Origin of the sequence: Candidatus Pseudothioglobus sp. Uisw_050_01 (assembly GCF_048085775.1) — a bacterium.
Taxonomy (GTDB): domain Bacteria; phylum Pseudomonadota; class Gammaproteobacteria; order PS1; family Pseudothioglobaceae; genus Pseudothioglobus.
The window spans coordinates 57,672-115,342 of sequence record NZ_CP159804.1 but is presented as its reverse complement, the minus strand read 5'-3'; the positions used below and the strand labels follow the sequence as shown (position 1 = coordinate 115,342).

The 57,671-nt window shown below is 37.4% G+C and carries 57 protein-coding genes, 2 tRNA genes and 1 pseudogene (2 of these 60 cut by a window edge); 17 read left to right on the top strand and 43 right to left on the bottom strand.

What is annotated here, in order from left to right; translation table 11 throughout:
• The 7 genes from ABXT51_RS00585 to ABXT51_RS00555 all read right to left on the bottom strand — a co-directional run.
• Positions 1-23, bottom strand: the 5' portion of a protein-coding gene (locus tag ABXT51_RS00585; RefSeq protein ID WP_416695670.1) for a sugar phosphate isomerase/epimerase family protein. 832 nt of this gene lie to the left of the window's left edge; only the first 23 of its 855 coding nucleotides appear in the window; it begins with the start codon at positions 21-23; the stop codon falls past the left edge of the window.
• 32 nt (positions 24-55) lie between these two features.
• Entirely contained in the window at positions 56-1,210 is a 1,155-nt protein-coding gene (locus ABXT51_RS00580; RefSeq protein ID WP_416695668.1) for a Gfo/Idh/MocA family protein, read from the bottom strand.
• 10 nt (positions 1,211-1,220) lie between these two features.
• The gene (locus tag ABXT51_RS00575) at positions 1,221-2,315 is read right to left on the bottom strand and encodes an ABC transporter ATP-binding protein (protein WP_416695666.1); all 1,095 of its coding nucleotides are present in this window, start codon (positions 2,313-2,315) and stop codon (positions 1,221-1,223) included.
• 170 nt (positions 2,316-2,485) lie between these two features.
• Positions 2,486-3,691, bottom strand: coding sequence for an ABC transporter substrate-binding protein (locus tag ABXT51_RS00570; RefSeq protein ID WP_416695664.1), 1,206 nt, complete (start codon positions 3,689-3,691; stop codon positions 2,486-2,488).
• 78 nt (positions 3,692-3,769) lie between these two features.
• A complete protein-coding gene (locus ABXT51_RS00565; RefSeq protein WP_271556329.1) occupies positions 3,770-4,654 on the bottom strand; it encodes a carbohydrate ABC transporter permease in 885 nt (294 codons plus the stop codon).
• The gene (locus ABXT51_RS00560) at positions 4,651-5,574 is read right to left on the bottom strand and encodes a carbohydrate ABC transporter permease (protein ID WP_416696319.1); all 924 of its coding nucleotides are present in this window, start codon (positions 5,572-5,574) and stop codon (positions 4,651-4,653) included. Before ABXT51_RS00560 ends, ABXT51_RS00565 begins: the two co-directional genes overlap by 4 nt.
• 10 nt (positions 5,575-5,584) lie before the next feature.
• On the bottom strand, positions 5,585-7,576 hold the full coding sequence (locus ABXT51_RS00555) for a beta-N-acetylhexosaminidase (RefSeq protein ID WP_416695662.1): 1,992 nt from the start codon (positions 7,574-7,576) through the stop codon (positions 5,585-5,587).
• A 337-nt stretch (positions 7,577-7,913) separates the two neighbouring features.
• Between ABXT51_RS00555 and ABXT51_RS00550 the strand changes: the two genes are divergently transcribed.
• Genes ABXT51_RS00550 through ABXT51_RS00535 form a run of 4 tightly spaced genes read left to right on the top strand, consistent with a single transcriptional unit; the run spans position 7,914 to position 11,348 of the window.
• The gene (locus tag ABXT51_RS00550) at positions 7,914-8,666 is read left to right on the top strand and encodes a GntR family transcriptional regulator (protein WP_416695660.1); all 753 of its coding nucleotides are present in this window, start codon (positions 7,914-7,916) and stop codon (positions 8,664-8,666) included.
• Complete coding sequence (gene nagA, locus ABXT51_RS00545; RefSeq protein ID WP_416695658.1) at positions 8,663-9,811, top strand: N-acetylglucosamine-6-phosphate deacetylase; 1,149 nt, start codon at positions 8,663-8,665, stop codon at positions 9,809-9,811. The genes ABXT51_RS00550 and nagA overlap by 4 nt, the downstream gene beginning before the upstream one ends.
• Positions 9,808-10,587, top strand: a complete 780-nt coding sequence (nagB, locus tag ABXT51_RS00540) for a glucosamine-6-phosphate deaminase (protein ID WP_416695656.1) — start codon at positions 9,808-9,810, stop codon at positions 10,585-10,587. Before nagA ends, nagB begins: the two co-directional genes overlap by 4 nt.
• A 50-nt stretch (positions 10,588-10,637) precedes the next feature.
• Positions 10,638-11,348, top strand: a complete 711-nt coding sequence (locus ABXT51_RS00535) for an MBL fold metallo-hydrolase (protein ID WP_416695654.1) — start codon at positions 10,638-10,640, stop codon at positions 11,346-11,348.
• Positions 11,349-11,468: 120 nt separating this feature from the next.
• Here the strand turns inward: ABXT51_RS00535 and ABXT51_RS00530 are convergent, their stop codons facing one another.
• Genes ABXT51_RS00530 through ABXT51_RS00520 form a run of 3 tightly spaced genes read right to left on the bottom strand, consistent with a single transcriptional unit; the run spans position 11,469 to position 12,302 of the window.
• The gene (locus tag ABXT51_RS00530; RefSeq protein ID WP_416695652.1) at positions 11,469-11,630 is read right to left on the bottom strand and encodes a hypothetical protein; all 162 of its coding nucleotides are present in this window, start codon (positions 11,628-11,630) and stop codon (positions 11,469-11,471) included.
• Complete coding sequence (locus ABXT51_RS00525) at positions 11,627-11,800, bottom strand: hypothetical protein (RefSeq protein WP_416695650.1); 174 nt, start codon at positions 11,798-11,800, stop codon at positions 11,627-11,629. Before ABXT51_RS00525 ends, ABXT51_RS00530 begins: the two co-directional genes overlap by 4 nt.
• Before the next feature lie 25 nt (positions 11,801-11,825).
• Positions 11,826-12,302, bottom strand: a complete 477-nt coding sequence (locus ABXT51_RS00520) for an Lrp/AsnC family transcriptional regulator (RefSeq protein WP_416695648.1) — start codon at positions 12,300-12,302, stop codon at positions 11,826-11,828.
• 150 nt (positions 12,303-12,452) lie between these two features.
• On the opposite strand from ABXT51_RS00520, the pseudogene ABXT51_RS00515 reads away from it, so the two are divergent.
• The 3 genes and pseudogenes from ABXT51_RS00515 to ABXT51_RS00505 all read left to right on the top strand — a co-directional run.
• Positions 12,453-13,613: pseudogene (locus ABXT51_RS00515) on the top strand (PrnB family protein); the annotation flags it as partial.
• Positions 13,611-14,756: an aminotransferase class V-fold PLP-dependent enzyme gene (locus ABXT51_RS00510; protein ID WP_416696318.1), complete on the top strand. Its 1,146-nt coding sequence runs from the start codon at positions 13,611-13,613 to the stop codon at positions 14,754-14,756. The pseudogene ABXT51_RS00515 and the gene ABXT51_RS00510, both read left to right, overlap by 3 nt.
• A gap of 64 nt (positions 14,757-14,820) precedes the next feature.
• Positions 14,821-15,207, top strand: a complete 387-nt coding sequence (locus ABXT51_RS00505) for a DUF2721 domain-containing protein (RefSeq protein ID WP_416687184.1) — start codon at positions 14,821-14,823, stop codon at positions 15,205-15,207.
• On the opposite strand, the gene ABXT51_RS00500 is transcribed toward ABXT51_RS00505, so the two are convergent.
• Genes ABXT51_RS00500 through ABXT51_RS00490 form a run of 3 tightly spaced genes read right to left on the bottom strand, consistent with a single transcriptional unit; the run spans position 15,204 to position 17,127 of the window.
• A complete protein-coding gene (locus ABXT51_RS00500; RefSeq protein WP_416695646.1) occupies positions 15,204-15,512 on the bottom strand; it encodes a Dabb family protein in 309 nt (102 codons plus the stop codon). The two genes, ABXT51_RS00505 and ABXT51_RS00500, sit on opposite strands and share 4 nt — an antisense overlap.
• 18 nt (positions 15,513-15,530) lie before the next feature.
• Positions 15,531-16,529 carry an arginase family protein gene (locus ABXT51_RS00495; protein WP_416678187.1) on the bottom strand — a complete coding sequence of 333 codons (999 nt, stop codon included), beginning with the start codon at positions 16,527-16,529 and terminating at the stop codon, positions 15,531-15,533.
• 28 nt (positions 16,530-16,557) lie between these two features.
• Positions 16,558-17,127: a hypothetical protein gene (locus ABXT51_RS00490; protein WP_416695644.1), complete on the bottom strand. Its 570-nt coding sequence runs from the start codon at positions 17,125-17,127 to the stop codon at positions 16,558-16,560.
• Between the two features lie 126 nt (positions 17,128-17,253).
• Between ABXT51_RS00490 and ABXT51_RS00485 the strand changes: the two genes are divergently transcribed.
• Complete coding sequence (locus ABXT51_RS00485; RefSeq protein WP_271556345.1) at positions 17,254-17,970, top strand: SDR family oxidoreductase; 717 nt, start codon at positions 17,254-17,256, stop codon at positions 17,968-17,970.
• A gap of 38 nt (positions 17,971-18,008) precedes the next feature.
• On the opposite strand, the gene ABXT51_RS00480 is transcribed toward ABXT51_RS00485, so the two are convergent.
• The 3 genes from ABXT51_RS00480 to ABXT51_RS00470 form a co-directional block, all read right to left on the bottom strand.
• On the bottom strand, positions 18,009-18,989 hold the full coding sequence (locus ABXT51_RS00480; protein ID WP_416695642.1) for a hypothetical protein: 981 nt from the start codon (positions 18,987-18,989) through the stop codon (positions 18,009-18,011).
• Between the two features lies 1 nt (position 18,990).
• Positions 18,991-19,917: an inverse autotransporter beta domain-containing protein gene (locus ABXT51_RS00475; RefSeq protein WP_416695640.1), complete on the bottom strand. Its 927-nt coding sequence runs from the start codon at positions 19,915-19,917 to the stop codon at positions 18,991-18,993.
• A gap of 107 nt (positions 19,918-20,024) precedes the next feature.
• Positions 20,025-21,035: an Ldh family oxidoreductase gene (locus ABXT51_RS00470; protein ID WP_416695638.1), complete on the bottom strand. Its 1,011-nt coding sequence runs from the start codon at positions 21,033-21,035 to the stop codon at positions 20,025-20,027.
• 310 nt (positions 21,036-21,345) lie between these two features.
• Here ABXT51_RS00470 and ABXT51_RS00465 point away from each other — a divergent pair, with 310 nt between their 5' ends.
• Positions 21,346-22,119: a nitrilase-related carbon-nitrogen hydrolase gene (locus ABXT51_RS00465; protein WP_416695636.1), complete on the top strand. Its 774-nt coding sequence runs from the start codon at positions 21,346-21,348 to the stop codon at positions 22,117-22,119.
• 6 nt (positions 22,120-22,125) lie between these two features.
• Here the strand turns inward: ABXT51_RS00465 and ABXT51_RS00460 are convergent, their stop codons facing one another.
• The 6 genes from ABXT51_RS00460 to ABXT51_RS00435 all read right to left on the bottom strand — a co-directional run bounded on the left by ABXT51_RS00460 (position 22,126) and on the right by ABXT51_RS00435 (position 27,272).
• A complete protein-coding gene (locus tag ABXT51_RS00460; RefSeq protein ID WP_416695634.1) occupies positions 22,126-22,818 on the bottom strand; it encodes a glutathione S-transferase in 693 nt (230 codons plus the stop codon).
• Between the two features lie 33 nt (positions 22,819-22,851).
• A complete protein-coding gene (locus ABXT51_RS00455) occupies positions 22,852-23,049 on the bottom strand; it encodes a hypothetical protein (protein ID WP_416695632.1) in 198 nt (65 codons plus the stop codon).
• A 56-nt stretch (positions 23,050-23,105) separates the two neighbouring features.
• Positions 23,106-23,300, bottom strand: a complete 195-nt coding sequence (locus tag ABXT51_RS00450; RefSeq protein WP_416695630.1) for a hypothetical protein — start codon at positions 23,298-23,300, stop codon at positions 23,106-23,108.
• Between the two features lie 107 nt (positions 23,301-23,407).
• Complete coding sequence (locus ABXT51_RS00445) at positions 23,408-26,101, bottom strand: tetratricopeptide repeat protein (protein WP_416695628.1); 2,694 nt, start codon at positions 26,099-26,101, stop codon at positions 23,408-23,410.
• A 63-nt stretch (positions 26,102-26,164) separates the two neighbouring features.
• Positions 26,165-26,944 carry a co-chaperone DjlA gene (gene djlA, locus ABXT51_RS00440; protein WP_416695626.1) on the bottom strand — a complete coding sequence of 260 codons (780 nt, stop codon included), beginning with the start codon at positions 26,942-26,944 and terminating at the stop codon, positions 26,165-26,167.
• A gap of 10 nt (positions 26,945-26,954) precedes the next feature.
• Positions 26,955-27,272: a hypothetical protein gene (locus tag ABXT51_RS00435; protein WP_416695624.1), complete on the bottom strand. Its 318-nt coding sequence runs from the start codon at positions 27,270-27,272 to the stop codon at positions 26,955-26,957.
• A gap of 183 nt (positions 27,273-27,455) precedes the next feature.
• On the opposite strand from ABXT51_RS00435, the gene ABXT51_RS00430 reads away from it, so the two are divergent.
• On the top strand, positions 27,456-29,246 hold the full coding sequence (locus ABXT51_RS00430; protein ID WP_416695622.1) for an ABCB family ABC transporter ATP-binding protein/permease: 1,791 nt from the start codon (positions 27,456-27,458) through the stop codon (positions 29,244-29,246).
• 119 nt (positions 29,247-29,365) lie between these two features.
• A complete protein-coding gene (locus ABXT51_RS00425; protein ID WP_416695620.1) occupies positions 29,366-30,184 on the top strand; it encodes a TylF/MycF/NovP-related O-methyltransferase in 819 nt (272 codons plus the stop codon).
• A gap of 180 nt (positions 30,185-30,364) precedes the next feature.
• Here ABXT51_RS00425 and ABXT51_RS00420 read toward each other — a convergent pair whose 3' ends face one another.
• On the bottom strand, positions 30,365-30,598 hold the full coding sequence (locus ABXT51_RS00420; protein WP_416695618.1) for a hypothetical protein: 234 nt from the start codon (positions 30,596-30,598) through the stop codon (positions 30,365-30,367).
• Between the two features lie 103 nt (positions 30,599-30,701).
• Here ABXT51_RS00420 and ABXT51_RS00415 point away from each other — a divergent pair, with 103 nt between their 5' ends.
• Positions 30,702-32,333: a choline dehydrogenase gene (locus ABXT51_RS00415; protein WP_416695616.1), complete on the top strand. Its 1,632-nt coding sequence runs from the start codon at positions 30,702-30,704 to the stop codon at positions 32,331-32,333.
• Positions 32,334-32,472: 139 nt separating this feature from the next.
• Here the strand turns inward: ABXT51_RS00415 and ABXT51_RS00410 are convergent, their stop codons facing one another.
• The 5 genes from ABXT51_RS00410 to ABXT51_RS00390 form a co-directional block, all read right to left on the bottom strand.
• Positions 32,473-33,804 (bottom strand): hypothetical protein, encoded by a 1,332-nt coding sequence (locus tag ABXT51_RS00410; protein WP_416695614.1) that lies wholly within the window; start codon positions 33,802-33,804, stop codon positions 32,473-32,475.
• A gap of 78 nt (positions 33,805-33,882) precedes the next feature.
• The gene (locus ABXT51_RS00405; protein WP_416695612.1) at positions 33,883-34,629 is read right to left on the bottom strand and encodes a hypothetical protein; all 747 of its coding nucleotides are present in this window, start codon (positions 34,627-34,629) and stop codon (positions 33,883-33,885) included.
• A gap of 246 nt (positions 34,630-34,875) precedes the next feature.
• Positions 34,876-36,210: an ImmA/IrrE family metallo-endopeptidase gene (locus tag ABXT51_RS00400; protein WP_416695610.1), complete on the bottom strand. Its 1,335-nt coding sequence runs from the start codon at positions 36,208-36,210 to the stop codon at positions 34,876-34,878.
• A gap of 63 nt (positions 36,211-36,273) precedes the next feature.
• Positions 36,274-37,797 (bottom strand): FG-GAP repeat domain-containing protein, encoded by a 1,524-nt coding sequence (locus ABXT51_RS00395; protein ID WP_416695608.1) that lies wholly within the window; start codon positions 37,795-37,797, stop codon positions 36,274-36,276.
• Between the two features lie 61 nt (positions 37,798-37,858).
• Entirely contained in the window at positions 37,859-39,853 is a 1,995-nt protein-coding gene (locus tag ABXT51_RS00390) for a hypothetical protein (protein ID WP_416695606.1), read from the bottom strand.
• 98 nt (positions 39,854-39,951) lie between these two features.
• Here ABXT51_RS00390 and ABXT51_RS00385 point away from each other — a divergent pair, with 98 nt between their 5' ends.
• The gene (locus tag ABXT51_RS00385; protein ID WP_416695604.1) at positions 39,952-40,566 is read left to right on the top strand and encodes a hypothetical protein; all 615 of its coding nucleotides are present in this window, start codon (positions 39,952-39,954) and stop codon (positions 40,564-40,566) included.
• A gap of 280 nt (positions 40,567-40,846) precedes the next feature.
• Here the strand turns inward: ABXT51_RS00385 and ABXT51_RS00380 are convergent.
• Positions 40,847-40,923 (bottom strand) — tRNA-Met (locus ABXT51_RS00380).
• Between the two features lie 142 nt (positions 40,924-41,065).
• On the opposite strand from ABXT51_RS00380, the gene coaE reads away from it, so the two are divergent.
• Entirely contained in the window at positions 41,066-41,680 is a 615-nt protein-coding gene (gene coaE, locus ABXT51_RS00375) for a dephospho-CoA kinase (protein ID WP_416695602.1), read from the top strand.
• A 27-nt stretch (positions 41,681-41,707) separates the two neighbouring features.
• Here the strand turns inward: coaE and ABXT51_RS00370 are convergent, their stop codons facing one another.
• Positions 41,708-44,089: an ABC transporter permease gene (locus ABXT51_RS00370; RefSeq protein ID WP_416695600.1), complete on the bottom strand. Its 2,382-nt coding sequence runs from the start codon at positions 44,087-44,089 to the stop codon at positions 41,708-41,710.
• A gap of 136 nt (positions 44,090-44,225) precedes the next feature.
• Positions 44,226-44,891 (bottom strand): ABC transporter ATP-binding protein, encoded by a 666-nt coding sequence (locus tag ABXT51_RS00365; RefSeq protein ID WP_416695598.1) that lies wholly within the window; start codon positions 44,889-44,891, stop codon positions 44,226-44,228.
• A 27-nt stretch (positions 44,892-44,918) separates the two neighbouring features.
• Here ABXT51_RS00365 and ABXT51_RS00360 point away from each other — a divergent pair, with 27 nt between their 5' ends.
• On the top strand, positions 44,919-45,563 hold the full coding sequence (locus ABXT51_RS00360; protein ID WP_416695596.1) for an arylesterase: 645 nt from the start codon (positions 44,919-44,921) through the stop codon (positions 45,561-45,563).
• Between the two features lie 6 nt (positions 45,564-45,569).
• Here ABXT51_RS00360 and ABXT51_RS00355 read toward each other — a convergent pair whose 3' ends face one another.
• Both ABXT51_RS00355 and rsmI read right to left on the bottom strand, forming a co-directional pair.
• Positions 45,570-45,884: a (2Fe-2S) ferredoxin domain-containing protein gene (locus ABXT51_RS00355; RefSeq protein ID WP_416695594.1), complete on the bottom strand. Its 315-nt coding sequence runs from the start codon at positions 45,882-45,884 to the stop codon at positions 45,570-45,572.
• Complete coding sequence (rsmI, locus tag ABXT51_RS00350) at positions 45,881-46,711, bottom strand: 16S rRNA (cytidine(1402)-2'-O)-methyltransferase (RefSeq protein ID WP_416695592.1); 831 nt, start codon at positions 46,709-46,711, stop codon at positions 45,881-45,883. The genes ABXT51_RS00355 and rsmI overlap by 4 nt, the downstream gene beginning before the upstream one ends.
• Positions 46,712-46,877: 166 nt before the next feature.
• Here rsmI and ABXT51_RS00345 point away from each other — a divergent pair, with 166 nt between their 5' ends.
• Positions 46,878-47,600, top strand: coding sequence for a BON domain-containing protein (locus ABXT51_RS00345; RefSeq protein ID WP_416695590.1), 723 nt, complete (start codon positions 46,878-46,880; stop codon positions 47,598-47,600).
• Here ABXT51_RS00345 and ABXT51_RS00340 read toward each other — a convergent pair.
• The 8 genes from ABXT51_RS00340 to ABXT51_RS00305 all read right to left on the bottom strand — a co-directional run bounded on the left by ABXT51_RS00340 (position 47,597) and on the right by ABXT51_RS00305 (position 55,319).
• Positions 47,597-48,175, bottom strand: a complete 579-nt coding sequence (locus tag ABXT51_RS00340) for a ribonuclease HII (RefSeq protein WP_416695588.1) — start codon at positions 48,173-48,175, stop codon at positions 47,597-47,599. The two genes, ABXT51_RS00345 and ABXT51_RS00340, sit on opposite strands and share 4 nt — an antisense overlap.
• 1 nt (position 48,176) lies before the next feature.
• Positions 48,177-49,442: a phosphoribosylamine--glycine ligase gene (purD, locus tag ABXT51_RS00335; RefSeq protein ID WP_416695586.1), complete on the bottom strand. Its 1,266-nt coding sequence runs from the start codon at positions 49,440-49,442 to the stop codon at positions 48,177-48,179.
• Between the two features lie 40 nt (positions 49,443-49,482).
• Positions 49,483-50,394: a tRNA pseudouridine(55) synthase TruB gene (truB, locus tag ABXT51_RS00330; RefSeq protein WP_416695584.1), complete on the bottom strand. Its 912-nt coding sequence runs from the start codon at positions 50,392-50,394 to the stop codon at positions 49,483-49,485.
• A gap of 11 nt (positions 50,395-50,405) precedes the next feature.
• Positions 50,406-50,744: a 30S ribosome-binding factor RbfA gene (rbfA, locus tag ABXT51_RS00325; RefSeq protein WP_416695582.1), complete on the bottom strand. Its 339-nt coding sequence runs from the start codon at positions 50,742-50,744 to the stop codon at positions 50,406-50,408.
• A 14-nt stretch (positions 50,745-50,758) separates the two neighbouring features.
• Positions 50,759-53,200 (bottom strand): translation initiation factor IF-2, encoded by a 2,442-nt coding sequence (gene infB, locus ABXT51_RS00320; protein WP_416695580.1) that lies wholly within the window; start codon positions 53,198-53,200, stop codon positions 50,759-50,761.
• 53 nt (positions 53,201-53,253) lie between these two features.
• A complete protein-coding gene (gene nusA / locus ABXT51_RS00315; protein WP_416695578.1) occupies positions 53,254-54,729 on the bottom strand; it encodes a transcription termination factor NusA in 1,476 nt (491 codons plus the stop codon).
• Positions 54,730-54,738: 9 nt separating this feature from the next.
• Positions 54,739-55,200 carry a ribosome maturation factor RimP gene (rimP, locus tag ABXT51_RS00310; RefSeq protein WP_416695576.1) on the bottom strand — a complete coding sequence of 154 codons (462 nt, stop codon included), beginning with the start codon at positions 55,198-55,200 and terminating at the stop codon, positions 54,739-54,741.
• A 42-nt stretch (positions 55,201-55,242) separates the two neighbouring features.
• Positions 55,243-55,319 (bottom strand) — tRNA-Met (locus tag ABXT51_RS00305).
• A gap of 98 nt (positions 55,320-55,417) precedes the next feature.
• Here ABXT51_RS00305 and gshB point away from each other — a divergent pair.
• Positions 55,418-56,374, top strand: a complete 957-nt coding sequence (gshB, locus tag ABXT51_RS00300) for a glutathione synthase (protein WP_416695574.1) — start codon at positions 55,418-55,420, stop codon at positions 56,372-56,374.
• Here the strand turns inward: gshB and crcB are convergent.
• Both crcB and ABXT51_RS00290 read right to left on the bottom strand, forming a co-directional pair.
• Entirely contained in the window at positions 56,360-56,761 is a 402-nt protein-coding gene (crcB, locus tag ABXT51_RS00295; RefSeq protein ID WP_416695572.1) for a fluoride efflux transporter CrcB, read from the bottom strand. The genes gshB and crcB overlap by 15 nt on opposite strands.
• On the bottom strand, positions 56,758-57,671 hold the 3' portion of the coding sequence (locus tag ABXT51_RS00290) for a replication-associated recombination protein A (RefSeq protein ID WP_416695570.1). It continues 340 nt past the right edge of the window; only the last 914 of its 1,254 coding nucleotides appear in the window; its start codon lies beyond the right edge, outside the window; its stop codon occupies positions 56,758-56,760. The genes crcB and ABXT51_RS00290 overlap by 4 nt, the downstream gene beginning before the upstream one ends.

Genomic DNA, 57,671 nt, shown 5'->3' with positions numbered 1-57,671 from the left:
AGATAACTTATACCTTTAATCAAAACCCCACTCCTTTAATCAAAACCCCACTCCTTTAATATAATGAGTCCAATTCTTTCCACGTCTCAGCCATATCAACAACTTGTCCTGAACTCATACTTTCATCAATTGCCAAAGCAACTAAACCAGCTGTTATAGCCTCTTTTGGTCCAACAGGCAGGGATTTTAAATCACCTCTAAGAAAGCTTGCAATATCCTCACACATTAACTTATCTGCACCATAATGAGCTGGATAATTTACCTCATCAGGAGCCATTGAAACACTAAAATCATGATCCTCTATGCACTTACCAGTTCGCGCATCTGTAATTTTGAGTCCGCCTCTTCCAAAGTCACCTTCAGCCATACCTCGACTTCCAATAATACAAAAACGCCGCTGCTCATCAGGAACATTAATGCTGGTATGAAATGAGAAAGTTACATTATTTGGGTATTCTATTAATGCGTTCTGATGATCAATAATATCAGCGTTACTCGTAAATGGATCATCAGCGCTTTCCCAATAAGATTTTTTTATTTGGTAAACATCATCATGCTCATTTCCATTAGGAGCCTCTGAAGGAATAAAGTTGTTTCGCCCACCAAAACTAATTACTCTGGATGGTCTATCGCCAACAATACTATTATATAAATCAATATCATGGCAACATTTTTCTAACATAAAACCTCCTGAATATTTTTCAAGTCGGCGCCAATCTCTCATAAAGAATGATCCATGAAATGGAGCTATATGTTCATTGGCTTCAAGTGAAGTTATATTTCCTAAAGTTCCAGCATCAAGAACTCTCCTCAGTTCTCGCATGTGCACTGAATATCGCAAAACAAGTCCAACAATTAATTGGTATTCACCATATTTTTTTATTAATTTAGCGAGACTAAAGCTATCCTCTTTTGTCGTAACAATAGGTTTTTCTGAGAAAACTTTTAAGCCAGCCTCAAGACCGCCTTTAATGTGCTCTAGATGAAGATGATTTGGAGATGCAACCCATAGAAGATCAAGACTACATTTTTCAATCATCTCATCAAGGGTTTCAAATCTAATTAAATTATGGGGGACATCATCAAGTATAGATAATCCACATGGATCAGGATCAACATAACCAACTAAATCTAATTCTGGTAGATCCTCTACAAGCATTTTAAGAACATTTGCAGCTCTTAAACCTAGGCCAACAATTCCAGTTTTCATGATTATTCTCTTATTTCTTTTTATTCGTTTTCTTAAGTGCCTGTCCTGATGAGTCGAAAGTATGGCACTTAGAAGAATCAAAAACTAGGTTGACAGTTTCACCTGGTTTAATAATTGAGTCACTAGGCACTACAGCGCAGAAATTACTATTGCCTAAAACAGAGCCATGTAAGATAACTGTTGCTCCAATATGTTCAACAACTTCAACACGCATTGGAACCCCGCCTTTTGATGAAGAAACGACTAGATCTTCTGGTCTTATTCCAACATCTATTTCATCACCTGCTTTTGTGCTAGAGACGTCAACAGCCAAGTCCAAATTCAAGTCACCAATATTTGCAACTAGTTTTTTATTTTTAATTTCTGTATCAGTTGTTTTAAGGAAGTTCATATTTGGTTGGCCGATAAAGCCTGCCACAAACTTTGTTTTAGGATTATGATATAAATCCATTGGTGATCCTACCTGCTCTATAACGCCATCACGCAATACAACAATCTTATCAGCCATTGTCATCGCTTCAATCTGATCATGAGTAACATAAATCATTGTTGTCTTTAAATTTTGATGGAGCTTTGCTAGCTCAACCCGCATATCTCCGCGAAGAGCTGCATCAAGATTGGATAAAGGCTCATCAAAAAGGAATACTTTTGGATCTCTAACAATAGAGCGGCCAATGGCTACCCTTTGGCGTTGGCCTCCTGATAGTTGGCCTGGTTTGAAATCTAAACGATCTCTTAACTGCAAGATATCCGCAGCTTTAAATACTTTTTCTTCCAGTTCCTTTTCATTAAGTTTTGCAACCCTAAGTGGGAATGCTATATTTTCAAAGACTGATAGATGGGGATAGAGGGCATAGGATTGAAAAACCATTGCGATACCTCTTTCAACTGGAGGTGCATTAGAAACATCTTTATCATCAATAATTACACTACCTGACGTCGCCTCCTCCAAGCCTGAAATGATTCTTAATAAGGTTGTTTTTCCACAACCCGAAGGTCCAACAAAAACAACGAATTCTTTATCCTTTATTTCTAAATTAATATCAAATAAAACTTCTGTTTCATCAAAACTTTTATAAATATTTTCAAGTTTTACTGTTGCCATTCTTTCTTCCTTAAAAAGAGCGCATACTCAGTGCGCAATTAAATTATCTATTACTTATGTTTAAAGCAAGCTTCAAAAGGGTACTTTTAAATTAACCTCTTTTTGAAGTAAGCCTTTAAAAAAATTCAGGGGTAACTAATAGTTACCCCTGAAATAGTCAACTAATTGACTTAATTACCTTCTGCTAAAATTTCAGCAGCTTCTGCAACTAAATCAGCAGCAGAACCTTCACCCAAGATCATGCCTTGGATAGCACCATTGATGCCAGCTTGCAATGCTTTAAAGTCTTCAAACATTGGCTCTGGACCGCCACTACCAATTGGCGCAACAAACGTCTGCCAGTAGTCAGTAGTATAGTAAACATCATCCATCATTTTCTCATACTGCATGATTGGTGTTAAGCCCCAGCTCTTATCTAGGTCATACTGTGCTTCACCAGATGAAAGCATAGAAGCTAACTCCATTGCTAGATCTTCATTAGCAGAACCCTTAAATACTGCAATTGAGTCAGTAATTAATAATGTTCCACTTGAACCACTAGGACCAGCAGGAATAGGGACAACTATTTCAGCAATATTATCATTATGCTGACCAGCACCCCATGGACCATTAATATACATTCCAATCTGACCATCGTTATACAACTGAGTCAACTGTCCACGCTCATAGCCCATTGGGCCTTCCTGAGCAACACCAGCTAACTTACCATAAAACTCAAGAGTTTCGATAGTCTCAGGACTATTAAAAGTTATCTCACCAGTATCTGCATCATTTACAGAGCCGCCATTACTATATAAGTAATTTAGGAATTGGTGCATAGTGTTGTCAAAGTCCTTTCCAGTTATGCCAATACCCGCAGCTGAAGTATTATCATTGATTGCTTTAGCCATTGCATGCATACCTGTCCATGTCTTAGGAGCAACACAAGCCATGCCTGCTTCTTCAACTAAACCACAGTTGATAAATAGAGCTTTAGTAGAGAAAGCGTGAGGGAAGCCCCAAGTTTTTCCACCACTAGATACTGTATTAAGAATACCTGGCTGATACATTTCCTTCTGATCATCAGCAATATCTACTGGAATAATCAGACCGCTTAGAGCTAGTTGCTTCAGAGTACGTGAACCCATATAAGCCAAACCAACAGGATCACCAGCTGCTGCTAGTGTCATTGCTTTGTCCTGGCATGTTCCCCAAGGAACCGCTTCAGCATTCACTGTAACGCCTGAGTATTTTGCTTCAAAAGTAGAAATTACTACTTTATCAGCTTCACGGATTTCACCACCGCACATTATCATATGCACTTCTTCAGCTTGCACTGGAGCCATTAAACCTGCACCCAATACCGCTAAGAAGAGTGCTTTTTTTATATTTTTCATTTACTTCTCCTTTTCTATTTACATCAAGTTACTAGAATTAAATTATCCTAATAACACTTTATGTGAGACTTTTGAATCTCACTCCTTTACCGCACCTGAAGTTAAACCTGATATGAGATGTTTCTGCATAAACAGGAAAATTAACAACACGGGCAGAACTCCAACAAGACTTGCTGCCATCATTTCATTCCAGAGCACTGTCTGGTATCCAATAAACTCAAAAATACCAGCTGGTAGTGGCATGTAATCTCTATTTTGATTAAAAGTAATTGCAAATAAAAATTGTTGCGCATAAGCGCCAATAAACATTGCAACACCAACCACAATTAAACCAGGAACTGCTAGAGGCAGGATTACACGCCTAAGGGTATAAAGGCGAGATGCACCATCAACAAATGCAGCCTCCTCTAACTCATAGGGTATCTTCTCTAAAAAAGACTTAAGCAGCCATATTCCTGTTGGTATAAGAAACGCCACACCAGGAATAATCATAGCCCAATAGGTATTTAATAAACCATAAGAGCGTAATAATTTATACAAAGGGATTAAAAGAACCGCTCCTGAAAACATGTTTACAGCCAAAAAGAGGGTAAGACTAGTAGTTTTTCCTCGAAAGTTGAAACGTGCATAGGCATAGGCGGCTGGAACAATAAAGCACATTGATAAAAGAGTAACAGCTGATGCTATGAATACGCTATTAAAAATATAACGCGGTAATTGAGGAACGGTAACCCACATATCTCTGTACGCCTGAAAACTCATAGTATCTGACCAAAACCTGCTCATAAAATCAAAAAAACTCATCGTCTCACCCATTGGAACATCTGGCCTAGTAAATAAATGAGTGATTGGCCTGAGAGAAGCTACAAACATTTCAACAAAAGGAAGCAACATAAACAATATGAATATTGCGAGAGAGACATAAATTCCAATCTTATGAAGTAATGAGTACTTATCCATCATTTCTGAACCCCACCATAGCCATATTTTTTACTCAATCTTCCTAGTACAGTTAGGTAAAGTACTGAAAACACACCTAATATTAATACAACAAGAACCGCTCTTGTCGCGCCAGCACCAAACTTATAATTAAAGATCGCTGTTTTAAAGGTATCAATAATTAATGTAGTGGTTGCCCCACGAGGACCGCCCTCTGTCAAGATCCAAATAATTTCAAATGAATTAAAAGTCCAGATTGCTGACAGTAAAGCCATAGAGACAATGGTAGGCATAATTTGTGGCAAAGTAATCCTTCTAAATCGATACCACCTCGAAGCACCATCAACATACGCAGCCTCATATAAGTCTTTTGGAACGCCCTGCATTGCCGCCAAAAAGAATAAGGTTACCATTGGCGTTCCAATCCAAACATCGGTCACAACTGCTGAATAAAAAGCGCTCTGCTTATACGCTAAGAAACTAAAAGGCCCGTCTGTGATACCCACCATCTCTATAAAATTTGAGAGTAGGCCAAAATGACCATTATAAAGCCACACCCAACCAAAACAGCCAATTGCTATAGGCACAATCCATGGCGGCATAACTAAAGCACGCATAAGTCCGCGCCCCCTTATATTACTCGCCAAAAGTGTTGCGCCAATTAAACCTAAAATCATTTTGAAACCAACAGATAAGAACATCCAGTAGAAAGTTCGAGTGACTATCGCAGGAAACTTTCGACCTCCAATGGCTTTTTCATAATTTTCCCAGCCTATAAAATCAGCACCCCCCATTAGGGTTCCAAGGTTCGAATTAGTAAAAGACAGGCGGAAGGTTTCATACAAAGGCCAAAGTACAATCCAAAACATAACCATTGCAGCAGGCGCAATTAATGCCCAAGCAAACATTGTGGTTGTTTGTGATTTGGTTTTGGGTTTCAGCATTTGTATCAAACTACTCACTGGCCAAAGCCTCCTTATTCGTTAATGGATCGGACATGATATCAAAATTCTCAGCTTTATAGTGGTCCCATTCAATTTTATCAAATAATTCTCGATAGCTAGTTACAGCTAAATCACCCAACTCAGAGCCTTTTCTTCTGTTTGATTCACTCGACCAGGCGCTTTCTGCTAGTCCAAGAATTCTTGGGCACAGCATTGATTCCATTTCGTTATCCTTAAGAATCGTTTCACACCAAAGATGTCCTTGAATTCCCTGAATATTAGCTTCAAGTTCTGGCTCATTATTTGGAATAATGGGCCAATCAACAACTTTCTCAAAAGGTATCACTGCTGCCCAATTTGCTCCACGATCAGCGTAATTTCTGCTCTGGACCATATCAAAATAAATGTGCTCAGCAGGGCATAGGACGACTTTATAACCTTCTCTTGCTAAATCAAAACCGGATTCCAGATCCTGCCAAGAAAATAGTAATTTTTCTGACCTATCATCATGGTGCTCACCATCTTCAGCCTCCTGCCAGGAAGCTGTTTTTTTATTATTAAGCTCTACCCTCTTAGAAAGCTTATTAATAAACCAAGAAGCAACATCTTTACCATTATTAAGCCTATGCTTTGCCTTCAACACATCAATTGCAGGCGATTTTGTCCACGATTCTGGTGCAACCTCATCACCACCTAAATGAATATACTCACCAGGAAACATGTCACATAAATCATCAATTAAAGACTCAACAAGCGAAAATGTTTCTGGCATCGCTGGGTTAAGTGTGTTTTCTGAGTATCCTTGTACTGAGACCTCACAACTTTGGTCTTCAGGATCACGCAAACCTGGGAAGAGGTTAATTAATGCCATATTATGCCCAGGCAAATCAAACTCTGGCATTACTTCAATAAAGTTAGCTGTTGCCCTATTGATGACTTTATGCATATCTTCTCTATCATAACAACCACCAGTTGCATCTGGTCCAGAACCAAAAACAGGCGGCACTAGCAAACCATTTCCTCTTTTAGAAGTTGCAGTTGCAACTTCAGGATTTCTATCAAATTTGAAGCGAAAGGCCTCATCGTCAACTCCATGCCAATGAAACTTATTAAGCTTAAAGAGGCTCATTAAATCAAGTAATTTTAATAAACTGTCTACTGAATAAAAATGCCTCACAGTATCCAAATGTTGGCCTCTCCAACCAAATCGAGGCTTATCAACGATAGAGCCACATGGAATTAATTGGTGATATGTTTGGTTTAATTGCATCAAAGAAATAAGGCCATAATAAAAACCTGACTCATCTCCAGCGGTAATTTCAACATCATCACTGGTAATAATAATTTGATATGAAGAGTCACTTAAATGGTTTTGAAGTTTAAGTTTTACAGAGGAGGATGCCTTCTCATTAATTTCATTCACAGGGCCAGAAAAAAGATTAAGATTTAATCGACTACCTAAATCAGAGGCTGACTTGTAAGCATTGTTTATAATGTCACTGTCATTGAATAGTATGTTGATAGGAGCACATAAATTACACACACCAGCACTAGCCTCCCATGAATAAGGATGTGGCACCAACCTTAGTGATTCATGATTTAATTTATCACTAGAATACTTAGGAGTTGGTGCCACGGAGGAGATTCTTTTAAGATCCAAATCAATCATTTCAAGATTAACTACTTCACCGTTATTATTTTTTAAAAAAACGCCCTGGGGAGCCCATCTGTGATTCATTGGCATATGTCTAGATTCTTTATAGGCGTATTTGAAACTCCATTCCTCTCCAGGTTTTAAAACGAAATTTTCAAGATGGGTTAGCTCTATATATCCACCAGCACTTTTAAAAATGCTGCAATTTTCAATAACCTTCACGGGCGCAAGTATGCTGAAACAGAACATGAAATTCTCAATCGACTCATTAGAATTATTAATAAGCGTTGAGCAAAAGTAATTATCTGAATTGATAGATGTTGTCAAAGAAAACTCTGTTGAAATCAATATTTCTCCTCACTGACTAGTATTGTTATAAAACAAAAAACCTTCCTAAGGCTTTGCAGGCATACTAATCTATATAAAAATTGGTAATGAAATGGTATTATATAACAGGTATTTATTAAAAAGTAAATAAGTTTAATTATTTTATAAATAATAATATATTAAAAGACCTATAGTTCTTAAAGATCTCATTATATAAACGATTAAATAAGAAAAAATTGACAAATAATTTAGCTCCTTTCACTTAATATTGAATTTATTATAAAAAATTTACTTTTTAAATTAAGATAGAATATAATAGTACCAATTTAGTACCAATATTTTATTTTATTTACAGCTAATGGATGATATCAACAATCTAGTTAATTTTTTAATGCCCTCTACTGACAGGCCAGAGTCGCTATATAAACAATTATCTAAATCACTTAATAGGGCAATTCAACAAGGTCTTTTAGCGCCTGGAGACGCTTTAATGCCAGAGAGAGAATTAGCAGCTAAGCTTAATATGTCTAGAATTACTGTTCGCAAAGCAATCGATCAGCTGGTAGAAATAGGTCTTCTAAATAAACGTCAGGGTGCTGGAACGATTGTTGCTGAAAGTGTTGATTTAGTTCTTCATAAGAATCTTTCATCGCTAAACAGCTTCACTGCAGATATGAAAAAGAGGGGTCTCGAATCTTATTCAAGAACCATCTTGCGTGAAGAAGGTAAAGCAAGCGCTAAGGAGGCCTTGATTTTAAATTTAGATGAGGATGAATATGTTCATCGCCTCAATAGAGTAAGGTACTTAGTTAATGAGCCGCTACTTTATGAAATTGCTGTAATACCTGCAGCTATCATATCTATAACATCTGCAATTGATGATTCGCTTTATGAGTTACTTGAATCCAAGAATATGAACCCAGTTTCTGCAAAACAAAATATTCATGCCATCGTTGCAGATGATAACCTAGCAGATAAGCTTGAAATCAAGCCAGGTAGTGCAGTGTTGTTTGTGGAAAGAAGAGGCAAGGATTCTAACGGAAGAGTTGTTGAATATACTCAATCTTATTATCGTGGTGATCGCTATGACTATGTTGTGGAGCTTGGATGAAACAAGCAATCACCGGTGCTAAAATATTTTCTGGCAATGAATTCTTTGATCATAAAGCACTCCTAATTGATGATGAAAAAATTATTGATATAGTTAATGATAATTCTATTCAAGATAACTTCAAAATTCAAAAATTAAATGGTGGCATCCTCTCTCCAGGATTTATTGATCTTCAAGTAAATGGTGGTGGTGGGAAACTGTTTAATAACTCGCCAGATAAAGAGAGCTTAGATGAAATAATAATGGCCCATCAACACTTTGGCACGACCAGCATAATGCCAACTGTCATTAGTGACTCATTGAATGTTCTTAAAAGATGTACTTCAACAATATCTAGTGAGGTTAATAATAATAAATCCCTCCTAGGGCTTCATATTGAAGGCCCCTTCTTTAATGTTAAATATCGAGGGGTTCATCAAAAACAATATATCAATACGATAAACAATGATTACTTAAACTTATTTGAAAGCCTACAAGGCTTTCCAGTGATGCTTACATTAGCCCCAGAATGCATTTCTATCAAACAGTTAAAGCACCTTAAATCACTTGGCTTTAAAATTCTAGCGGGCCATACTGATGCAAGCTATGATCAGCTTGAAGAGGCAATTAAATATGGACTTGACGGTTTTACACATCTCTTTAATGCGATGGGACAAATCTCAGCACGTGAACCTGGTGTTGTTGGCTCGGCATTAAATTTTGATAATGCCTCAGCCAGTATTATTGCTGACCTGCATCATGTGCATCCATCATTAATTGAGATGTCTTACAATCAAAAACCTAAAGGAAAGCTATTTTTTGTTTCAGATTCTATGGCCACAATTAATCATGGTGAGCCTTCTTTTGAGCTTTATGATGAGGTAGTTAGTGAATCCAATGGCCGTCTTATCAATTCAGAAGGCAAATTAGCTGGCTCCTCAATAACACAAATTGATGCCATTAAGAACGCCTATCTTAGTTGCAATATCCCATTGAATGATGCTATTGCAATGGCAACACGTTATCCGGCAGAATACCTAGGTGTTGGAAATTATCTTGGCTCCTTGAAATCAGGTTATCGGGCTGACCTTGCTCACTTTGACCTTGACTTTAACATTCATAATGTCTGGGTTGCTGGCAAACACCTAAAACAAGAAGCGCTATGAGAGTCGTTATTCTTCCAAGTGAAAAAGAGGCGAGCAATTTTGCTGCAAGATTTATTGAAAATTTTATAGTCAATAAAGAAAATGCAGCTCTTGGTCTTGCGACTGGCAGCTCTGTTCTTTTAACTTACGAGGCCTTAATTAAAAAGCATAATTCTGACGGCTTAAGCTTCAAAGATATTACTACTTTTAATTTAGATGAGTACGTTGGTTTAAAGCCAGGACATACTCAAAGCTACCGTCATTATATGAACAATAAATTATTTAATCATATTGATATTGATAAGAAAAATACGAATATTCCTGAATGTTTTAATAACGATTATGAGCTTTGTTGTGAAAATTATGAGTCCAAGATTAAATCGATTGGGGGAGTAGATCTTCAATTATTAGGCTTAGGTACAAATGGGCATATTGGATTTAATGAGCCTACTTCTAGCCTCAGCTCAAGGACCAGAGTAAAGACGCTAACTGAAAATACGGTTGCAAACAATGCGCGCTTCTTTGATGATAAGGAGTTTCAGCCATCCATTGCAGTGACAATGGGTATTGGAACAATTATGGATGCTGACAATATTATTCTCATTGGCCTAGGTAAACACAAAAGTAAAGCAGTTGCAGATTTAGTTGAAGGCCCTATATCCTCTTTCTGTCCTGGAAGCGTCCTTCAAAATCATCAAAATGTTGTTATTGTTTTAGATAGTCTTGCAGCATCTGAATTAAAGTTGTATGATTACTATATACACACCGAAAAAATGTACCTTAAATTTATGTGTTGAGTATTAATATTTATTTAATAATTTAATTCCAATATATTGAGTCCAATAATATGAGTTTAATTTTCAAACAACTATTTGAAAGAGAAAGTTGTACTTACACCTACCTTATTGCAGATAGTGATTCTAAAGAAGCCGCAATTGTAGACGCGGTAGACATCATGATTGACAGAGATACAGCTTTGCTAAAAGAGCTAGGTCTAGACTTAAAATTTATTATTGAAACGCATATCCACGCTGACCATATAACCAGTGCGTGTCCTCTAAAAAAATTCTATCCTAAAGCTAAAATTGTTATAGGGATGGAGAATGTTGACGCTGAAGCATGTTCAGATATTATGGCGGGCGAAGGCCATATTCTTTCGATTGGTAATTATGATATTACTGCAATAGAAACCCCAGGGCACACCTTAGGGTGCATGTCGTATAAGATCGGTAATAAAATCCTTACTGGTGATGCATTATTTATACGAAGTACTGGAAGATGTGATTTTCAAGGAGGTTCAGCCATATCTCTTTATGAATCAATTCATAAGCTTTTTAAATTTCCTGATACTACTGAAGTATATCCAGCACATGATTACAACGGATTATCAGTTAGTACCATTGGTGAAGAGAAGAAGTTTAACTCAATGATTAGAGAATCCTTTGATCAACAAACATTTATTAAAAATGTAAATAATTTAAAGTTAAGCATGCCGAAAAAAATAAAAGTATCAGTTCCAGCAAATCAAAGCTGTGGATTAGTAACTGCTATAAATTAGTATTAAGAAAAAACTATTACTCCCTCATACTCACTAAAATTTGACTAGTAGATCAGAGCCAAAAAGATAACGCTAACTATTACGTTAAATAGAATCCAAAGGAAGAAGTAAAAGTTATTTTTACTCACTGTCTTCATTTTCAAGAAGATCAAGCTCTTCATGAAGATCTTTATCACTTCGACTCTTAATACGAAGCTCTTCTAACTCTTGCTCTAAAGTTCTCTTTCTCTTGCGCCTATCATTTGGAGAACCATTTTTCGTATTATATTTAGCAAGTGTCATAAACGCTCATCCTTAAATGTTTCATTAAAGATTGCATCTACTCTTCTTTTAAACTCCTCTTGAGAGTTATTCTCTATGAATATACCTTGAACATACTCTTTAAATTTTTGAGCCTTTTCATATTCTTCTTGCATATTTTCTAATTGTGGTTCTAGTTGTTGGATTTCCATTTTATCTCCTCTCTTAGTTGTTTCATTAGGTTATTATCTCTATTGGAAGCTCGCCTCTAGCAAATGTCTGCTTTAATACTACCGTCGATTCAATACTAGCAATACACGTCAAACTACCAAGCGATTTTTTAACAAAACTTTCATAGCCAAGTAAATCATTTGCAATAATCTTTAAAAGATAATCATGTGAGCCAGTTATGACAGAGCACTCTAGAACTTCTGGTAATTTTTTCATTGCATTTTCAAATAAATCAGCGCTGATATTTGAATTCTCAGTTAGCCTTATAAAGACATAGACCATTGCATTAAAGCCCATCGCTTCAGGATTTATATTTGCACTATACCCATTAATGACTCCCGCCTCTTCAAGTTTTTTAACCCTTCTAAGGCAGGGCGTATCGGACATATTTAATTTTGCAGCCAACTCTGAAATAGCTATTCTTCCCCTATTCTGAAGAATAGATAAAATGCTTAAATCCTTAGTATCGATATTAGTATTCATTCTTAATTTCCAATAAATTAGCGATATTCAATAATAATATACTTTAATTTAATGAATATCTCTATTATTATACTATTTATTAGTTAATTTTAGTGATTAAAACTCGATAAATAATGATATTATGCCTTTTTTATATAAATAACTATAGAAATGACTCCAAACTCGCAGACCTTTGATTACTGGATTAGAAATCGCTTTGTTGAATTAAATTCAGAGCTTGAAGCGCTTTACTCAAATCAAAGTGAACGCACTAATGTCGAGTCCGTTGGCGACGATTTAAAGAAAGCTCTAGAGGATGAAGGCAGGGAGATAATTAAAACACTTTTATCTGAGGGAAATACTGATGAAGGCTTTGATAATGCATTCGATTTATTAGGTAATGTTGGTCTTTATATGGCTGCATGTCGAAGACATGAAATCACCGATCCTTCAAAACAATCCACTTCACCACTGAAAGAGGCCTCAGGACTTGCTATGAATATAGGCGCCTCAATTGGTGTTACGCCTCGCTTTGCTACCGCCCACCTTTCAACGCACAACAAAGCAGTAGATGGAGTATATAAAAGCTTTACAAAGCTGCCTGCTGAAAAGTTATTTCTCGATTACAACACTAAAGCAATTCTTGCCTATAAAAGAGCCGCTGACGCGTTACTTAAATTGCATCCACTAGGCATTTCTCATCCGATGTGTCCTGAACTATTAGTAGTCGTTAAAGAGGCGCTTGAAGAAGTCATTGAATCTAATGCTGCATTATTTAATAAGCTTAGTGTTGATGACTTCTTTTACTGTGTTCGTCCCTACTACAAGCCTTATCATGTTGGATTTCAGGTCTATCGAGGAGCAAATGCAGGTGATTTTGCAGGAATAAATGTTATTGATATTTTGCTTGGACTTTGCTTTGCTAATGAACCCGCTTATTCACAAATGCTCGTTGATAAATTTCTATATATGGTCCCAGAAGATCAAAGCATTCTAAGAGACTGCATGAGAAGAACCAGCATTATGGATGATTTTCTAAGTGCTGACGTTTCCTCTAAAAAGTGGTACAAGGATAATCTCACTCTGTTCCTTGAAATTTGTCAGCTTCATGGTGACGCTGCAACTCAGCACCATAATCAGCTCGTTGAGAAATATATTGCGCAGCCCTCAACAGACCTTAAAGAATCTCAACTTAGTAATATTACCGCGAGCGGTCCGCCATTAAAAGTTTTACTGGACTCACTTGAAAAATTAAGGGATCGAAGGGCAGGAGCTGATCGCAGTGATATACGAACGCGCTTTGCTGATATTGCGCTCCTCAAAAAGCGCTTGTCAACTAATGGCAAAGTAAATAAGCATAACTTTAAAGAGGATTTTATTTTAACGAAAGCAAATTATCTCCTTAATCACTCTGTTGGAAGACCATTAAAAACCTCTGAAAAAAACTTTTCAGAGCAGCTTTATACTCCTTGGAAAAATTCACTTAACGAGCCTTGGGAGCAATGGCTTGGAGTTATTAATGACTTTACAACTTCTTTAGCGAAACTCTTTAATGCAAAGCAATCTGAATTCTGCCCGCAAATTAATTTATCAAGTGGATTAACTAAAATATTGATGTCTTTAGATCAGGCTCAAAAGAAAAATTGCGTCATCTTGGTCAGTGAAATTGACTTTCCAGGAATGGGCTTTGCCCTTAAAAAATCACTACCTGAAGACTGTGAGATTAGATTTATTCCCTCCAATATTGATATAACGAATGTAGGCGTATGGGACGAGTACCTAACAGAGGATGTTGATTTAGTTTTCGTCAGTCATGCATATTCAAATACGGGTCAGCTGTCGCCAATCTCACAGGTGCTTTCAATGGCAAGAGCTAGAAATATCATCTCTATTTTAGACATTGCCCAGTCTGTGGGTGTTGTGCCGATAGACCTAAAGGCGTTAAACCCAGATTTTATGATTGGATCGAGTGTCAAGTGGTTATGCGGAGGCCCTGGGGCTGCTTATTTATGGGTTAATTCAGCTCGCCTTGCCTCTTGTAATCCAAAAGACGTAGGTTGGTTTAGCCATGAGAATCCATTTGAATTTGATATTCATAATTTTCGCTACCATGACAGTGCACTTAAATTTTGGGGAGGTACTCCATCAATTGCGCCCTACGCCATAGCAACTCATAGCATCAATTACTTTACAAAGATTGGATTAAAAAACATTAGGAAACATAACCAACTCTTAATAGAAAAGACTGCAAATGCGCTTGATTTAGAATTCGTCTCACCCAGGGAAGAGGCAATTAGAGGGGGCACGATGATATTGGACTTTGGGAGCAACCAACAGAAAATGTTAAAGAATTTTAAAGCGCATAATATTAGTGTTGATCTTAGAAGTCATGGAATCCGAATATCTCCCCATATCTATAATGATGCCGAAGATATCGATCAGCTATTAAGCGTTATAAAGTCAACCAAGCTTTAAAACTAGTCTTACTAAATCAGGATTTAAGTACATTGAAGTAGATTACTAATTAAAATAGGGCGTTATGGATATGACAACACCCGCACTGCTTTTCCCCGCAATTTCTTTACTCTTTGTAGCCTATACAAATCGCCTTCATTCCCTAAGTGTCCTTATTAGAGCAATGACAACAGAGGGTAGTGATGAGTCCAAGACTAAACACACTGAGGAGCAACTGGATATTCTCAAGAAGCGCGTTACTTATATTAAAAGGATGCAGGTCTTTGGAATTGTAAGTTTCATTTTCAATCTAATGACAATTATTTGTTTTTATATCGAGCAAATTTCTCTTGCGTATTATATTTTTGGTTTTGGTCTTTTAATGCTGTCAGCATCTTTAATTTTTGCGTTGCTTGAAACATTAATCTCTACTAAGGCGCTGGATATTCACCTTGAAAATTACAAGGGTTAAGTTTCTATATCAAAAACAATAATCCCTTGATGTCCCTTTTTGCACATTGAAATAAGTTTACTACCAAGAAGGACATGCTCTGGATGCTCATTATATTCAAGCAATGCCTGGTGATTCTCAAAGCTTGCTATAAAGCCAGAATTATAGTCGGCTGATTTTTGCTCAAAATCTAGATTATTTCCATATTCAAAATCATTTAAACCTTCAACTTGATTCTTGAGATTTGAAAGGCCCTCAAAAACATCAAATTGATCAGACTCACTTATTTCAGATTTAAAATTAAGAAATACACAGTGCTTTATCATTAGCTACATAAAAATAAGTTACGGTTTTTTGCCTATATTGTCAGCGATCAAACAAACTATTTCAAACATGATCGCGTTGGCAACATGCGCTGTAATTTGGTTCGGCGAATCAACCGTTGGCATGAGACAAACTACGTCACCTCCAATGACATTCTTACCGCGAAGACCTTGCAGCATTTGAAGCACGTCCGGCATTTTAAAGCCTTCAATCGCGGGCTCTAAATTTGAAACACCTGGCGCCACAGTGACGTCCAAACAGTCTAAGTCAAAGGTCACATAAATAGGTGAATCCCCAACACGCTCCTGGATCATCTCAATACATTTTTCAACACCGTACTCGTCATACTGGTCTTTAGTGATAATCTCATAGCCCAGCTCGTAACTTGAGTTTAGCCAGTCTAGAGTTCTGGTGTTTCCCCGAATCCCAACCTGAATACTTTTTGAAGCATCTACAAAGCCATCTCTAACTAGGTAGCTTGCCCAATGGGCTGCAGACTTAACAGCCCCCAAGAAGTGATCAAGCTGATGAAATGCGTCAGTATGCGCATCAAAGTGAACAAGAACCGCTTTCTTACCACCCGTTAGTTTCGATTTTGGACCTGCAATTGCCTGAAGGATTCCGCCAGTAATCGAATGGTCACCGCCAATTGAAACTGGTCTAACACCCGACTTGGCAATAATGTCATAAAATTCGGTTATGTGCTCAATGCACTTCTCATTGTTATTTGCCTCGGGCAGAGGAACGTCACCAAAATCTCTAATTTCGCACATCTCCCAAGGAGAAATACCAAACTTGAGGTGTCCGCGTCTTCCCTGAGCAGAAATATTTCTGACTGCCCTCGGGCCCAAATGTTGATCACGCTGAGTAGTCCCATTTCCAGTGCTATGAGGAACGCCAACGAGTGCAATGTCGCAGCCTTCTGTCTCAGGATTATGAGGACAACGAAAAAGGGTTGGCACGCCCCACCAATAGAGGCCATTCATCATCGCAGCGTTATCTCTAGTTTTCTTATCCATTCTTTTAGTACCTATAATTGGAAAAAATCTACTCGAACTTCTCACTTACTTTACTTAGAATAGCTTCTTTATAGGGCACCTTTAACTCCTGTGAAGCCCATGATGCAAAGCCTAAATCAACCTGCTGCCCCCATGTTTTAATAGGGTTTTTAAAGGTTGTAATAGAAGACTCTGTCGGCGCAGATAAAAAGAGCGCCATCTCCGCAGCATCTGACTCTTCAGTCTGATTCTCTGGAGAAACATACTCACTGATATTAATAAAGTTGGCAATGTCTGTCATCCAATAAATACAGTGACGGTACTCTACTGCAAGATTAGCGCCCTTTATATACTCTTGAGAGAGCGTAGTTATGGCCTCTGTTTGAGCGGCAACAATTTGGCCGTTAGTCATCTCCATGTCCGTTCCATCAATGGCGTGGTAGGCATAAATTCTATTCATTATTCCTTCACCTGCAGTGAGGCCGGCCATCTCTGGCCTGGTAAGCTGAATATAAATAAGCGCTGAGCACCTTATTGCCTCTTCTGAAACTTTTGTGTCGGCATACGATGAGCTCATAGAGCCGATGGATAGTAATAAGATAGTAAATAGTTTTTTCATAAATAAAAGCAAATTAAGTTCAGTAATTAATAAAGTATAAACAAAATAGTTATCCAAATAATATCTTTAATGATTAATAGTTGCTAAAATAATGAGCTTGTCTTTTCACTCATTTAAAAAACTTATATGTCAAATAAATATCTAATTTTTGGGGCTACTGGATCTATTGGATCAAGCCTTGCAGAGCAGCTTACAAACTCAGATCATGAAGTGCATTTAATTGCCAGAAATGAGGATGAGTTAAAACCATTATCAGAAAAACTTGGCTGCACTTATTCTGTTGCTGACGTGTTAGAAGAAAACTTTATAGACAAGGTTAAAGCAGATACCTCAGACTTTGATGTCAAGGGAGTCGCATACTGCGTCGGATCAATTGATCTAAAGCCACTTAAAAGAGTGAGCGAAAGTGACTTACATAATTGCATGAAGTTAAACCTCTACTCAGCAATTGAGTCGATTAAAGGTTTTCAAGAAGAGTTAAAGAAAAATAATGGGTCAATCGTTCTATTCTCGTCCGTTGCCGCCCAAAAAGGCTTTACCAACCATACAATTATTGCAACTGCCAAAGCAGCGATTGAGGGCCTAACAGTAACGCTTGCCGCAGAGTTTGCACCAAGTATTCGCGTTAACTGTATTGCGCCAAGCCTTACGAACTCTAAAATTGCTCAGCCAATGTTAAAGAATCCAATTGTTGCTGAGGCACTTGCTAAAGCGCACCCACTTAAAAGGGTTGGTGAGGGAAAAGACTCTGCCTCAATTGCAAAGTTTCTACTGAGCGATGAGAGCTCTTGGGTTACAGGTCAAATAATCGGAGTTGATGGGGGTCGCTCCCGACTTTCATAGTCTAAAGCAACCCGCGTAAAAGAGATAATAGGATTTAATTAATCTGTAACAGTCAAATAGATTCTAGGCGCACCCGAACCAATAAGGAGTATGTCGTTATCATCTCCGTCACTAAATTCAAGGGAATTTGCCGCTGTCGCTTTAACGCTCATAGCAAAAGTGGAATCTTCCGTGACAACATAAGAAGTCGACAGGGCTGTTGTCCAAGCAATTTTGGCTGCATTCGCACAAGTTGTTGCAAATGCATCAGCAGATGTTAGTAAGTTAACTGTTGGTATCCCGCGAGTCGTCCCTGTGCCCTCAATTGCAAAGGTACTTTTATCACCATTAGCAGCCAAATTAGAAGAACAATTTGTCTGAGAAAACTTGGTTAGAGCCTCGTACGTAGTAACAACGGTACCTTCAGCGGTTCCACAGTCCATTGTTTTAACATTTTGTGCCAAAGAGGTGCCATGTGCTGTAGTAAATGCAGCACCATTATCTGGATAACTAGATGCCCTACTGCCTGCATTACTAGTCCAACAATAAGTTCCACCGTTTCCATCGCCAGACGATCCATCAACATCATTACTAAATCTTCCTGACCATTGCATGCCGAGCTTAGAGCTTAACTGCACATACAAGAATGGGTAGGTTCCTGGCTCAATATAGAATTCTGGTATAGGTAGCGTTGCACTAACACCCGCCTGGATATCAAGTTCAATGCCTGCAGCGCTCTCAAAGAACATCTGACAACTACTCAAGTCATTGAGATCAGGATCAGCCGTGCAAAGACCAAATTTATAAATGTTTAATTTGTAGATATCAGGTGTAATTAAGCAGTCAGTTGTTGCATCTAAAGCTGTATAGTCATCAGTTGTAGTATCATCTTTAACTGGAGTTTCTGAGTCTCCACTTGCGATAACAATGGCTCCATCTCCATTAACAACACAAAGCGCATTGGCACTATTTGAAAATGCTATTGCCGCTAAAAATAAGGTGGCTAATAAAATGATTTTATTTAAGTTTAATGTTTTCATATTAGATTCCAGTTACGGTTAATGTGCCAGACTTTTTCTTAACAAGCTGATTTTCACGCTTCACGAGGTCGTACCTCTCTGCGCCAAGCTTTTTAAGTTCATAGGCATTATCAGCAAAGGTAAATAGTGTTGGCCTTACGTGTTTCTCTTGACCAAAGGCCCATGTGTAGTTCAGAGAAATTGAATCAGTATCCTTCTTAGTAGCATCTTTATAATCGGTACGGACGTAATTCAAAGATAAGTTATCTGAGAGGCTTCCGCCTAAAGAGTACTTCCGCATCTTTTGATCTTTAAGGCCATCGATACCATCCCACTGCACTGCGTTCATTCCAAACATCATGCCTGGAAAGTAAGGAAGTGCTACCCTAAAGCCCATGTCCCTTCCATCTAAAACCTTTGAGTCAGTTCCGCTCTTATCTTTAATGTAACCTGTGGTGCCATTGTATGAGTTCACCCTTGTCTCAAAAATCGAGCTAATAAGCTCAAAGCCAACGCCATTACGTTTGTGATCGTTTGGAAACTCGTGATCGTAAAACGCGTTAACGCCGGTCATCCATGTCTCGTCAGCGTTGAGTCTTCTATAGCCTAGACCAAGGTTTAAAGTCGTTCTCTTATCAAAACGATTGAGGTTGATCTGGTTAAAAATAAATGAATTTGGGTTGTCGCCATAAGCCCTAAGAACACCAATATCAACCGATGAGTCACCCTCTTTTAGGTTGGTGCTGACCTCAACGGTATTAAAGTTTGGACTTAATAGAGCGCCAATACCTGTCGAGACAAAAGAGCTAGCGGAGCTAGTCATTCTACTCATCAGTGAAGACTTGATTTGCTCAGAGTCATCCGCGCTTACGCTGAGTGAGAAACCGAGTGACATTGTTAAGAGTGCACTGAGCGCTGTCTTTGTTAGATTTGAATTTGAAAAACTCATTTCATACTTCCTTGTAATGATTAGTTTGTAAGCGGGACATTATATAGTTTAAGGTGCATTACGTCTATAATTCAAAATGAACTATAAAAACTCATAAGTCAATAAAACTAATGGATTAATACCTCAATTTTTTCATAGAGGTCCTTGGAGATGGTGATCGTTTGTGACTTCTCACGCACCTTCCTCTTTTCAATTCGCTTATCACCTGGAAGCCTTGTACCTGGCTGCTCAAGGATTGCACCTACCAGGGTCTCAGTTCTCTCGGCAAAACCCTCTCCAGAGAAAAAACTAGGATCAATAGCAATAATCAGCTGACCAACGCCCGGTGAATCGCCCTCAGCGTTAAGAAAAGAGCTCGCCTCAAAGCCAAAGTTTGAACCGGTAAGCCCAGCTGCAAGCATCTCCACCATGAGAGCTAGAGCGCTCCCCTTGGCATCTCCAATTGGAAGCATTGCTCCCTCAAGTGCTTTTTTAGCATCGGTTGTTGGCCTGCCTTCTTTATCTATCGCCCAGCCCTCTGGAATTTTTTCATTGAGTTGATTGGCCACCATCACCTTGCCGCGTGCTACCTTACTTAAGCTCATATCAATGACTAATGGAGCTGCAGCCTCTCTTGGCGAGGCAAATGCGATTGGGTTTGTACCGAATAAGGGTTTCGTTCCACCCCAAGGCGGAATCGCTTTAGGCGTATTACCAAACATCAATCCAACAAGACCATCTTCAGCGAGTCTTTCAACATGCCTTCCCGCCTGACCAAAGTGATGCGAGCGAGAAATGCTTGCAGCGGCAATGCCAAAGTTCTTGCAAGTCTTTGTTATTTCACTGAGGGCTAATGCGATTGCTGGAAAAGCAAAGCCTTGATTGGCATCAACTCGAATGACGCTCCCCTTTGAACTTAAAAGTGAGGGGGTTACATTTCCAGCGACCTTACCTGACAATACCTGCTCAACGTAAGAAGGTATACGTGATAGGCCGTGACCAGCCTGTCCATCAAACTCAGCATTAATTAAGGCGTCAGCAACTTCCCTTGCATTCTCATCAGAAGTCTGGTTATTAGTTAAGGCATTAAACGCCAAATCCCAGGCCTCTTTCTCGCTTATCTGTAATGTTTTTATCATCGAAAGTCTCTATAAATTTGCAAATTAAATTATAGTTACCTTAAGGTTATATAGTGCAATCATTTCTGATGATAAGTTTCTCATTAAAAACAAGAATTAGTTTTTACCTCAGTATCTTTTGGATACTGTTTTCGTTTTTCATTGCGACAACATACTCAAAACTAAATAATCAAATATTCATCAGTTGGTTTGATCTTTATAACGTTTATTGGCATATATTCTATATCGTTGTTGCACCTGTATGGATATATTGGATTGTTATAAAGCCCTATAATTGGATTAAGAAAATTCGTAAAGCGCGAGAAAAAAAATGAAAATTAACGCAGGCATATTTCAATACAAAATGCGCGATGAAACTCCTTTAAGAAGAGTTCAAAGGCTAGAGGAAAAATTACAGCAAACTGATGGGCTAGACTTAATCGTTTGCCCTGAACTGTTTCTTTCTGGGTACGGTAGCTTTGATAAAATCAAAGAGTATTGTGAGCAGATTGACGGTGAGTTCGCAAACAAAATAAGCGCTCTTGCAAAAAAATACTCAACCGGCATTCTTTATGGTTATCCAGAAATGGCCAAAAACAGTCTGTTTAACTCAGCTCAGTATTTTGATAGTAAGGGCGCGTCTCTTGTAAACCATCGCAAAAAAATGCTGCCGCCCACCGCCAACGAGTCAAAGATATTTAAACCAGGTAGCAAGAGTTCGATAATTATGGTCAATGGGATAAAATCTGCAATCGTCATTTGTTATGAGCTAGAGTTTCCAGAGATAATTCGTAAATTAGCCCTACAAGGCGTTGAATTGATTATCGCTCCAACAGGTCAGTCATCTAATTGGCCAGCTGCAGCTCTTTATAATTGCAGAACTAGGGCATTTGAAAATGGAATATATGTGATTTATGCCAACTCTACTGGAAACTTAAATGGCATCAATTTTATGGGTGAGAGCAAGATTATTGGGCCAGATGGGCTTGATGTTGTAAACGCTGGAACAAGTGAAAAAGTCATCGCAGGAGAGATCAACACCAATGCAATCTCATCAGTACGAAATAAACTTCCCTACCTTGATGACTCAAAAATGCTCAATTAACTCTCTTTATATGCTGTCTGGAACGCCAAAGCTATACTCATCATCTCGAACCTTATCATAGTCATAGGTCTTAATTTTCCACGCTCTGACGCTAGGATTTTTATTGATTTCATTGTATAGTCTCACCAAACCATCAAATGGGCGAATAACCTCTGCTGAGATATCATCAATAACGCCCGATGCGATCCAGCCCAAAAGACTCCAAACTGCAAGATCTGCAATAGTCATGCTACCTCCAACAAACCAGCCTGAGTTATTGGCATCTAAAATATTTTGTAAATAACCAAGGTATGTTGGCAGCTCATTAGAGGCCAACTCTTTTCGCATTGCCTTCTTTCTTATTGGATCACTTTCTTTCATTGAGGGGCTTAAAAGTGCATTAATATTTTCAACAGCAACAACGATTTGATCAACCTTGCCCGCCTCAATAATATCCTCCGGATACATTCCGCCAAGCTTGCCGCATATTCTTGCGATTGCAATTGTCTGGGCGACACTCTCACCATTTATAGATAGAACGGGCAGTTCACTGAATGGGATTTTTGTGCCATCCTTCATTTTCCCATTCTCTTTGGCATAATCCCACTCATCATCACTAGGCCTGAAGTCTTCAAAGTCAATATTTGCGATGAACAGAGGTAGTCTTGATATTTCAGCACGCCAAAAAGGTAAATCAAAATATATAATTTTTATGTCCACTAGCTAGTCTCCCAATAATCGGTAAAGCTCTAATTATAGTTTGTAAAAATTCTCAAAAAAAATCTCTCTTTGATCTTTGAGCATTCCAGCAGTCTCATCCAAAAATCGATTCCTATCTTCTCTTGTTTTTAAGACCCAAATACATACTGAATCTTTGCTGTGATAAATAGCCTTTAACTCATCGTCAATTTCACATACCTCTTGGGGTATTTCCGTTTTAATACAAAACATTTTTGTTCCCTATAAATTTATTCTCTAAAAAATAAAAGACTAATAACAACAAATACTTAACCACAGGCTCCACCAAAGCGACTTCGGATTATAATTTCTTTAGCTACAGGAGAACTAACATTAAATTTCCGAGCCAGATAATCAATACTTTTATGTTGATAGGTATAAAGCATTACCATCATATAAATTTCATCATCAGTAACTAGTGGTCCATTATTCGAATGGTTAAATGATTTTTGCCCTCTTGACATATTATTAGTTATTGTTTTTTATTTTTAGGTCTGAGGTTAATTTACATTAATTTATACAGCTTATAGATCTATCTGAAAACCCTCATTTTAGTTTTGTCACACACAATTTAAACTGGCTTCTGACACCAAAATTGATACATTCCTATAAAGCAGTGAGGATTGGCTTCTTCATATATGTTCCATTTATCTAAATTATAAAGATCATCTTGTCCAACATTCACTAACTTAAAATCCCGAACTATTCTATTTGCCTCAAAACCACAGAATCTTAAACCTAATTCGTACAGACAATCTTTTAGTTGAGGAATAGTAAATAGATGCTCTTGAACATGGAAAAGAAGATCACGCAACTCACTCATGCTGTAAAAATCATTAGAAGACTGTATTTTCTTGTATTGCTCTTTGCTTGAGTTAATTACGCTACTTCTAAATGACTTCATTGCAGCATCACTCGATCCAATGGCTGATTGGTTAATTTCTTTCCGCATCCTTAAAATATTTTGTCTAGCAAGCCCACTATATAATCCAATTTTCATTAAACCGCCTGGTTCAAGACAATCTGTCAAAACTCTCCATCCAGCTATGGGCTCATCCATGTGATGAAGGACACCAGAGCTTTCAATTATGTTGAATTTCCTATTAAGCTTACCTAACTCTAAAATATCAGCTTGCATGTAATCTATATTTTGAACACCCAGTTCTTCTGTTTTTCTCTTCGCATACGCTAAGCTCGACATACTCAAGTCTACAGCAAGAACTTTAGCATTTTCAAACCTTGACGCAGTGCTAATTGAATGTTGTCCAGTGCCACAGCCAGCTATTAAAATATTTGGGGCCTGAACATCATTAATTGTCTTATCAAATAGTCTAAGCTCTAGCCCCTTGGTTGCTTTAAAAAATGGAGCAGGCTTTAAACGTAATCCCACATTAACCCACCTTGGATATGGGTTTTCTTCATATTGTTTCTTCACTTTTGAAGATACTATGTTAGTAATATTATGTAAAGCTGGTATATCAGATTTCAGGAGATTTTCTTGATTTGGTTCAAAAATTTGACGCATAAAAACTTCTTCAATATTCGCATGCGAGTTGAGTAAGTTGGACCATTTATACTGGTTTAGGGCTTTATAGGAAGCCAAGCATAGTATTGACTGTGATTTTGGCTGATCACCTTTTGAAAGAGCCTCGGAGACCTCAGCTTCCAATACCACAAGCGCAGAAGTTTCTTTATCACTTTGGCTATAAATATATTCATTTGTAAAACATTGCAATGCTAATGCGGATTGAAAGCGCAAAACTTTTGGAGAACTTTTGATTTCATTGATGGATAAAAGCAAGATTGCTCGCATATCCATAAAAATAGCTTCCAACTCTAAATCAGGAAGAGGGCAAGTACTCATTAATTTAAATAAGAGAGGGGCTTTGGAAAGATTAGAAATTAACCTCTCAAGTGACTCCTTTACCTCACCTGCAAGATGGATTTTAAAAGACTCCTGCATATCTGGCTCAATCTTCAAAAGACTTATTGCGGCTTTAGATATATCTACTGGTCTGACAATATTTTTCTGGTCGAGTATTATGTTAATTACTTCCTGCAAACCAGAATTTGGCTTATCAAATACTACTCCCTGTAAAACAATACCCATGTTGTAATAAACCTCAGCATAATCTGGTTTAATCTTCAATGCTTGAGTGTAGCTATTAATCGCGGACTCGAGATCACCCTTACTCTGAAGAGCGGCGCCCATATTATTATAGGCCTCAGCATAATCTGGCTTAATCTTCAATGCTTGAGTGTAGCTATTAATTGCGGACTCGAGATCACCCTTGTCTCTCATTGCTAGCCCCATATTATTAGAGGCCTCAGCATAATCTGGTTTAATCTTCAATGCTTGAGTGTAGCTATTAATCGCGGACTCGAGATCACCCTTACTCTGAAGAGCGGCGCCCATATTATTAGAGGCCTCAGCATAATCTGGCTTAATCTTCAATGCTTGAGTGTAGCTATTAATTGCGGACTCGAGATCACCCTTACTCTGAAGAGCGGCGCCCATATTATTAGAGGCCTCAGCATAATCTGGCTTAATCTTCAATGCTTGAGTGTAGCTATTAATCGCGGACTCGAGATCACCCTTGTCTCTCATTGCTAGCCCCATATTATTAGAGGCCTCAGCATAATCTGGTTTAATCTTCAATGCTTGAGTGTAGCTATTAATCGCGGACTCGAGATCACCCTTGTCTCTCAGGGAAATGCCCATATTATAATAAGCCTCAGCATAATCTGGTTTAATCTTCAATGCTTGAGTGTAGCTATTAATCGCGGACTCGAGATCACCCTTACTCTGAAGAGCGGCGCCCATATTATTATAGGCCTCAGCATAATCTGGCTTAATCTTTAAAGCTTGAGTGTAGCTATTAATTGCGGACTCGAATTGCATTAATCCTGCATTGGCTGCCCCAGCAATATTGAAGAGGGCTGCTGAATTTGGAAATCTTTCCAGCATTTTATTAGACTCAGACAAAGCTCGTTGAAGTTGTCCTTGGGAGTAGAGATTGATGATCGACTGAAACTGTTCTGAGGAAGGATCTTGAGTTACTAATCTTTCACCTTTAACTAATAACTGAAGCTCACTTAGGGCTTTTTTATTCTTTGAAAACTTTTGAAGAATGTCTTCATAAATGCTCTTTGCTTCATCAAGCTGCCCTTCCCTGGATTTATTCTTAGCAAGTCTTAAAGCCTTATCGAGTTTGATCGTGTCTAAGATATTCGATTGCAAGGCACTTGAATCTTTTATTTTCATTGTATTAGTTTCATTTCACCCTACTCCATAACTCAGGCCATAATGTGTTGTTTAGGTTGCAACTTATCGCATGCCACGGTGCTTTTTAATGAACTCATAAGCACCAATGATTTCTTGAGTCTTTTCGTTTGCTAATCTTATCATCTCATCTGGCAAACCTTTAGCAACTAGTTTATCTGGATGGTGCTGAGCTAATAATCTGCGGTAGGCTCGTTTAAGCTCTTTGTCAGTAAGGCCTTTATCAGCACTTAATATCGCATACGCATCATCGATTGTTAGTTTGCTGGAGTTGTTACTTGCAGCAGAAAACTGCTGAATAAGTCGCTCTAGTTCATCAATAGAGAAGCGCAGTTTTTGAGCAATATATCTAAGAGCGTCGTACTCTTTATCATCAAATACGCCATCTGCATATGAGGCTTGAATTTGAATCTCTAAAAACATCCGGACTAGATGTGTACGTCTATGACATTCGGTGCGGAACTGCTCAAGCACTTCATCCAGGTTAAAATCTTTGTGTTTACCTTGTATAAAAAGTTCTTTTGCAGCTTTTTGCATATCTTCTGATAACTGCATGTGCTCCATAACTTGCTTAGCAAGTAGAATTTCAGATTTTGAGACCTTGCCATCAACTTTTGCAATGTAGCCCATAACTGAAAATACGCTACTAAAAAATGCTGCTTGAACGCGCTGCTGATTTCCAGGCAGATAATCTGAAGCAGATCCACGGAAATTAGATTTACCTTTAGAAAAGTTTCCTGCAAATGCAACACCAAGCATCGCACCTAGAGGGCCACCAATCATATATCCTAGCGCCCCGCCTAAAACCGATGTCCACCAACTCATGGTAGTTTCTTCATAAGGTTATTTTATAATTCAATCTAAATTTAAAACCACTATTCGGTTTTACTTTTAAAAAGGATTTAGATGAGGGTTCAATAGTTTCATTTTCACTGGCATAGGTAGATTGAGTTGTTAATTCAATTGCCTTAGAATCATTAAAGCATATTACCTTTCTAGTATAAATCTCTTCTGAAATATGTTCAGGAATTAAATCTGCATCCATCCATCTACAGAGATCCTCATTAGTCCAATCATCCAAATAATTCGCATATGAAAGACTTGCAAGACTTGCAAGACTAATGAAGAGTAAAAATAAATATGTTTTTTTCATACTGGTTATTATAAATAATTGATCAAAGAGTAGGTGTAGATTAGGAGTTTTTTAGATAAATATTTATGACACTAGAAAAGTCAAAACTTTGTTTGATGAGTGTGATTGAATAATATCTCCATCAATAATCAAATACACATGATAATGTTGTTTTTTAGCTTTTTCTAACTAAATCGACACTCGATGAGTTCAAGTAGTAACCAAACTAAGGCTTACGATTTTAAAACTAGAGATATTAAGGTTTTAAAAAAGCTCTTGCCGTATTTACTCAAAATGCGAGCTCGTGTTATTTGGTCTGTTAGTTTTTTAATGTTGGCGAAATTAGCTAATGTTGGTGTTCCCCTTGCGCTAAGAGAGATCGTTGATGGACTTGATCAGACGAATTTAATCTTGGTATTGCCGCTTGGCATGCTCCTTGCTTACGGACTTTTACGACTGGCAAGTTCACTGTTTAATGAGCTTCGTGATGCTATTTTTGCCAAAGTTCGTTATCACGCTATGAATTTGATTGCACTTGGCGTCTTTAAACATTTACACACTTTAGATTTATCCTTTCATTTGGATCGTCGCATTGGTGGTATTACCCGTGATATTGACCGGGGAACCCTAAGTGTCTCGACCTTACTCTCCATTTTTGTTTTTAATATTCTTCCTTCATTATTTGAGATATGTTTAGTAATTGGTATTTTATGGCTAAATTATGACCTTCTTTTTGCTGGCGTCTCCTTATTAACTGTGTTTTTTTATGTTACGCTAACATTGGCCATTACCACTTGGCGGATGAAGTATCGCTACCAAATGAATGATATGCAATCCGAAGCCAACACCAATGCAGTCGATAGTTTGATTAATTACGAGACAGTCAAATACTTTAATCAAGAAAAATTTGAAGTTGATCGTTACGGTGATACGATGCAGCGCTGGGAAGATCTTGCCACCAAAAGCTTTACTTCCATGACAGCGCTTAATTTTGTCCAAGGTGCAGTAATAGCTATCGGTGTGACCATTGTTTTGATTATGGCAGCACAAGGTGTAGTCGATAAGAACCTTAGCTTGGGTGACCTTATTATGATCCAAGCACTCCTCTTACAGCTCTTTATTCCGCTTGGTGGTTTGGGTATTATTTATCGTCAAATTAAGCATAATTTCATTGATATGAACAATATGTTTGACCTCTTAGATCGCTCCTCTAAAGTTACAGATGTTACCAATGCATCAGAGCTTAAAGTCACTCAAGGTGAGGTTAAATTTAACAACGTTTCTTTTGCTTACGCTGGCAAACAGGAGGTGCTAAGCAATATTAACTTTGTTCTTAAACCGGGGCAAAAAGTAGCGATTGTTGGCCCTTCTGGTGCGGGCAAATCAACACTTGCTAAGCTGCTCTTTCGTTTTTATGATATTTCTAGCGGTGAAATATGCATTGACCAGCAAGATATTAAACAATTTACCCAAGACTCAGTGCGCAGCACGATGGGCGTCGTACCGCAAGATCCAGTGATGTTTAATGAAAGCATTTATTACAATATTGCTTACGGTCGTGCGGATGCAACCGAAGCTGAGGTTAAACTGGCAGCGAAGCTCAGCTTTATTGACAGCTTTATTGACTCCTTGCCACAAGGTTATGACACGCTGGTTGGTGAGAGAGGCTTAAAACTCTCAGGTGGTGAAAAGCAGCGCCTAGCAATTGCACGAGTACTGTTAAAAAATCCAACGATATTGATTTTTGATGAGGCCACTTCGGCGCTTGATTCGTATTCGGAGAAAATGGTACAAAAGGCGTTAGCGAGTTTGGCGCATAAGCACACAACGTTGGTGATTGCTCATCGCCTTTCCACCATTATCGATGCCGATCAAATTATTGTGCTTGGAAATGGCACTATTGTCGAGCAAGGCAAGCATCAACAACTGCTTGACCTTAATGGACAATATGCGAGACTTTGGCAAATACAAGTAAATAAGCAAACTCAGGGGTAGCATTATGAAGAGTAAAGTTCTAGTTCCTTTAAAAAAATTATGTTAAATAAAAAGAGTCCATTATTAGGGGGTTTTTTTTCGATTATAATGGCGATGCTTAATTTAGTTAATTTAAAAAAATGATTTCTAAGATAGAAAAAACGTTATCCTATATTAGGCGTTCTCAAAGTGAGAAACTTTCTCATAAGTTTGCTAAAAAAATTTTTATTTCATTAAGTGGTTTTTTTGCTTCAAAGAAATTAATTCTAGCGTACACGCCAGATTCAATGGCTCATTTCAAAGCTTACCCTCATATCTATGAGTTATATGAGCGGTTTAGAAAATTTAATAAAGCAAACAATGGAGGGGATATAAATCGCTTAATTTCTATCGTTCTTAACTTAGAGCAGGTTTTAAAAGAAGACAATATTAAAGGATCCATAGCAGAAGTTGGAGTTTTTAAAGGAAACACTGCTTGTGTACTAGCTTATTATGCTAATGAAAATCAACGAAAATGTTTTTTATTTGATACATACAATGGGTTTGATAATCGAGATCTTGAAGGCATTGATAAAAATGAGGAGGAAAGACAGTTTAATGATACCAATCTTGAGGAAGTTAAGAGTGTCATTGGCGATGACTTGGTTAAAACATGCAAATTCATTGCTGGCTATTTCCCAGACAGTATTCCAGATTACTTAGATAAAGAGAATTTTGCAGTAGTATCTCTAGACTGCGACTTATACAAACCCACTAGAGCTGGTTTAACTTGGTTTTATCCTCGTATGAAAGATGGTGCCATTTTTCTTCTCCATGACTATAGTAGTCGTTTCTGGGAGGGCTCAAAGAAAGCAATTGATGAATTTTGCTATGAGACAAAACAACACGTTATCTTACTCCCAGATAAAAGTGGTTCTGCTTTCATTCGTATACATAAGTTAAAACCTAAGAGTTACTAACTTTTACAAAAATAGGTTTTTTGGTTATGAAGATAATTGAAATAAATTAACTAACATATTAAACATCTTATCATTGAACTCTGCTCTACCTTAACCAGAACGTACCCCGTACCTTCAAAGTCTAAATAAATATGTGAGGGATAGTGGTTATTTCATAAAGAAATTAAAAATCTAATTTTGCTAAATAGTCCAGAGATCGCTGGCATATGTTTTGAAATTTGGGTAGCTGGTATATTTCTCTTCATCGATCGAACTTAAAGAGTTATTTTCGCCTCCCTCTACATTACAGTTGTTCACAAAATAAGAGCCATCTAAAGAAATACTCTTGACTGACTCACTGCCATCAGGACAGCCTGCTGTAAAACTTTGCGCTGAGAAGAAGAATAATGCTAGAAGTAGGAGTAGTTTGTTCATACTAGGATTGTATATCAACTTGAACTAAAGTCCAAATTTCGTTTGATGTGTGAGGGAGAGTTAATTTAAACTATTGCTTAAAGTGTTTTAAGCGTTGAGTTTTATGGAAAATTATGATTATGTAATAATTGGCGCCGGCTCAGCAGGGTGTGTACTTGCAAATAAGCTTGGTGAAGATAAGAAACATAAGATCTTAGTTTTAGAGGCGGGTCCAATGGATTACAATTTGATGATTCATATACCTGCTGCTGTTTATAAAGCTTACCGAAGCCCAAAGATAAACTGGAATTATTCAACCGAGAATGAACCAGAGCTTTTTGATCGAAATGTTCCAATGCCTCGAGGTAAAGTTGTTGGAGGCTCTTCGTCTATTAACTCAATGGTTTATATGCGAGGTCATCCATTAGATTATGATCGCTGGCAAACTGAATGTGGTTTAAAGGATTGGTCGTATGATCAATGCTTACCTTATTTTAAAGAAGGTGAGAATTCAGATCGTGGTGAAGATGAGTGGCGAGGAGGTAGCGGCAATCTTGGCGTCACAAAAGGTTCTTTTGATAATCCTTTGTTTGATGCACTTGAAGAAGCGGGACGACAATCTGGACAAGGTTATTCTGAAGATCTTAATGGTTATAATCCCGAAGGTATAGCAAGGCTTGATGCAACCCGAAAACATGGGCGTCGATGCAGTGCTGCTGGAGCATATCTAAGGCCAGCCCTTGCTAGAGGAAATATAACGCTCCTCACAAAAGCACAGGTCATAAAAATAAATATTACTGGCAATTCAGTAAATGGGGTTTCCTTTAAGCACAAGGGAAAGCTTCATTCAGTAAAAGCTAATAAAGAAGTAATACTATCGGGTGGGGCAATAAACTCCCCACATTTACTGATGCTTTCTGGTATCGGCCCATCAAAGCATCTAAAAGAGCATGGAATAGACATTCATGCAGATCTTCCCGGTGTTGGCCAAAACCTTCAAGACCATTCGTGTGTCATATTACAATACGCATGCAAAAAAAGCTTTCCAATACATAAAGTTAATCAACCTCATCGAAAATTAGCAACTGGTATAAGATGGGTCTTTACTAGAAAGGGAATCGCAACTTCAAATATTTGGGAAGCGGGTGGACTGATAAAAAGCAGTCCAAGTCTAGCATACCCTGACATTCAGTATCACTTTGGTCCAGTAGGAATTGAATATAATGACGACGAAATATCCTTACTTCAAGCTTTTTCAATTCATGTAGATCATCTGCGACCTCGAAGTAGGGGGCAAGTAACTCTAAAGTCTGCAAATCCAATTGAAAAACCATTAATGACATTTAATTACTTCCAAGATCCAAAAGATTTAGCTGATATGGTGAATGGATTTAAAAAAGCGCGTGAACTCATTTCACAGCCTGCATTTGATGAATTCAGGGGAGTCGAGTTAATACCGGGTCCACAAGTGCAATCTGAGGCTGACATTGAGCAGTTTATAAGAGATGCCGCGGAGACCGATTATCACCCCAGCTGTACTTGTGCTATGGGGGGTGGTGAAATGGCAGTTGTTGATGACCAAATGAAAGTACACGGAATCAAAAATCTTCGCGTTGTCGATGCCTCTGTTATGCCGCAAATAATTTCAGGAAATTTAAATGCCCCAACTCAAATGATAGCTGCTCGTGCAGCAGATATGATTTTAGGAAAGGAACAATTAAGGCCTATAAAAGCAACTTTTGCGTTTGATGTGTAAGGGAAGTAATATTAATAGTTAGCCGAGTTCAATGAGCCTCTCCCCCATAGCCTTCAAAGGCTGTAGATATATGCGAGGGATAGTGGATTAGTTCATGGTATCAATAATTTTTTGTGGACACTGATACTTATTTAGAGCCTTATTTCGATGGTTTCAAATGACCATCCCAAACTACCTCACCTGCTTGACCATAAAGTTCACAGGTTCCGACAATATTATTTTCTTCTTTCCATTTTATGCATTCATTGAATGCGTTTTCTTTGGTTCTCCCAATACCACTCTCACAGCGCCCATCCTCACCGGCAACAACAAACATATAGCCTTTAGAATTAAATTCGTTTTTGTTTATGTTTAAGTAACTATTCCAATTATTATTAATCAAGCCTCGACAAACTTCATCAAGTTTAGTGTTGTAATTAACTGTTTCAATTTCCTCTTCATCAGAATTTAAAAATTGATTTTTGACATCAGCTTTTGTCATAGATGTATTAAATCTATAAGTACCATTGTGTTTTTCAATCTTGAACCAATTATCTTTAAGGTATTGAATTTTAGGGTCATTATCTTGAAATTCTTTAACTCTAGCACAGTTATGAAAAAGGCTACCATTAAGAATTCTTGATTCATCTAGCCAGCCTTCTTCTATTTTTAACCTTAAAGCACCTAATCCTTTTTCAGCAACCCCAGGGTCTTCTAGTTTGAATCCATGACGTGATGCATTTTGTACTACCCAATGAAAGATACTTTGAACGTAGTTCTGTTGTGAATTATCAAAAATAGAAACGGAGTGTTTTGCAAAATATTCTGCAGCAGCTTCTATAACCCAAAGGTCATTTGGACCGCTACAATTATTTCTCAAATCATTTTGTAGAGAATGATACATTTCATGAAAAAACACTCTGAGTAATTCTTTATTGTTATCTTTTCTTTGCTCTGGGCTAACAGACATCATAACAAATCTTACATCTCTACAGAGAGGGTCCTGAAGTCCAGTATATAAACCATTTTTTAAAACCCATTCAATATTATTTAATAAATCATTTTTTCCTCTTGAATCAATACAGCTTTTATTTGCTAGAAATTTTTTGACTGTTTGAAGTGTTTTCTTTATTTGAGAGTCATCAATAACTCTTTCATGTGACACGTGAACTGAGCCTAAGAAATCCATCTCATCATTTTGTGTGACAGATAAAAAATCACCAAGAGGATAGATTAGTACAAGATTTTTTGTGATGGTATTTGTCATTTTTGAAGAGGCATAATCTGCCTTATCAGTAAAATAACTATCCTCAAAATCTGTTAAATTAATAATTTGAAAATCGATTTTATTTGAATTTCCTCCACACTCAAATACAAAATAAGTACCATCCGCAGATATACTCCTTACTGGCTCACTGCCATCAGGACAGCCTGCTGCGAAACTTTGTGCTGAGAAAAGTGATAATGCTAGAAGTAGAAGTAGTTTTTTCATTAAAACTATTATAGACAGGTGAAATTAAAGTCCAAACTTCGTTTTTTGTGTCAAGGAGGTTCTTTTAGCAGACAGCATCTATCTTGAGTATATAGTTAAGTCGAAGTTCTGATTCTCAAAATACTTAATCCTGTTTGGAATAGTTTTCAGAATTGTTAATTTAAGTTCGGGGGAGATTCTATCACTTCTATGATTAGCTGCTATGTAAGTTAGAAAACTTTCAGCAATGTCCTCTCTCATTGGGTTTTCTTCAGCATAGCCAGAAATAAAATGATTATCTTTGCGTTGTGCCTCTTGCCAAGCATAATTTTTAGCATGATATGAATCAAGAGAAGTGTGCGAGGCTTCATGAATTAGAGTCTCTTCTAAAATACCATCCTTTTCATATTCTTTTGTTTGTCCTGTATGGATTAATATGTTGTTATTTCCCCCTCCAAAAGGGTTTACTCCTTTGTGAATCCATGAAGTTTGTATATCTTTTCTAAGAACTGCTGGAAGTTGTCCAATTAAGAAGGCATATTTTTTAGCCTCAACCTCTGCCATTGACTTATCTTTAAATTCTGGATTTACTTGCATCTCAATTATGTTTCCATCTTCAAATTTAGCTTCAAATAAAAAAGCTTGCAAGTTAACCCAAGAGCTTCTCCTGTCATACATTTGTCTTGAACTTTGTCCTTTGAATGAAATACTTTTAAAAGCTGAAGGGTCTTCAGCAGTAACAATATTAGGGTCAATAAAAATTGTTCCCCAAAATGGAGGCTCTTTACAAAAACCTTGAATTGAGAAAAGGGATAGAATTAAAAGAAAGATATATTGTTTAAACATACCTTGAGTATATACCTACTAATTTTAATTAAAAGATTCAAAATGGTCTATTGAATAATCTAAATATACAAACTTAGTGATAAAGCCCAAATTTCGTTTGATGTGTGAGGGAGGGTGTATATATCTATCTTCGATGTCAAGAGGGGCTCCCCCCGTACCTTCAAAGTCAGTATATATATGCGAAGGATGGTAGATTAGTTCATGGTATCAATAATCTTTTGTGGGCACTGATACTTATTTAGAACCTTATTTCGATGGTTTCAAATGACCATCCCAAACAACCTCTCCATCCTTTCCATAGAGCTCACAGGTTCCAACAATATTATTTTCTTCCTGCCATTTTTTGCACTCTTCAAACGCGCCATTTTCTGTATCGCCAAGACCATACTCGCATCTTCCATCCTCACCTGCAACTGCAAACATATAAGAGGCATTTTTAATATCATTTTTCCAATTGCCCTCAACATCTCTTTTGCAAATTTCTAAGAGATTTGTGTTGTAATCAACTGTTGGATATTCTTCACTTGTTGCATCTTCTTTGTTTTCATCTTTAGATGGTCTTGAAGCATCATAATCCAATAAAATTTCTGGTGAAAATTCATATTCTTCATTGTTCCAATTACTTAATACAAATTTCATTTCATCGCTATTTTTGTCAAATTTTAACTCTCTCGCACAATCATGAAATAAACTACCATCCATAATTTCACTTTCATTAATTAACCCTCTTTCTATCATCAACAAAAGTATTGCTGCACCAACGACGTCCTCTGCATCACCTAAAACCATTTTGTTTTCATAGATTGGTCGAAGAATTAAATCTTTAAAGTCAGCTTTTGGGAATGGGAGTAAGCGTTCAGCAAAGTATCTAGCTCCACCTTCAATCATCCAGCTACTGTTACTATTCTTTTTATCTCTCCTATTTCTGCACTCACCTGTATTTGCTAAGTCATGCTGAAAAGCATGATAGAGCTCGTGTTGAAGAAAACCTTGGATATCAATAAAAACAGCATCTTGGCCATTTGGGTTACTTCTCATCTTCTCAGGAAGGGCCATTACGATTAGTCGTTTATTAGTGCAAAGAGTCCATTGGGATGACCAGTCTAATCCTTTATCTAAGCCCACTTTAATGTCATTCATAAGGCCATAATCAGCGCCACCAGAACAGCCTGAATTTATAAACCAGTCTTCAATTAACTTTTTACTTTCATTGATTTCTTTTGGAGACATTAATACTTGGTGAAGACGAAAGCTTCCATATAAATTTTTAACTGGGTTAATTACTTGCCCAACATCATACAAAAGAACCAATATATCTGACTCACGTGAAGCCATTTTAGAACTAGCAGAATCAGCCCACTCCTGTAAAGTTTTTGTTGGAAAGCTTGATTTGTTGACAATAGTTATGTCGAAGTTTTGATTAGCCGATGAACTGTTTTGAGTATTATTGTTACACTCAAATACAAAATAACTACCATCAGCAGAAACACTCTTAACTGGCTCACTGCCATCAGGGCACGAGCCCGCAGAACTTTGAGCTGAGAAGAAGGATAGGATTAAAAGTAGGAGTAGTTTTTTCATACTAGGATTGTATATCAACTTAAACTAAAGTCCAAATTCCGTTTCATCTGTGAGGGAGGTTAATTACTCACCAAGCTCCGCTGCTAGTTCGGCTTCAAACGCCGCAAGTTCATCTTCTACAGATTGTTCTTCATCAGTTAGAATATGTTTTTTACGAATGACAGTGATTTTACTATCAGTCCCATCTCTGAATAACGCAAGTGCTTCAGTAGGTTTTACTGTGTCAAAATTGAAGTTACCATTATTGAGCAATACTGTGCCATCTGTTTTTTTATTTTTGGCTTCCAAATAAATGTCAGTATCACCATCTTGGTCTAAATCCCTAAATACTATTGTGCGAATATAATCATTCCATTCATTCGCTACAGTGTTTGTTTTGTAATCAGAAGGCGCAATCACTAAAGGAAATATCCCGTGGTCTTTAAACTTCTTGTTACCTAAGTTTTCTATGACCTGTATTGCTGTGCCAACATAATGCTCACCTGTTCTACTGTATACGATATCTAAATCACCATCATTGTCTAAGTCTGACGCTGAAACTTCTGGTACGTTGCTCCATTTCTGTTTATGCATAGGTAAACGAGTATTGTTATGCTTGTTAAAATCACCCCTACCATCATTCCAAATGATGCCAGTAAAAGCCGTTGTATTTGATGAGTATTCTTTTTCGTGACCGCCAACCAAAGCATCTAAGTCACCATCACCATCAAGGTCTGCAAGTTCTAAAGCGAATGAATCTGCCCCACCACACTTACGTTTCTTTAGAAAGCCTGTGCCATCATTCATTAAACACCAAAACGATGTACCACGCTCCCAAGCGTTCATCTCAGTGATAACAATATCCATATCGCCATCATTATCAATATCACCTGTTGCCCCGCCGTGGTCATATACTTTGAAGTTAGGGTGACTCAAATGAGTTTCTGATGATTCAACCCAAGTGCCGTCTGCTTGACTCAGAAAATAACTATTCCTGTAACCATCATAACCTTCCATTCCATTGTCAGCAATATATATATCAAGAATACTATCGTTATTATAATCAGCAAGTAATATTACGTTTCCTCCTGTCATTCCTGGCTCCTCACGGTTATCAATCATTGAGAGATAAGAGAAAGTCAAATTGCCATCAGCATCACCAAAGAACAATGCAGGTAATACCAGGCCATTGCTTTCACATGAACCATCGCACTGAATTTCACCTGTTTCACCTGTTTTGCTAAAATCAACAAAATTGGTATATCTCGCAGCCCCTATATAAAGAATATCACTAAATCCATCATTATTAAAATCCGCGATTTGCCACTGATGACCATACCAATACATCATATCGGTTGGCGTTGGCTTTACCGGTGGTTTGAAAAAAGCGAGACTGGGGTCGTTTTCAATATCAATTCCAGCAAGTGCCTTGGCTACTTTTTGTGAGGAAGTACTGCTGTTTGCCGTGTTTGAACCACCACAGTTAAATACAAAATAACTACCATCCGCAGAAATACTCTTAACTGGCTCACTGCCATCAGGACATGAGCCCGCAAAACTTTGAGCTGAGAAGAAGGACAGAATTAAAAGTAGGAGTAGTTTCTTCATACTATTATTGTATATCAATTTGAACTAAAGTCCAAATTCCGTTTGATGTGTGAGGGAGTGTTTATTGCTGACCTACTTCCGCTTTTTTATTTGTTAGGTAGAAATAAATTTGTTTGTCGTTATACTTACCGCTTAGTTTTTTCTTGTTGATATTTCCTTCAAACACAACCAATTTATCTTCTAAGCCACAAGACCTACAAGGTGCAAAATAAAAATTAGCTTTAATGTCTCCATTTTGGTCAATTCGACCTTCAAAACTCTCATACTTTGGTGTTAAATCACCACTACCTTGGCTAATTGTTACTATGCCATTATTGATTTCCAGTGTGCCATTTCCAAGGGAAGTCGTAGGTGGCATCATATTTGTAAATCCATAATATCCATCAAAAGTATTTGATGTTTTAATACCTTTAAAAAGCTCACTCTCTTCAGATTGAGTCTTAGCTATATTTTGAACAGTAGAAGTTTCTAGATTTGATTTTTCTCTTTTTTTAATATTTTTATCTATACAGGCAGCTATATTTGATTTGCCGTCAGTAGTTTCTTTACAATCATAATAATCGTCCCAGTATTGTTTTGCATTTCTCTCAGTCTCTATTGCGGCATTTCTTTCCTTAATAACTTGTTGAGATTCAATAACAGGCTCTGGAGGTGATTTGGCTTTTGAACTTGGTTTGCCATTTTTTATTCTTTCATATGATAGTTTTATAAAATCAATACCACCTGGTTGAGGAAACTTCATATTGTCATGAATAGCTTGCGTAGCAATAATTCTTCCTCTCTCAAAGTCTATTAATATAGTTTGTCCTCCAAAACCATCCATGCCCATAACAGGCCTATTTTCCATTCCTTTATAGCCAGTATGAAAAAACCCACCATAACTAAGTGGCAATCCAACTCTACCAGCAGTTCCTTGCACGCCATTTTTTGGTATTCTTCTGTTATGAATGGTTTTTAAATATTGTCCCGCACAGGTATCGTTTTGCCAGTCATCGAGCATGGCCTTTGCTATTCTTAGAAGGTCATGCTGGGTTGCATAAAATTGACTCCATATACTTAGATCATCTTTTTTTGCGTCTTCATTTTTAAGAAAGAAGACCTCACCTTTAATTCTTGCTTTTTTCTGAAAAACATCATTTAAAAGCTCTTGAAAATTCTCATCACCCAACTTATAGTTAAGATATGAGCCAACAACATTTGGATTCATATTGTTATAGTTATAAATAGAGCTAGATTTTTTAGAGCCTTTTAATTCATTTTCCATGGCGTCTTGGACGGTTGTGCTTGTGACAGAACGGTTTGAATTAACATATTGATTAGACCCATTAAAATATGCTTGGGTGCCTGATGCCATATTCAATATATCTATCAATTTTTGATTATGATAAAGCGTGTTTTCAAGTACCGGCCAGTCATTTAATCTTGAGTCTACGCTGTCAATATATCCCTTGCATATCGCATGGCCTGCAACATATGAAATAAGAGATTTAGCATTTGATTGTGAATGGTATTTGGATGAGACTCTGAACATGTCACCAAACCTGTCTTCAGGGGTGATTTCGTCGATTACAATCTTGCCATCTTCATATAGAAGGTAGCTCAATAGCGGAGTATCTTGCATTTGTTTTTTTACATATTTATCTTCTCGAAGGTCGGAGTGAAATTGATAAGGGTTTTTTGAAGGTTGGATCGAGTGTGTATAACTTGGTTGCTTGTCTTCGCAATGGAGTTCTTTATTATCTGATGCACAATATGGATATTTGTTGTGAAAATATAAATATCTATAAAGATAATATTTTAAGGTTTCATCATTTGGATTAGCGGATTCTGGCATTGGGTTTATTCCACCGAACCTGTCAATTCCTTTAGAGTTATTTTTACTGGATGAGGAAGAGGCTGAAGATGAAGTATCGTTGTTACTTCCTGTACAGTTGAAGACAAAATAAGTCCCATCATCAGAAATACTTTTAATTGGCTCACTGCCATCAGTACACGACCCCGCAAAACCTTGGGCTGAGAAAAAGGATAGCAATAAGAGTAGTAGTAGTTTCTTCATACTAGGATTGTATATCAACTTGGACTAAAGTCCAAATTTCGTTTGATGTGTGAGGGAGAGTTAATTTATACTTTGCCAATACTCGACCAAATCTCATTATGGAATACTTATTACCAATACACATTCTGGCAGGAATAATAGCACTATTAGCGTCGGCTTTCGCAATCTGTTCTGAGAAAGGAAAGAAGATTCATATCACCGCTGGAAGGACTTACTTTTGGGGGATGGCTGGTATTTTTCTTACGGCATTGCCTATGTCAATTATTACTAGCAATGTATTTCTTTTTTTAATTGCCTTCTTTTCTTTTTATCTAGCTTTTGCGGGAAGACGTTTCGCTCAAAATAGAAAAGGCATAGCCTCAATAGTCGATTGGATAGCAGTAGGATTTATGATTGCTGCTGGTTTAGGTATGTGGGTATTAGCCGTACTCTATTCTATTGAGAACAACTCCCAATATATTACTCTCACTGTCTTCGGATTTCTTGCCATAGTACTTGGTTATACAGATTATAAAGCTTACAGACGACAAGAAGCCACAGGCAAGAAACGTATTGCGAGACATTTAAGCAATATGATGGGAGGCACTATAGCTGTAGTTACAGCCGTTCTGGTCGTTAATGTTAATATGGAGTCACAATGGTTGCCTTGGGTATTACCTACTTTGCTAATAACTCCTGTTATTATTTATTGGAACTGGAAGGTTATGAAATAGACAATCTAAAAATCCAAACTTCGTTTTTTCTGAGAGGGAGGGATTATTAATAGTTAGCGGAGTTCAATGAGCCTCCCCCCTGGGGTAAAGTCTGTATAAATATGCGAGTGATGGTGGTTATTTATCGTTATAAATCAATGAGTTATATAGATAAATATTAGTTACTATCTATTATTTAATTATTAAACATATAATCATTGAACTTTGTTCTACTGTACCCCGAGCGTACCCCTAAGCATATAGTTAAGATTAGATAAATGGCTGAAAGCCTTATAGGATATGGTGGTTATGGGTGGACTTGAACCACCGACCCCAGCATTATGAATGCTGTGCTCTAACCAGCTGAGCTACATAACCAAAAAGAGCGCCTATTATCGAAATTTTTCTTGAAAAAGTCAAGCTAAACCAGCAAATAAGCATCATATTATTATCATTCTTCCAGTATCAGCTAGAATTCAATATAAAATTTAGTTACTTTCATGCACTTAACTTAACTTTAATGGAACAGAAAGTTCTTAAGATTGCTCTTACAGGCGGAATAGCTTCAGGAAAAACTCTAGTAAGTGACTTATTAGAAATTCATGGATGCTATATCATTGACCTAGACATTATTTCCCGGGAAGTTGTGTTACCAGGATCAGATGGCCTAAAAGAACTCATAGAGGCTTTTGGTAAATCAATACTTCTATCTGATGGGACACTTGATCGTAAAAATCTGCGTGATGAGCTCTTTAAGAAAGGAAGAAATAGAGCGCAAATTGAGCAGATACTTCATCCAAAGATACTCCAGAAAATGAAATCTTCAATGGATGATTGTAGAGAAGGGATTATGATTGTAGTAATACCCCTCCTGGTAGAAAAAGAACTATGGGGGCCATTCGATAGAGCTATAGTTGTAGATTGTGAAACTGAAACGCAGTTGATACGACTAATGTCTAGAGACAATATTGATAAAGAAAAAGCAAAAATAATGCTGCTTTCTCAATCAAGTCGAGAAAAACGCCTTCAATTAAATAATTATATTCCTACTGATGTTATTGAAAATAACTCAAAAATAAGTGAGCTAAAGAACAAAGTAAATATCCTTAATCAAAGACTACTTGCTCTTCTTTAGTGCTTAAATTACTTCTAGCTCTAACAATTACTCATTACGAATAAGTGGGTATACCTTGGGGCTAAAGATACTTTTATTTGCCATCAAAATAAGTACAAAAGATACTGTTGCAGTTGTCAATAAAATCCAAAGCGTCAGCCCTAAATCAAATTTCCAAGTTAGCTGAAGGGTATTCTCAACAACAAGATATGACCCCAAGACGGCAACTGATAGTGCAAAGAAAATCAAGGTGAAGTATATAACAGCAAACTCTATCGTCATTGCTTTAAGTATCGTTGGAAAATCCACACCTAATATTTTGTAAATCAAATTATTGTATCTTCTAACTGTAGTTTGAACCATGACTGCGCTGACAATTACAATCAAACCAATCACAATAACAATTAAAGATATTCCAGTTACGGCTATAAATATTTTATTTAATACGCCACTAATTTGGGACAAAATCCTATCAACTTTTATAGCTGATACGTTAGGAAACCTCTCGACAACAAGGGCCAGAATATCATTAGAGGGTAAGTCTGACTTAAGCGTTCCAATATATTCATAAGGGAGCTTTTTAGCAAAAGCTTTATTAATAATAATTGCAAAGTTAACAGAAATATCCCGGTAATCAACCTCTCTAAAATTCTTTAAAGTTCCAGTGACATCCCTACCCAGTATATTCAGTATAATCTTGTCATTTATCTTCATGCCTAGGTCATAAGCAGCTCTACTGTCCATGGAAATGAACATCTCATTTTCATTACCAGGCTCCCACCATTCACCCTCAATAATTGGGTTATCTGGCTTTGGTTTTTCTGCCCATGAGATCCGCCTATCACCCCTAACAACCCATGCAGATCTATTATTTTCTGAAACAATCTCTTCTATAGGCGTTCCATTTAGGGAGATAAATGAAGCACTGGCCATTGGGCTAAATTCAAGAGCTACATTGGGATCCATATTTTTAATAAAAGACTCTAAGTCACTTTTAATATCTCTATCGATGCTCACAAAAAATAAATCTGGAGCCATCGATGGAATGCTATCTGATATTTCTTTTTTTAAATTATTGGCTACAAAACTCAAAGTGAGCAGGAGTGTTAAACCTATACCTAAAGATATTGTCATGATAGGTGCAAGTGATTTTTTTGCAACAATATTCCTATACGCAATCCTATAGCCATTATTAGAAAATTTATGAAACCTTCTAAGAAAGAAAATTAACAGTTTAGAAACGCCATAAAATATAAGCATCGTAATAAAAAATGCTAAAAAGTATAGGACTGTGTAATATTTTTGCTCAGTCTGAAGAACAAAATAAGTAGTCAAAATTGTAACCAGAATCGCCAATAAAATAATGTTTTTTAAAGAGAAGTTTAGACTTACTGGCTGAAAAGTATTACGAAACAAAGCAACTGCTTTGATCTCACTAATCGAATATAGCGATGGTATTGAAAAAATCAAAACAACTAATAAGCCAATGAAAAAAATGTTTAGATAGCCTATCAAGCTGACAGTTGGCTGAAGATCAATGCCTAAAGACTTTGGTAGAAATTCATTCGCCAACAAAGGGCTAAAAACCCCAAATAAATAGGCAATAATTGATGTGCCTATTAATATTAGAATAATTTCATAAAAGTACATGAGTTGAATAAAATTCGAAGAAAAACCGATTGATTTTTTAACCGCAATACTAGTATTTCTTTGGTTAACGAAAGAAAGCAATGTGTTACTTATTCCAATGCCCGCGATTATCATTGCGCTTACTGACACTAAATTTAAAAAGTTAGAAAAGTTATCAATTATCCTATTTAAACTTCGCCCACTCTCTCCTGGTAGTCTAGTTTCAATACTATCATCATAGGCAATAATTGATTTAGCCAATCGAGCTTGTTCACTCTCTTCATTAGAATTACTAAACTTCAGCCGGTACTCATGATCAAGAAAACTTCCAGCTGCGCTCAGTCCAAATTGATCATAACTCGACTTACTAATTATTGCAAATTCGCCAAAAACAGCTCGCTCTGCAAGATCTGGAACGGATAAAACCAAACCACCCACGCTAAAACTTTTCCCCATAATCACAACATCATCCCCAATCTCAACTTGGAGTAAGTTTTGAATGCTCTCATTAATTAAAACAGTTGGCTTTTCTGTATTTAAAAACATTTTTTCAGCGGCGCCCTGAGGCGTTGTAATAATCTCGCCATAAAGTGGGTAGTTATCATCTACTGCCCTTAGCTCAGAAAACACAGGCGACTGACCTTTTTTTGAAACCATTGTTGCAAGCTCAATTGTTGAACTAACTTTACCTAAATCCTTTAACTCTTCAAGCACTAAACTAGGTAACGGGTCAATACCACTGGTAATTTGAATGTCACCACCTAATAACTCTTTAGAGTTTGCTTCAATTTCATTATTCAAAGCCTCTTTGACGGAGAACGTCAGAGAAAGCAAGAGTAAGCTAATAAAAAGGGTGCTCGCGACAACCCATAATTTTTTATAGCTTCTAGAAAAATCTCTTATTGCATACTTATTAATTAAGCGTAGTTGCTGAATATTAAACAATTTGACCGTCCTTAATTTCAATAATACGATCGCATTGCTCTGCTATTGAATTGTCATGGGTTACCATAACTAGTGAGGTTTTACTTTTTTTGGTGTAATTAAAAAGCAGATCCATCATACTTTCTGAATTAGCACTATCTAAATTTCCAGTTGGCTCATCTGCCAGAATAATTTTAGGCTTATTTATTAGTGCTCGAGCAATGGCAACTCTTTGTTGCTCGCCGCCAGAAAGTTCACTTGGAAGATGATTGAGTCTATGGTAGAGACCAAAATCTGCAAGTAATGCTTTAGCATCATCGTCTTGATTATATTTTTGATTTGCCTCGAGCGATAATAAAACATTTTCAATAGCGGTAAGGTTAGGAATTAGATAGAAGGATTGAAAAACAATACCAATATTTTTTCTTCTAACCTCTGATAGGCTGTCTTCTTTCAGCCCAACAATTTCTTCATTATTAATCTTAATTGAACCCTCAGTAGCAGTTTCAAGGCCTGAAGCAAGCATAATGATTGATGTTTTTCCTGAACCACTTGGTCCAACAATAGAAATAATCTCTTCACTCTTTACTGAAAAATTGATACGCTTTAAAACTTCTACTACATCGTTTTTAGAGCCGTAATTTAACGAAACATTATTGAACTGTATAGCTTCACTCATCGCTTAATCTAATATAAAATTCGGGCAATGATTATCTCAAAAAAACTAAAGCTAAAAGCACTATTTACTGGCTTAATATGCATATTTTTATTTACCGGTGCTTACGCTGCAAACCCTATAAAAATTATGCTCTATGGAGACAGCCTGATGGCTGGATATGGGCTATCTCAAAACGAGAATTTAGCCTCAGAGCTCACGCGTAATTTTGAAGATAACAATTTTACAGTCAGCGTTATTAATGCTAGTATTTCTGGAAACACTTCTAAAAATGGCCTCTCCAGGGTGGACTGGTCTCTTGGAGATAAGCCAAACATAGTGGTTGTGTGCCTTGGTGCAAATGATATGTTAAGGGGCCTTAACCCATTGTTGACAATGGAGAACCTTGATTCAATAATCACTAAGTTTAATCAAAGCAACTCGATTGTAATACTCGCTGGTATGCAATCTCCTGAAAGTATGGGGCCAGATTATAAAATTAAATTTGATGGAATTTATCCTAAACTTGCTGCCAAATATGACTTAATTTTTATGCCTTTTTTACTTAAAGATATTGCTTTAGAAAAGAAAAACTTACAGGCTGATTATAAGCACCCTAATAAAAGGGGTATCAAGATAATAGCGAGTAACTTATACCCATATATCCTTGAGGGCATTAATCGACTTGAGAAATAATTAAACCTATTTAATTAGTAATCGCTCAACCACCTTACCACCCTCTAAATGAGATGTAAGAATCTCGTCAATATCCTCTTCATCAATATATTGATACCAAATGTTGTCAGGATAAACAACTGCAACAGGTCCATCCTCACAGCGGCCTAAACAACGGGATTCACTAACACCAAATTGGCCTTTGCCCAATGTAAAATTCGCGCGACATTGGTCTTTAGCATAATGATAAAGCTCTTTCGCGCCGTTTTCTGAGCAGCACTGCTTACCATCTTGTCGAATATTGTTGCAGAAAAATATGTGATGTTTGTAGAAATTATTCATAACTCTATAGCCTTATTGTAGCAATGTTTTTTATCAATACCAGTAATTTTAGCAGCCAATTTTGCCGCCTTTGATGCGCCCATTTCAGCACAAAGGATTGGCAAAATTTTCCCTAATTGGTTTTCAGCATCAACAAAATCTATTTTATCAGCTGAAGATATTAGTATTACAAATTCACCTTTTTGATGCGCTAAATCATCAGCAAGGTATTCGATTACATTCTCTATTATGTCAGTGCGGATTGTTTCAAAGGATTTGGTCAGCTCTTTAGCAAGGCAGACCTTACGCTCATTTCCAAATACCTCCAGCATGTCTGTTAAAGTTGTCAATATTCGCTTAGGTGACTCGTAGAAAATAATTGTCTCATTAAGGGCGATTTTATTCTGAAGATATTTAATTCTTGCAATTTTTTTTGAAGGCAGAAATCCAAAAAAAGAAAAGCTATTGCTTGCTAAGCCAGAAGCTGAAAGGGCTGTAATTATTGCACTAGGTCCTGGGATAGGCACAACCTCAATCCCTTCTTTTTTTGCCTGTGAAACTAAAAAATAGCCTGGATCACTTATCAAAGGGGTTCCAGCATCACTTATAAGTGCAAATGAAATGCCAGAATTTAGCTCAGAAATAATAGATTTGGTCTTCTCTCGCTCATTGTGCTCATGAAAAGCTTTTAGTGGCGTTACAATTTCAAAGTGTGTAAATAATTTTTTGCTATGCCTAGTATCTTCAGCTAAAACTATATCAACATTCTTTAGTGTTTCGATTGCCCTATAAGTAATATCATTCAAATTGCCAATTGGAGTTGCTACAATAAAAAGCTTTCCCATCATTTCAAAGTCTTAACCAAGGTTGATATATGATTACCATTATGCTTTATTAACTTACATTGTTATCAAAATTTATCTATGTCTTTAGTTTTAATAAACACTAATACTACTTTAAAATATAGACATATCTTTTTTTGAAGCTTTGGCTAACTAGAAACAAGGAGTATTAATGAAAAAAGTAATTATCTTATCTGCGCTTCTCATATTGTCAACTATCTTGAGTTCATGTGGACCAATAGTTCAAGGCGCTGCTGCTGTAACTACCGTTGCTACAATGTCGAATGATCGCCGCACTATGGGTGAAATTTTAGATGACAAAACTCTTTACATGACTTTAGGACAGATTGTCAACAAAGATCCGATGCTTGACGATACGCATATTAACTTTAATGTATATAGCAAGTCTGTTCTTATGACTGGCGAAGCTCCAACTGATGATCTTAAAAATTATCTAGAAGAAATGGTTAAGAAAAAAGCATCAAAGATGAATCAACTTATTAATGAAGTAGCAGTGATGCCAAATAGTAGCTATTTAAATCGTGCTAAAGATGGGGTCATTTCTATTCAGATAGAAGCTCTATTTCTTGATCAAGAGGTATTTCATCCTGCCCATGTTTCCGTTCTAACTGAAAGGGCGACAGTCTACTTAATGGGATCTGTAACAAAAAGAGAGGCAGAGCATGCTACTAACGTTACCAGTAAAGCAAAAAATGTTAAAAAAGTTGTTAAGCTTTTTAACTACCTGGCGGTTAGACCTGCGGAAGAAATTGAAAGGGACAACAAGAACAGAGAAGAGGCAGAGAAAAGAGCCACTCTTGAAGCCAAAAAAGCAGAACTTGAAGCCGCTCAAAATGAGCTAGAGCAACAAATCTACGAACTGGAAACAAACTAAAGGTTTTTTATTGGCCTAAAAGTGTATCGATGCTGCCCAACTATTGGTCCGTTCTTTGATAAAGCCAAAAGATGCTCTTTCGTGCCATATCCTTTGTGATTTTTAAATCCATACTCAGGAAACCTTAAATCCAATTCCTTCATTTGTCTGTCTCTTGTAACCTTTGCAATTACTGATGCGGCTGAAATAACTGGCTCAGTCAAATCTCCTTTGACTATTGCGCGACAGTTATCAACATCTGGACAACGATTTCCATCAACAAGAACTTGAAATATCTCATCTTGATTTTGACTTAACAGCTGTTGCTGTAAACTATTTATTGCTCTTGTCATCGCAAGCATTGTTGCTTGCAATATATTGATCTCATCAATTTCAATGCTGCTAGCTTCAGCCACTGACCAAAAGCACTTATTAGTAATCTGGGAGTAGAAATCTTCACGTTTTTTTTCTGTTAATTTCTTAGAGTCAGTGAGCCCCTCAATATAAAAATTAACAGGAAAAATTACTGCTGCTGCAACAACATTCCCAACTAAAGGACCTCTTCCAGCTTCATCTACACCAATAATATTTAGCACTCTATATACCTTTAAAGCCAATATCAGTTCTGAAGTAGCTCCCTTCCCAACTAACTAAATTAATAAGCTGATAAGCTTTTTCTTGTGCCTCTTTAATGTCCACGCCTAATGCAGTTGCGCAAAGAACTCGCCCACCATTACTGGTAACATTTCCTGCATCCAACCTTGTTCCAGCATGAAATATTTTAGAGTTAGATTCTTCTATAGGAAGATTAATTATTTCTCCTTTTTTATAAGCTTCTGGATACCCAGAAGCAGCCATTACAACGCCCAATGAAGTCCTCTCATCCCATTCAGCTTTTACTGAATCCAAATTACCCTGAGTTGCTGAAATACATAATTTAGCTAAATTAGATTTTAAGCGCATCATTATTGGCTGCGTTTCAGGGTCTCCAAATCTACAGTTATACTCGAGTACTTTTGTCATGCCTTTGTCGTCGATCATAAGTCCCGCATATAAAAAACCAGTGTATGGCATGCCCTCAGATTTCATTGCCTCAACAGTTGGTTTAATAATTTTTTCCATTACATCATCAAAAATTAAAGGGCTTACTATTGGTGCTGGTGAGTAAGCCCCCATCCCTCCAGTATTTGGACCCTTATCACCATTATCTCTTGCCTTATGGTCCTGTGATGTAGCCATTGGAAGTATATTGCTTCCATCAACCATAACTATAAAACTTGCCTCTTCACCTATTAAAAACTCTTCTATTACTACTCTTGATCCAGCCTCTCCAAATCGATTTCCTTCAAGCATATCATTAATAGCAAGTGTTGCTTCATTTAGAGTATTTGCAATAATTACTCCTTTTCCAGCAGCTAGTCCATCCGCCTTTATAACAATAGGTGTGCCCATCTCTTTGACATATTTAATTGCAAGCTTAGATTCAGTGAAGACCTTATAAAATGCTGTTGGGATATTGTTTCTATGCATAAAGTCCTTAGAGAATGCTTTTGATCCCTCTAATTGAGATGCTAGTTTTGAAGGTCCAAATATTGCCAGGCCTTCATCTTGAAAATCATCAACCACTCCCATAACTAAAGGAGCCTCTGGCCCAACAATTGTAATATCTATCAACTCACTTTTAGCAAACGAAATTAGCGCTGGGATATTTTCAGGGTCTATCGTAATATTTGATATTTTTTTCTCTAAATCTGTACCAGCATTTCCAGGTGCTACAAATACATGCTCCACTTCATCAAATAAAGAGCACTGCCAAGCTAGCGCATGTTCACGACCACCAGAGCCTATTATTAAAACTTTCATAACCACCCCCTTTAAATACTAAGCTTGAAAAGTTTTCCTCTCAAACAAAAACCCTTTTAGGCCAAACTTCAGATAAAACATTATTCTCACCAATACCAATAAACTGTTTTTTTTCATCATAGAGTTTAATTTTTTGCCCAACATCTAAGCCAGAAAACAAAACTTTTCTTCCATGTTTAATATCAAGTGTTTGTTCTGCATTCAAATCCAGGCCTTTTAGGTTTGGCAGCATTTCATCCGCGCCAAGAAGAAGTGAATCAAGGGAATATAAACTTTTATTTTTGAGTTCGATTAGGTCTTCAAAAGTAATTGCTTGAGATATATTAAAATGGGTAAATCCAATTCTTCTTAGCTCAATAACATGTCCACCACATCCTAAGGATTGTCCTATATCCTCCATCAAAGTTCTAATATAAGTTCCCTTTGAACAGGAAACCTCTAAGCTTAAAATATCTTCCTCAAGGTCTTTGAATTTTATCTCATGAATTGTAACTGGCCTGGCTTCTCTTTCAACCTCAATGCCTTTTCTTGCAAGTTTATAAAGAGGTGTGCCATTTCTCTTAAGGGCAGAATACATTGGTGGCACTTGGTTAATAATGCCAGCAAAATCTAGCAAAACATTTTTAATAGCCTGCTGATTAACTTCTTTTGTAGAGCCAAAATCAACTATCTGACCATCAGAGTCTCCTGTATCACTTATTTGACCTAATTTTCCACGAACAAAATAGCGCTTATCGCCATTAAGTAAAAACTGTGCAACCTTAGTTGCCTGACCTAAGCAGATTGGCAGGAGTCCACTTGCAAGCGGGTCAAGGCTTCCAGTATGTCCAGCCTTATTAGCATCAAACAAACGTTTTACGTCCTGTAGGGCAGAATTGGAACTGTGGCCACTTGCTTTATCAAGAAGCAAAACTCCATTGATGTCTCTACCTTTTGGATTGTGTTTAGACATTATTTATGTGTTTAAATTTTACTTAAAAGATCATCCATTCTGGCCCCAGCATTTGGAGCCGTATCATAAATAAAGTTTAGTGAAGGCGTGTGCCTTAAGTCTAAAGTTTTTGATAAAGATTTTCTAAAAAAACCACTAGCTTTATTAAGCAAAACTGCGACGGATTTCTGAGAGGATTCTTCAACTGAGAAAAAAACTTTCGCACTTGTTAAATCACGAGTAACTATGACGTCAGTAATAACAACCTCTTGGAGCCTAGGATCTTTCGTTTCTTTCGATAGTAGAAGAACGAGTTCACGCTTAATAAGTTCGTTTACTCTTTCGGTTCTAAAACTTATTTGTTGTGCCATTTAGAATCTTTATCCTATAATGTTCGAGCGCGCTCTATGCGCTCAAATACTTCAATTTGGTCTCCTGGCTGAACATCTTTATAGTTTAAAACTCCAATTCCACACTCAGTACCAGACTTAACTTCTTTTACGTCATCTTTAAAACGCCTTAGAGATTCTAGCTCACCTTCATAAATTACAACGCTGTCTCGCAAGACGCGAATTGGACTATCTTTTCTTACAACGCCCTCTTCAACCATACATCCCGCAATGTCTCCAAACTTAGGTGATCTAAATACATCTTTAACGCCGGCAATTCCAATAATATTTTCACTTAACTCTGGACTTAATAAACCACCCATAATCGCTTTAATATCATCAATTAAATTATAAATAATACTGTAATACTCAATTTTAACGCCTTCAACATCTGCAGCCTTTTTAGCAACAGCATCTGCTCTCACATTAAAACCAAGAACAATAGCCTCTGAAGCACTTGCCAAAGAAATATCTGTATTGTTAATTGCTCCAACACCTGAAGAAACAACCTTAACTTTAACCTCATCCGTTGAAAGCTCTTCCAAAGATTCAACTAATGCTTGTGCTGATCCACGGACATCTGACTTAATGATCACGTTAACTGTAGAAATTTCACCCTCTTCCATAGTAGCAAAGAAATTATCCATTTTTTCAGATTGCTGTTTTTGAAGCTTGGTCTCCCTATCTTTTGACTTTCTAAAGTCTGCTACTTCTCTTGCCTTTCGCTCACTTCCAACAACAAGAACCTCAGCTCCAGAATCTGGAACACCTGAAAGGCCTAGAATTTCAACCGGTGTCGATGGCCCTGCTTTGCTAATTGGCTTACCATTATCATCAATAATTTGTTTAACTTTTCCATACTCTTGGCCCGCAATAACAATATCACCTTTCTTAAGTGTGCCTGACTGAACAAGTATAGTAGTTACTTTTCCGCGCCCTTTATCTAATCGTGCCTCAAGCACAACGCCACTTGCTGGCTTGTCAACAACTGCCTTAATTTCTGACATTTCAGCAGTTAAAGATATGCTTTCTAAAAGCTTGTCGATACCATCACCTGTATGCGCTGAAACTCCAACCATTAAAACATCACCACCCCACTCGTCAGAAATAACATCGTGTGTTGACAGCACTTGTTTCACTTTATCAAGATCTGCCCCATCTTTATCCATCTTATTAATAGCAACAATAATAGGAACATTTGAAGCCTTAGCATGCTTAATAGATTCAATAGTTTGTGGCATAACACCATCATCTGCAGCAACTACGAGAATTACAATATCTGTTGCAGTTGCTCCACGTAGTCGCATTTTTGAAAATGCAGCGTGGCCTGGAGTATCAATAAACGTAATTAAGCTTCCATTTTGTTCAACTTGGTATGCACCAATATGCTGAGTAATTCCGCCCGCTTCAGCAGAAGCTACTTTTGACTTACGAATATAATCTAGAAGTGATGTTTTTCCATGATCAACATGGCCCATAATAGTTACTATTGGAGGTCTTGGCGCAGAATCTGCATCATCATAAGCCTCCTGAACCAAAGTATCTTCAACTGTCTCCTCACTACTTGCAACAGGAGTATGTCCCATCTCCTCAACTACAAGCATCGCTGTATCTTGATCGATTACATCATTGAGGGTAGCCATAACGCCCATACCCATCATAACTTTTAATACTTCACCTGCTTTAGTAGTCATCTTCAAAGCTAGCTCAGATATTTTAATATTCTCTGGAATTAAAATTTCATGCTTCACTGGCTCAACTGGCATATGGAAACCATGCTGGGCTTGCTCATCTTGGGTTTTCTGAGAAATATGTGTTCTTTCTTTTTTCTTAAGTTTCCGATTTGGATTATGCCTAGCAACGTGGAGTTGTTTTCGATTCGATGCTGGTGATGGAGTAGTTCTTAGTCGCTTAGGACTCTTCTTTGCATCGTTTGATTTTTCTACCTCTAACTTTTCCTTCTCTTTTTTAGCCTGCTCTTCCTTCTCGGTTAATTCTTTTTGTGTTTTTTGAGCCAATAGCTCTTCATTTTTAACTTTTTGCTGGCGAACTACGTCATTTCTCTTCGCATCATGCTGCTCATCTTTTTCTTCAGAAAGCCTTCCAAGCTCTAGAGCCTCTCTTGCTTTTAGTATCGCAGCGTCGTCGACTTGTTCAGTGGGAGCGGCTTGAGGAACCTCACGCTTCTTTTTAACCTGAATCTTTACACCGCCAGAAGATGATGTATTAGCAGCAGTTTTTGTTGTTTTTCTGGAAACAGAGATACTTGATTTAGCGCTAGAGCGCTTGCTCAAACTTGACATCAGAACCTGTCTTTCATCTGCAGAAATATTTGATTCAGCTGTTTTTCCTGAAATACCTGCTCCAGATAAAATAGATATAACCTGATCAGGTGTTTTTTTGAGTAGTTTTGATAAACTTTCTACAGTATGTGCCATATTATTGCCTATATATATTCTAGTTATTGATACTTAAGATACCTATATAAAAGTTAGTCAAACCAGCCTTCCTTTTCTCTGGCTGCCATGATAACAGCAGAAGCGCTATCATTTCCAACATCTTGAATTTCCAAAAGCTCAACAATTGATAGCTCAGCTAGGGCATCAACTGTAGTAATTTCAGCATCAACAAGAGCTGTTGCTAGGGAATCTTCAACACCCTCAACACTGAGCAAAATTTCTGAAGACTCAGCATCTGTTAAGGCCTTAACTAACTGTGCATCCTGAGCTCTTTCTTGAAGCTCACCCACCATGTCAGAGTCAAATTCTTCAATTTTAGATAATGCATCTGATTCAGCTTCAGCTATTTCATCAAGATTTGTATAACCTTCGTCAATCAAAACAGCTGCCACTTCTGCATCAACACCAAGTTTTTCAGCAAGTTTTTCGCCTGTTTTTTGTAGCTCTTTTGCCTGAATTTCCTCTGCATCACTAATAGACATTACATTAAGTTTCCATCCTGTAAGCTTACTTGCTAGTTTAATATTTTGTCCGCCCCTACCAATAGCAAGAGCTAATTGATCTTCCTCAACTGCAATGTCCATAAAGCCCTTCTCTTCATCAACAACAATTGAGCTAACTGTTGCTGGAGCCATCGCATTAATTACAAATTGAGCAGGATCTTCATCCCAAAGAATAATATCAACCCTCTCACCATTTAATTCATTTGAAACTGCTTGAACGCGTGCACCTCTCATACCAATACATGACCCAATTGGATCTATGCGCTTATCTTTTGCCTTAACTGCAAGCTTTGAACGAAGACCAGGATCTCTTACTCCTGACTTAATTTCAATTACACCCTCACTAATCTCAGGGACTTCCATCTCAAAAAGCTCGATCATCATTTCGTTAACTGTTCTGCTAAGAAAAATTTGTGCGCCGCGCGGAGTGGATTTAACTTCTTTAATGTAAGCTCTTAAACGGTCATTTTTTCTAATAGACTCATTAGGTATCAAGTCATACTTTGAAATCATGCCATCAATACCACCCATATCTACAAAAACGTTTCCTCTATCAACTCTTTTGACTGTAACCATGACAACTTCACCAACACGCTGCGTATAGTTATCAACAATAACTGTTCTTTCGGCTTCACGAACCTTTTGAATGATTACCTGTTTAGCAACTTGAGCTGCAATTCTTCCAAACTCTAGAGACTCCATAGGCTCTTCAACAAAAGCATCAATATCTAGACCGTTAGAATCTGCTTGGTAAATATGGAGCTCTGGATCAAACATTTCTCCATCATCATCAACAAATTTTTCACCGTCCTCAATGACTAGCCATTGCCTAAAGGTATTAAATTCACCAGTATGTCTGTCAACCTCAACACGAACTTCAATATTATTTCGTTTCTTTGTTGCAACAGCTAACGCCTCTTCTAATGACTCTATAACATCATCTTTGGTTATATTCTTTTCGTTTGAGATTGCCTCAACCATTAAAAATAACTCTTTACCATCCATGCGCTTCTCCTAAAAATGAGCAACTAAATTTGCTTTTTCGATTAAATCTATTTCCAAAGTAACAGGGCCAAGCTCTGTTACTAATTCTAGTGAATTACTAGCTTCGCTAACACTACCAATAGCACCAGTAAAGTTTCTTCTTCCATCAATTGGCCTGAATGTTCTCAAACGAACATCATGGCCCAAAAAACGTTGGTAATGTGTAATACTAAAAAGAGGTCTCTCAATACCGGGCGACGATACCTCAAGATTGTACTGCCCACTTATTGGATCCTCAACATCCATTATTGCACTTACTTGGCGGGAAACAACCTCACAATCATCCACCCCAATGCCTTCCTCTGAATCTATATAAAGCCTCAAAATAGAGTGTTTTCCACTGGCAACGTATTCAACGCCCACCAGCTCATAACCCAAATCATTGATACTTGGATTAATTAACGCAACTACTTTGTCAGATATCTTAGCCACAAAAAATTCCTAATAAAAACCCCCAAAAGAGGGGGTCTAAATTGGTAGCGGGGATAGGATTTGAACCTATGACCTTCGGGTTATGAGCCCGACGAGCTACCATACTGCTCCACCCCGCACTAAAGAGGCGAAATTATACGCCCTTAACCTCGCCAGTTCAACATATTTTGACGGGCATGTATATTATTAATTAATCTGAATACTTTATACTATCCTAATGAAGCCAATTATACTCGCCGTGCTGATGGATGACATTTCCAGCATTAAGCCAATTAAAGATTCCTCATTTGCCATGATGCTAGAAGCGCAAAAACGTGGATGGGATATTTATACTTTTGATAGCACTGATATGTTTTATGGGGACGGAAAAGTTATTGCTAATGCGCGTAAGACATTAGTCAAAGATTCTGAGCATAAATGGTATAAATGTGAAGCGACAGAAGAACTCCAGCTAACTAATATAGATGTTGTGTTTATGCGCAAAGACCCTCCGTTTGATATGGATTATATTTATGCAACTTATCTTCTAGAGCATGCAGAGGATAACGGGGTTTTAGTTGTGAATAAACCAAGCTCACTAAGGGATGCTAACGAAAAACTTTTTGCTTTAAATTTTCCAGACTGCATTCCAGAAACACTTGTCAGCTCAAATATCGAAAAGCTATCAGAGTTTATCTCCAAAATTAAAATAGCAGTTGTTAAGCCGCTGGACGGAATGGGCGGAACTGATGTATTTAAACTTGCAAAAGGTGATAAAAATATCGAGGAAGTACTCCTAAAAATAACCAATCAAGGAAGTCGCTATATTATGGCTCAGGAGTTTTTGCCTGAAATAAAGGACGGTGACAAACGTATTTTATTAATTAATGGAAGGCCTGTTGATTATGCGCTCGCTCGAATACCAGCAGAAGGAAACTTTAAGGGAAATTTAGCTGCAGGGGCAAAGGGTGTTGGTCAACCACTATCAGAAAGGGATCGATATTTATGTAGTCAAATTGCTCCAATGCTCATTGAAAAAGAGCTTATGTTTGTTGGGCTTGATGTTATCGGTGATTACATTACAGAAATAAACGTAACCAGCCCAACCTGCATTCGAGAGCTTGATAGTCAGTTTAATCTCAATATCTCATCTATTCTCTTAGATGAAGTTGAGGCTAAGTTAGCTCTGCGCTAAATTAAAGCCGTATTTTGCAAGCATTACGCCAAGGCTTGCAGCAAGAAGTGACAGCCCTAAATTTAACAAGATATTTAATAATGCCTGGCCATAGTTACCGCCGCTAAGCATCTCAACAGACTCAATTGAAAGCGCTGACATGGTAGTTAGAGAGCCTGCCAATCCAACAAGTAGCATTAACCGGTATGTCTCACTAAGAAAAAGTTTTTCTAAGACAAAAACTACCAATAGACCTGCGATGAATGAGCCAATAATGTTTGAAATTAAGGTTCCATAGGGGAAGGCTTTATCAAAATAATGCATTGAAAAAACGCCAATATAGTATCGGCAAGTTGCGCCTACAGTGGCGCCTATACCAATGCTTACAATAGACGTTAAAGTGTTCATAAATTTGACCTAAGCTGTTTCAACTTTTCTTTAATTTTAATCTCTAGACCTCGGTCAGTGGGCTCATAATATATTTGCTCCCCCATCTCCTCAGGAAAATAAGTCTGACCCTTACTAAAACCATCAGGCTCATGATGCGCATAGCGATAACCTTTTCCGTGCCCTAACTCCTCCATCAACTTGGTACTTGCGTTTCTAAGATGAGTAGGAACTGCTAAGTCACCTGTATTCTTTGCTGCCTCTATAGCTTGATTAAATGCGCTATAAACTGCATTCGATTTTGGCGCACACGCACAAAAAACAGCCGCTTGAGCGATGGCTCTATTTCCTTCTTTATCTCCGAGGCGCTCATAAACATCCCAGGCATTAATAGTAATTTGGAGCGCCCTTGGATCGGCGTTACCTATATCCTCTGATGCAATTGCTAGAAGCCTTCGAGCAATGACCTTTGGATCGCAGCCTGAAACAATCATCCTTGCCATCCAATAAAGAGCACCATCTGGAGAAGAGCCCCTGACGGACTTATGGAATGCAGACAATTGCTGATAATAAATATCACCGCCCTTATCAAAGCTGCTTACTTTTTCCTGGAGCGTTTTAGCAATATCGTCTCTATTTAGAGTTTTGTTTGATGTTTCAGTTAGCTGCTCAATGATATTAATTAAGCGCCTAGCATCACCATCACTACTATCAATAATCAGGGCTAGTGATCCGTCGTCATCTAGAAGGATATCCTGATTCTTTAATGCTTTTGAGGCAATAGTTGAGAGATCCTCACTGCTTAGCTTATCAAGAATATACACCCTTGATCTTGAGAGTAACGATGCGTTAATTTCAAAAGAAGGATTTTCTGTTGTTGCTCCAATTAATGTAATTAATCCAGACTCAATATGAGGCAGAAAAGCGTCCT

Coding starts and splice junctions, on each gene's coding strand:
- ABXT51_RS00490 (WP_416695644.1), bottom strand. CDS start 17,127: ATGAAAAAACTATTTACTATCTTATTACTATCCATCGGCTCTATGAGC.
- ABXT51_RS00410 (WP_416695614.1), bottom strand. CDS start 33,804: ATGAAAAAACTACTTCTACTTCTAGCATTATCACTTTTCTCAGCACAA.
- gshB (WP_416695574.1), top strand. CDS start 55,418: ATGAAGCCAATTATACTCGCCGTGCTGATGGATGACATTTCCAGCATT.
- ABXT51_RS00480 (WP_416695642.1), bottom strand. CDS start 18,989: ATGAAAACATTAAACTTAAATAAAATCATTTTATTAGCCACCTTATTT.
- rbfA (WP_416695582.1), bottom strand. CDS start 50,744: ATGGCACAACAAATAAGTTTTAGAACCGAAAGAGTAAACGAACTTATT.
- ABXT51_RS00500 (WP_416695646.1), bottom strand. CDS start 15,512: ATGATAAAGCACTGTGTATTTCTTAATTTTAAATCTGAAATAAGTGAG.
- ABXT51_RS00570 (WP_416695664.1), bottom strand. CDS start 3,691: ATGAAAAATATAAAAAAAGCACTCTTCTTAGCGGTATTGGGTGCAGGT.
- nagA (WP_416695658.1), top strand. CDS start 8,663: ATGAAACAAGCAATCACCGGTGCTAAAATATTTTCTGGCAATGAATTC.
- purD (WP_416695586.1), bottom strand. CDS start 49,442: ATGAAAGTTTTAATAATAGGCTCTGGTGGTCGTGAACATGCGCTAGCT.
- ABXT51_RS00575 (WP_416695666.1), bottom strand. CDS start 2,315: ATGGCAACAGTAAAACTTGAAAATATTTATAAAAGTTTTGATGAAACA.
- infB (WP_416695580.1), bottom strand. CDS start 53,200: ATGGCACATACTGTAGAAAGTTTATCAAAACTACTCAAAAAAACACCT.
- ABXT51_RS00535 (WP_416695654.1), top strand. CDS start 10,638: ATGAGTTTAATTTTCAAACAACTATTTGAAAGAGAAAGTTGTACTTAC.
- ABXT51_RS00475 (WP_416695640.1), bottom strand. CDS start 19,917: ATGAGTTTTTCAAATTCAAATCTAACAAAGACAGCGCTCAGTGCACTC.
- djlA (WP_416695626.1), bottom strand. CDS start 26,944: ATGAGTTGGTGGACATCGGTTTTAGGCGGGGCGCTAGGATATATGATT.
- ABXT51_RS00345 (WP_416695590.1), top strand. CDS start 46,878: ATGAAAAAAGTAATTATCTTATCTGCGCTTCTCATATTGTCAACTATC.
- ABXT51_RS00365 (WP_416695598.1), bottom strand. CDS start 44,891: ATGAGTGAAGCTATACAGTTCAATAATGTTTCGTTAAATTACGGCTCT.
- ABXT51_RS00360 (WP_416695596.1), top strand. CDS start 44,919: ATGATTATCTCAAAAAAACTAAAGCTAAAAGCACTATTTACTGGCTTA.
- ABXT51_RS00485 (WP_271556345.1), top strand. CDS start 17,254: ATGTCAAATAAATATCTAATTTTTGGGGCTACTGGATCTATTGGATCA.
- ABXT51_RS00560 (WP_416696319.1), bottom strand. CDS start 5,574: ATGCTGAAACCCAAAACCAAATCACAAACAACCACAATGTTTGCTTGG.
- ABXT51_RS00430 (WP_416695622.1), top strand. CDS start 27,456: ATGAGTTCAAGTAGTAACCAAACTAAGGCTTACGATTTTAAAACTAGA.
- truB (WP_416695584.1), bottom strand. CDS start 50,394: ATGTCTAAACACAATCCAAAAGGTAGAGACATCAATGGAGTTTTGCTT.
- ABXT51_RS00550 (WP_416695660.1), top strand. CDS start 7,914: ATGGATGATATCAACAATCTAGTTAATTTTTTAATGCCCTCTACTGAC.
- ABXT51_RS00435 (WP_416695624.1), bottom strand. CDS start 27,272: ATGAAAAAAACATATTTATTTTTACTCTTCATTAGTCTTGCAAGTCTT.
- ABXT51_RS00505 (WP_416687184.1), top strand. CDS start 14,821: ATGGATATGACAACACCCGCACTGCTTTTCCCCGCAATTTCTTTACTC.
- ABXT51_RS00415 (WP_416695616.1), top strand. CDS start 30,702: ATGGAAAATTATGATTATGTAATAATTGGCGCCGGCTCAGCAGGGTGT.
- ABXT51_RS00450 (WP_416695630.1), bottom strand. CDS start 23,300: ATGTCAAGAGGGCAAAAATCATTTAACCATTCGAATAATGGACCACTA.
- ABXT51_RS00455 (WP_416695632.1), bottom strand. CDS start 23,049: ATGTTTTGTATTAAAACGGAAATACCCCAAGAGGTATGTGAAATTGAC.
- ABXT51_RS00520 (WP_416695648.1), bottom strand. CDS start 12,302: ATGAATACTAATATCGATACTAAGGATTTAAGCATTTTATCTATTCTT.
- nusA (WP_416695578.1), bottom strand. CDS start 54,729: ATGGATGGTAAAGAGTTATTTTTAATGGTTGAGGCAATCTCAAACGAA.
- ABXT51_RS00355 (WP_416695594.1), bottom strand. CDS start 45,884: ATGAATAATTTCTACAAACATCACATATTTTTCTGCAACAATATTCGA.
- nagB (WP_416695656.1), top strand. CDS start 9,808: ATGAGAGTCGTTATTCTTCCAAGTGAAAAAGAGGCGAGCAATTTTGCT.
- crcB (WP_416695572.1), bottom strand. CDS start 56,761: ATGAACACTTTAACGTCTATTGTAAGCATTGGTATAGGCGCCACTGTA.
- ABXT51_RS00420 (WP_416695618.1), bottom strand. CDS start 30,598: ATGAACAAACTACTCCTACTTCTAGCATTATTCTTCTTCTCAGCGCAA.
- ABXT51_RS00530 (WP_416695652.1), bottom strand. CDS start 11,630: ATGACACTTGCTAAATATAATACGAAAAATGGTTCTCCAAATGATAGG.
- ABXT51_RS00565 (WP_271556329.1), bottom strand. CDS start 4,654: ATGATGGATAAGTACTCATTACTTCATAAGATTGGAATTTATGTCTCT.
- coaE (WP_416695602.1), top strand. CDS start 41,066: ATGGAACAGAAAGTTCTTAAGATTGCTCTTACAGGCGGAATAGCTTCA.
- ABXT51_RS00385 (WP_416695604.1), top strand. CDS start 39,952: ATGGAATACTTATTACCAATACACATTCTGGCAGGAATAATAGCACTA.
- ABXT51_RS00395 (WP_416695608.1), bottom strand. CDS start 37,797: ATGAAGAAACTACTCCTACTTTTAATTCTGTCCTTCTTCTCAGCTCAA.
- ABXT51_RS00470 (WP_416695638.1), bottom strand. CDS start 21,035: ATGATAAAAACATTACAGATAAGCGAGAAAGAGGCCTGGGATTTGGCG.
- ABXT51_RS00580 (WP_416695668.1), bottom strand. CDS start 1,210: ATGAAAACTGGAATTGTTGGCCTAGGTTTAAGAGCTGCAAATGTTCTT.
- ABXT51_RS00400 (WP_416695610.1), bottom strand. CDS start 36,210: ATGAAAAAACTACTCCTACTTTTAATCCTATCCTTCTTCTCAGCTCAA.
- rsmI (WP_416695592.1), bottom strand. CDS start 46,711: ATGATGGGAAAGCTTTTTATTGTAGCAACTCCAATTGGCAATTTGAAT.
- ABXT51_RS00465 (WP_416695636.1), top strand. CDS start 21,346: ATGAAAATTAACGCAGGCATATTTCAATACAAAATGCGCGATGAAACT.
- ABXT51_RS00405 (WP_416695612.1), bottom strand. CDS start 34,629: ATGTTTAAACAATATATCTTTCTTTTAATTCTATCCCTTTTCTCAATT.
- ABXT51_RS00495 (WP_416678187.1), bottom strand. CDS start 16,529: ATGGATAAGAAAACTAGAGATAACGCTGCGATGATGAATGGCCTCTAT.
- ABXT51_RS00445 (WP_416695628.1), bottom strand. CDS start 26,101: ATGAAAATAAAAGATTCAAGTGCCTTGCAATCGAATATCTTAGACACG.
- ABXT51_RS00425 (WP_416695620.1), top strand. CDS start 29,366: ATGATTTCTAAGATAGAAAAAACGTTATCCTATATTAGGCGTTCTCAA.
- ABXT51_RS00390 (WP_416695606.1), bottom strand. CDS start 39,853: ATGAAGAAACTACTACTACTCTTATTGCTATCCTTTTTCTCAGCCCAA.
- ABXT51_RS00525 (WP_416695650.1), bottom strand. CDS start 11,800: ATGGAAATCCAACAACTAGAACCACAATTAGAAAATATGCAAGAAGAA.